This window comes from Streptomyces griseorubiginosus (assembly GCF_001514195.1).
Classification (GTDB): Bacteria; Actinomycetota; Actinomycetes; order Streptomycetales; family Streptomycetaceae; genus Streptomyces; species Streptomyces griseorubiginosus.
The window spans coordinates 674,267-729,997 of sequence record NZ_KQ948737.1 but is presented as its reverse complement, the minus strand read 5'-3'; the positions used below and the strand labels follow the sequence as shown (position 1 = coordinate 729,997).

Genomic DNA, 55,731 nt, shown 5'->3' with positions numbered 1-55,731 from the left:
CCCCGTATCTCTCCCCGGGGGACGGCGAAACACCCATGCGCACGGGACGGAAGGAGAACAGGATGACCACACCGTCCGACCGAGGGGTGCCGCCGGACGATGCGGCCATCGAGCCCATCCGGGTGCTGCGCCCGCGCCGCACCGACGCGCTCGCGGAGCTGCTCAAGGACCTGCCGCCGCGCCCGACCGTCGGCTACGAGCCCATCGTGCTGCCCGGCCGCCCGTCGGGGACGGAGGACGCCACCGAGGAGCTGCCGCCGGTCAGGGACGACCCTCACGTCCGGGACCTCCCGCGGGGCCGGGTGCCCGGCCTGCGCCGCACCGCGGTCGCGGCGGCCGTGACCGCCGCCGCGGTGATCGGCTTCGGCGGCGCCCTCCTGCTCACCGACCGCACGGAGAGCACCGCGGTCGCCGCCCCCCGTCCCTCGGCGACCGCCCCCGCGGCCCCGGTACCCACCCCCACCCCCACCCCGACCCCCTCCGGCGACAGCGACCCCGACGGTGCCGGCACCCTGCGCGAGGGGGACAGCGGACCCGAGGTGACCGACCTCCAGGAACGTCTGCGGCACATCCCGAACGTCTACGACAACGGGTCCACCGACGGCACCTACGACGCGACCCTGGCCGCGGCCGTGGCCCGCTTCCAGCTCTGGTACGGCATCCGCGGCGACGAGGACGGGGTGTACGGCGACGACACACGGCGCGACCTGGAGTCCCGTACGGGCGGCGGCTGATCGCGGAGGATGGCGGGCATGGACGCTTTCATCGACCGGCTGGACCCCGACATGTGCGTCGTGACCGCCGCCGCGGACGGCGAGCGCGCCGGCTGTCTGGTCGGGTTCGCCTGCCAGTGCTCGATCGAGCCCGTGCGGTACGTGGTGTGGCTGTCGAAGGCGAACCGCACCTACCGCGTGGCCCGCACCGCCGACCGCCTCGCCGTCCATCTGCTCACCCGCGAACAGCGCGACCTCGCCGAGCTGTTCGGCGGGGAGACGGGGGACCGCACGGACAAGTTCGCCAGGGTCCGCACGCGGCGGGAGGCCGGCGGGGCCGTGGTGCTGGAGGACGCGGCGGCCTGGTTCGTCGGCACGGTCGTCTCCCGCACCGACGGCGGCGACCACGTCGGATTCTTCCTGGAACCGCAGACGTGGGGCGCCCGCGAGGACACCGCGCAGACGCCTCTGCTACGGCTCTCCGACGCGGTCTCCATCTCGCCGGGCCACCCCGCGGACTGACCCGGGCCTCGAAGCGGCGGACCGGTCACCGCGGTGCGCCGGGCACCCGGATGTCCACCACGCACACGTCGTCGCGCCGTTCGCCCTCCAGGACCGCGGTGAGCAGCGGGAGCAGCGAGCCCGGCTCCCGGGAGTCATGGGCCGCGACGGCCGCGGCGAGCCGGTCCAGGCCGTGGTCGAGGCCCTCCGACGGCCGCTCCACCAGGCCGTCCGTGTAGAGCAGGACCCGGTCGCCCGGTTCCAGCACGCAGCGCGCCTCCACGAAGTCCGGGGCGGCGCAGGCCCCCAGCAGCATGCCGACCGGGCGCTCCAGATAGCGCACCTCGCCGCCGCGCACCAGCAACGGAGGTGGATGACCGGCCTGGGCCCACACCAGACAGCGCTCGTCCGGGACGTAGCGGGCCAGGACCATGGTCGCGGTGGCGTGCGCGTCGTGGGAGCCGCGGGCGTGCAGGAGCAGGGTGTTGAGCCGGGTCAGCGCCCCGGTCAGCGACGACCCGGTGATGACCATGCCCTTGGCGGTGAAGCGCAGTTGGGCCATGGTGGCCACCGCGTCGATGCCGTGGCCGGCGACGTCGCCGACCACGAACAGGGCCTCTCCGTCGGGGAGTTCGATGGCGCTGAACCAGTCGCCGCCGACATGGATCCCCGACTGGGCCGGCAGGTAGGCCACTTCGACCCGGAGTCCGGCGAGGGCGACCGGCCGGGTGGGCAGCGGGAGCAACGCGTGCTGGAGCCGGGCGGCCAGCGCCCGTTCGGCGTGCAGCACACCGTCCTGGGTGAGGATCGCCCGCTCGCTCTCGACCAGGGCCAGTTCGGCGCTGCGCTGGGCGGTGAGGTCCTGCACGAAGCCGTGCACCTCGACGGGCTGGTTCTCGCTGTCCCTCACGACCTCGGCGACCATCCGCAGATGGCGGACCCCGTTGCCGGACCTGATCCGGAAGGGGAGGTCGAACTGGCTTCCTGTACGCACGAGTTGCTCAACGGCCCGGGTGAGGACCGGCGCGTCCTCGGGTACGGCGAGCCCCGGGAGGTCGGCCAGGCGGACCGGTCCTAGCGCGGGGTCGCGTCCCATGACCAGGAAGGTCTGGGAGGACCAACTGCCCTCGTCGGTGACGAGGTTCCAGTTCGCCCAGCCGAGCTTCCCCAGCCGTTGCACGTCCGCCAGGCGCTGCTCCTGGCGGTCGGAGGAGTCGTGCCGGACCCAGGTGAGGACCAGGGCGTCGCCCAGCCGGGCCGCGTGCACGGTGTACGTGGACAGCTCGGCGCTGCCGCCCACCACCGACTGGTGGGCGAACGGCTTGCCCTCGAACGGCTCACCCGTGGTCAGGGTGCGCAGACAGCCGTGCCACACCGCCTCGTCCGCCATGCTCGGCAGACACTCCAGGATGCGCCGGCCGAGCAGTTGCCGACCTGTGCGGCCCACGACGTCGACCGCCTCCTCGGTGGCGGCGTCGATCCGGTAGTCGCCGACCGCGCCTTCGGTTCCGCGCAACGGTGTGAGCAGCATCGCCGAGCCCGGCAGCGAGTCGAACACCGGCTGGGCGGCGGCGGCCGTGGCCCCGGGAGCGGGCGTCCGCCGGGCGCCGAAGGAACGGAGCCAGCCCGCGCACAGCCGGGCGACGGCCCGCAGCAGGTGCCGTTCCGCGGGGGAGAAGGCGCCGCCGCGCGTCCGCAGGATCCCGATGCAGACCTCGACCTCGCCCTCCGCCGGCACCGGCAGCCAGGCGCGGGACAGCCAACGTTCCGGAGGATCCCCGATGAGCAGATGACGCTCCTGGTCCCGCGCGAAGTCCTCCAGCCAGCGCGGCTCCCGCGCGCGGAGCGCCTCGAGCGCGGCGATGCCGTCCAGCGGCGGCACCATCGCCCACTGGCCGGCCAGGGTGTCGTCGATCCCGGCGTGCCCGATCAGTTCGAGGCCTCCGGTGGGCAGGGTCCTGAAGAGCATGAGCGCGTCGGCGTCGACGTCCGCCGTGAGCTCGTCCAGCAGGCACCGGGCCAGGTCGTGGGGCGTGGCGGCATGGACGAGGGCCTTGCCGAGGCGACCGAGCGCGGTGAATCCGTCGTCCGGACCGGCGTCGGGCTGCCCGTCGGGAGGACCGGCACTGTCCTGCGCCCCAGGGGGACCGGCGCTCCGATCGGTGTCCGGAGCGGTGCTGTCCCGTTCGTCGGCCGGGCCGGTGTCTGCCCTCGCGGACCGCGGACCGGCGGGACCGGCGGGACCGGCGGGGCCGAGAACGGCGGAGAGGTGGGTGCCGGGGCCCGCGGACGGGTCGATGCCGGTGGAGCTCCCGACGGTGCCGGACTCCGGGGCGGTCCCGGGCAGTGGGGGCACCAGGGCGCCGAGGCTGATCCAGCACTCCTCCAGGAGGGTGCGGTCACCGGCCTTGGCGCGCCGCAGCAGTTCCTCGCCGGCCGCGTCGGGGGTGCAGCCGGTCTGCGCCATGAGGGCACCCTTGGCCCGCTCCAGTACCGCCGCGGTGGCGGCCTGGTCCCGCAACCGGTCCATCTCCGCACGCTGCCTGGCCACGACCTGGGCCATCGCGGCCATGTCGGGCGCGGTTCCGGCCTGCGAAGGGCCGACAGGCTCGCTCGTCACGGGTCGAGCATCGCACAGGTGGCCAGGGACGCCCCCGCCTCCGTCCGCACACATCGCACGCACCGGTGACCCCGCCGGTTGACGAAACCGACCGCACCCCCCGGTTCGGTAAGGGGCGCCACGGTCACGCGTACCGCGCGGACGAGTTCAGTGGCCGGGCGCCGGATACAGCCACCGGCGCAGCAGCCGGCTCAGCACGGGCATGATCAGGTACGTCAGCACCGGCAGCAGGACCACGGGGAACACCGCGGCCCGCAGCGGCAGCGGCCACGCGGCGGTCCTCGGCGTCACCAGCCACTGGATCAGCAGGGTGCAGGGGAAGGCGCCGAGGAACGTGGTGAGCACCATCTTCCAGCGGACCGGCGGCCGCACCGTGGTGCCGGGCAGGCTGAACCAGGTCTCCAGACCGGTGGTGGACTGCCGCTCGCCGCCGAGTTCCGTGGCGACGCCGTCGATGCGCGTGTGCCAGTCGGCCCGTTCGTCGGACTCCAGCCAGGCGGTCAGCCGGTGCGCGTCCGACCAGCGCAGCACCGCGTGGTAGCGGTGTCCGTCCTCGGGCCGCAGCCAGGACACGCCCTCGTTGCCGGGGAACCGTCGGGCGCAGCGGGTGATGCCCTGGGTCCAGCGCTCGAACTCCCGCTCGTGGCCGGGGCGCACCTCCCACGTCAGGACCGTGGTGATCGGGTCGCCGCGCCGTACTTCGGAGGTGGTGCTCATGCTCACCCCGGTTCCACGTACGGCGTGGATCATGCCCTGCGGGAGGGGCAGCGCACTCCCAGGTGGTGCGCGATGCCCTTCGCGTGGTCAGCCGCCCGGGTTATGCCCTTCGGAAGGCCAGCCGCCCGGGTTATGCCCTTCGGGAGGTCGGCCACCCGGGGCAGTGCTCGATGCCCCGCGGGAGCGTCAGCGGCCCTGGTGGTGCTCGACCAGCGCCTGGGTGACCTCGCGGACACTGCGGGCGATGTGCTGGAGCTGGAGGACCTCGGCGGCGTAGAGCTTGATCGTGTGCTCGATGACCGACTCCGGCAGTCCGAGCGCCGGCAGGTCGGCACGGGCGGTCTGGAGCGCCGTGCGGGCCACCCGGATCTCGTGCTGCACCTGGATCTGGGCGTGCCGGGCCAGCAGTACGGTGTGCCGCATCAGGGCCGGATAGCTCGCGTACCGCGCCGGCACCAGGTCGCGCAGCCACTTGGCGGCGGAGCGCTCCCAGTCGTAGCTGCCGGGGGTCTTGACCTGGCAGGGCCAGTCCGGACCGGTCCGGATGAAGGTCCGCGTGGTCGTCAGGGTCATGATCATCGCTTCCGGTGTGCGGCGTCGTGCGGCTGGTCCGACGGGTTGGGCGGCCCCGGCCTAGGGGATGACCGGGGCCGCCACGGGCCCGCGTGCAGGCGGGCCCAGCCGAACACCCCGGGCGCCGACGCGGGTAGGTGACGACGGCTCGGGATGTCCGTGAAAGGAGCCCTTTCGGGCGGTTGGGGGTGGGACGGGGACAGGGGTGCGGACGAGTCCCCGGAGCGGTCCCGGGGTGATCCGTGAGCAGTATTTATATATGCCGTTCGCTTTGCAAGGAGTATGAAAACATTCATGCTTGATTTATTACGAAAGGTCCCGTTGTAAAGCGGTATGACCGGGGAGGGGAGCTCAGTCCCTGAGGAAGAACTGGTGCTGGTCGGAGATCTGCTCGTACTCCTCCAGCCGCGCCTGGGTCCGTTCCGGATCCGCGTCGGTCATGGCCTGGAGCAGCGCGGCGGCGATGACGCCGGGTGCCGCGTAGGAGTCGAAGACCAGGCGGGAGCCGGTGCCGGTGGTGAACAGGACGTCCGCCTCGTCGGCCACGTGCCCCAGCGCCAGGTCGGTGACGAGCGCGACCTTCAGCCCGGCGCTGCGGGCGACCCGCAGCGCGGTCAGCGTCTCCTGGGCGTGCCGGGGCATCGAGAACGCGAGCACCCAGGTGCCGCCCGCCTCGCGTGACTGGAGGAGGGCGTCGTAGGCGACGCTGCCACCGCGGGTGACCAGCCGTACGTCGGGATGGATACGGCGGGCCGCGTACGCGAAGTACTCCGCCAGCGAGGCCGAGATGCGCAGGCCCAGGATGGTCAGCGGGGTCGACTCGGACAGCTTGCGGCCGAGGTCGATCATCCGGTCGGGGTCGGCGAAGTCGCGGCGCAGGTTCTCCAGGTTCTCGATCTCCGCGTCGACGGCGGCCTGGAGTTCGTTGCCGCGGGACTCCTCGTCCGCCACCGGGCCGCCGGCGAGCGTGCCGAGCGCGATGGCCTGGAGCTTCTCCCGCAGGGCGGGGTAGCCGCTGAATCCCACGGCGGCCGCGAACCGGGTCACCGAGGGCTGGCTCACCCCCACCCGCTCCGCGAGGTCGGTGATGGAGAGGAACGCCGCCTCGGTGATGTGCTCGATCAGGTACTGCGCGATGCGCCGCTGCCCGGGCGAGAGCCGGGGCCTGTCGAAGAGCGTCCGCAGCTGGGAGGCCGGGGCGGCCTCCGCTTCCGGTGCGCTTTTGCCCGAGGTGATCGCGGATGCCTGTGCACGTGCCTGCTGCGGCGATGGCACCGGGGCGCCTCCTTTGTCTCCCACGGGGAGTCAACATAGCTCACACGCCCCGGTGACCAGCGTCGGTGCGACAGCGCCGGGTCGGCGCCGATCGGGACGGGTACGCCGCCGCCGATCGGGAACCCGCTGCCGGGCAAGGACTTCGAGCACACCTTTCGACGACACCCAGGAGCGGCCCCGTATGACGGTCCCCGAGGACAACCGGCGCACGACCGACACCACCGACGAAGTCCTGAACTCCCGGCACCGGGAGGGCGAGCCGCCCGCCCCCGGCGGCAGTGGACGGACCCTGCGCGAGGCGTTCGAGGAAGCGCGGGTGGAACCCGACGACTTCGCCCAGGAATGACGCCGTACGCGAACCAGGCAGGTGAGTGGGAATGGGTGCGCTGAGCGCGCTGGAACAGGCAATGGAGCACGGCTGGGAGACGCTGTGGTCGCGGATCGTCGGCCGCGAGCCCGTCGAACTCCTCGAGGCGTTGCGCAACGAGTGCGACAGCAACGTGGTCGTGTGCAGTGAGAGCCGGGTGGTGGTCCCGAACGCGTACGACGTCGAACTCGCGGACTTCGCCTACGACGAGCTCGAACGCCGGGGCAGCGACGTGGGCCAGGAGCTCACCGACAGCCTCGCCCGGCACGGCGAGCGCCAGGGTTACGAGTGGGCGGGACCGCTCACCGTGCACATCACCAGGTCCGGCCAGGTACCCAACGGCCGCTACCGGGTGGTGAGCCGGGCGATGCCGCACGTGAGTGCCGAGGGGTTCCAGCTCGCGGCCCGCTGAGCGGCGAGGCCCCGTACCCGACCGGGTGATCATCGGCGGTAGATCGTGATCGAGTGGCCGACCTCGTCGACGGGCCGGCTGCTGTCGATCAACTCGGCCAGCCGGCCCTTCGCCTTGGCAACCGAGGAGTCCGAGACGACGAGCAGTCCGCGGACCTGTCCGACCGGCACCCCGCGCGGGTCGGACGCCTCGATGCCGTAGGCGGAGGGCACCCCGCTGCCCTTGTACACGAGCCAGATCCGCTCGTGCGGATAGCGCTCACGCAGCCGGTCGGCGAGCCGGCCGAGGTCCTGTCCCCAGTCGACGTTGGAGTCGTGCAGCCGCAGATGCGTGGCGGACGGTCCGCCGAACGCCTCGTTGGAGTACGGCAGATAGTAGGGGAACGTCCGCAGCGAACTGACGGCCACGAACAGCACCAGCGCCGCGGTCGCTCCGGTCGCCCACCGCCGGCGCACCGCGAGGACACAACCGGCCGCCACCGTCAGGAACATGGGCAGGAAGAGCGTGTACCGGGTGCCGAAGTCCCGCACCCCCGTCATCGCCGAGGCCAGCAACACCCCCGCGGGGACCAGCAGATACGGGGCCGCGGGCCGCAACCGCCGTACCGTCACCAGCACCACGGCACCGGCGGCCCACAGCGCGAGCAGACCCAGCGGGGTCTTCACGAGCAGGGCGGCCGGCAGGTAGTACCAGAGGTGCCCGGTGTACACCCGCCCGAACAGGAAGCCCTCCCACGGGTGGTTCTCGAACCGGAACTGAAGGAGCATCCCGTCCGTGTACGCCCGGGGAAGCGGCAGCAGATGGGCCAGCGTCCCCCGCAGCCCGTGCACCACCGGCACCGGGTCCTGGGACTGCCAGCGCAGCCGCGGGTCGACGACCAGGTACGACGCCCATACGACGGCGATCGCGGCCACCGCCGTGACGGCCGCCCCCGCGAGGACCCGGAGCAGCCTGCCGCGCCGCTCGGTGTCCGGTTGCGCGTGCCACACCGACAGGGCGGCCAGGCCCATGCACACCGGCACCGCGGGCAGCGCGCTCATCTTGGTGGCGAGCGCCGCCCCGAGCGCGAGACCGGCGAGCGGCACGTACCGCCGCGGCCGCAGACGGGCCCGCCACAGCAGCCACACCGAGGTGAGCAGGAAACCGGCCGTCGGGACGTCGAGGGTGGCCAGCGAACCGTGGGCGACGACGTCGGGGGAGAAGGAGTACAGGGCCAGGGCCGTGAGACCCGCGGCCCGTCCGGCGAGCTCGCGGGCGAAGGCGAACACCACAAGACCGAACAGCAGGGTCAGCACGATCACCGGGAGCCGGCCCCAGAACATCAGGGTCCAGGGATCGTTGCCCGACTCGTAGAGCAGATGGGGGCCTAGGTCGATCTGGGGGCCGTGGAAGCCCGTGTCCACGTGCGGGTCGGCGATCGCCACCCCGGCGGCGATGACGAGCTTGCCGAGCGGCGGGTGCTCGGGGTTGTAGCGGATGCCCTGACCGTGCAGGTACTCGGCGGCCGTGGCCACGTAGACGGGTTCGTCGATCGTCGGGGTCTGCTGGACGGCGGTCGTGACCATGACGGCCGCCATCTGCGCCAGCAGCACGACGACGAGGAGCGGCACCAGCCACCGCCGGGCGGCTCGCGGCCGCCGCTGCTCGTCGTCGCGTGACCCGGACCCGCGGACCGGGTCCAGGACCGCGTGTTGCTCGCTCGTCATCATCCGCCCCGCGGCGACGCCGGGCGGGCGGTGGCGGGAGCGATCCGGAGGGCCCTCATGAGGGCCACTCTCGCACCGGCTCCCGCCCCGCGGGCGTCATCGCTTCAGGAGTCGTACCGACAGACCTTCCGCCGTGTAGACGGGTACGGCCCTGAGCGTGCCGGAGTTCAGCTCGACGCGGTCGAACTGGCCGCGCAGCGCCGACGCGGAGAGGACCCGTACCCGCTGACCGGCCTTCGGGGGCTTCTTCGCGTCCAGCGTCAGCCTCAGCACGCTGCCCTTGCCGAGCACCGCGCGCCGGGTCACCTCCAGGACCGGCTCCTGGCCGGAGCGCAGGGTGAGCTCCAGCGCGGCGGAGTCCTGGGTGTAGGTGCCGTGGACCTGGAGCGACCTGCCGGCGAGCGTGAGCTTCCCGCCCCGTACCCGGACGTCGCCGTGACCGAGGGCGTGGGCCGAGGCGGCCACCAGGGTGCCCTCCTGGAGCACGGTCCCGCCGGTGTAGCGGTTGTGGCCGGTCAGGGTGAGGGTGCCGCTGCCCTTCTTGGTCAGTCCGCCGCACCCGTCGATGTCGTTGCGCCAGCTGTCGGCCGTGTGGAAGCCGCCCGCGGCCGCGTCGAGGGTGACGGTGACGTCGGAGTCGAAGGAGCCGTACCCGTCCGCGGCGGCGAACAGGTTGAGCCGGCCCCACTGCTCCCAGCCGTCCAGCAGGACGTACCCGGAGGGCAGCGCGGTGGTCCGCAGCACCTCGCGGCGCTGGGCGGCGTCCAGGTAGGGCTGCCGGGTCTCCAGGAGCACCTCGGCGCCCTTGGGCACGGTGAACGGCTTGCTGCGGCCCTCCCGCTTGAGCACGTAGGTCAGCCGGGGCGTCACGGCACGCTCGTTGGCGTCCCGGTCGGCGTACGGGTCGGCCGGGTCCGAGTGGGCGTAGGCGAACAGGGTGTCGGCCGTGGTGCCGGTCCGCTGGGTGAAGTAGGCCAGTGCCTGGGCCCGGGCGTCCGCCTTGAGCTGCGCGTTCGCCGGGTCGGCCAGGGTGGCGGCGGCCAGCGCGGTGGCCATGATCCGGCCGCCCATGACGTCGACCGTGGAGTGCATGCCCGCCACGATCCGGGTGTGGCTCAGCTCCATGGCGCGGGTGACCAGCTCCTGGAAGCGCTCGGGCACGGCGTACGCGTAGGCCAGCGAGGCCAGGTGGTAGGCGTTGGTGTGACCGCTGGGGAAGCCGCCGTCGTCCGCCGGGGAGGTGCTGCGCTGGCGCAGCAGCTGCGGGGCCACGACCACCTTCGACTCGTAGACCGGGTAGCCGAGCGCGTCCTTCCGGCCGGTGTCGACGACCTGGCTGTCCTCGTTCATGCGCCACGGGCGCGGGTACAGGTAGGCGTACTTGGACGGGTTGCCCGACGCCCAGTTGCCGCGCACGGTGTCCACCAGCGTGGCCACCTTGCCGAGGTCCGAGTCGTGCGAGCCGGCGCCGAGCGCGGAGCCGGCCGGGGCGTCGGCGGGCAGGGTGTCGTCGATGGTGGTCGGGGGAGTGCCGTCGGGTGCGCTGGTGATCGACGTGACCGCCTTGGCACCGGCCTTGTAGAGGGGGGCGAGCGGGCCGAGGCCGTCGATCGTGGAGTAGCTCTGGTGCATGCGGTCGTAGAGGAACGCGGTCTTCGCCTCGGCCGGGGTGCGCCGGGTCGTGATGTCGATGCTGTAGCGCACGTTGGCGCGCAGGATGTCGTTCCGCAGCGGCGTGCCGGTGTTCCAGGCGTCGCCGGTCTTCCATATCTGCGCGAAGCCGCCGAGGGCCCGCACGACCGCGTTGGTCTCGGGGGTGCGGTTCGCGGAGAGGTTGGTCTTGTAGTCGTCGACGAACGCGAGGGGCGCGGCGGCAGCCTTCGCGTCGGCGGCGGCCAGCCAGCTGACCAGGGTGGGCGCGGCCACGACACCTGCGGTGGCGCCCAGGGAGGTCTTCAGGAAGCCCCTGCGGTTCACGGCGCGTCCGGTGGCGCGCACGGGGGACTCCTGCCCGGCGGATGACGGCATGGATGTGCCTCTCTGTTCAGTTCTGCGGCCGTACGGCCGGGGCGGTGGTGCACATGACAGTGGTGCGGATGCGACTCATGATGCGCCTGAGGACTGAGCGTCGAATGCGCTTTCCGGAGTCGTACGAGCGAAGATCTACGGGCGAGTCATGTCGGAGCGGAGGAGACTCGGCGACGAGGGCATGTCACACAAGTGAACGGGCCATCGCCACGGCCCCCTCGACCGGCGGTGCCCGCAGCGGACGCGGCCGGGCCGTGGGCACGCTCTCGGCGAGCGCCGACACGAACGCGTCGTACAGCGGGGGCTGGGCGAGGACGGTGCTGCCCGCGACCACGACGTCGTCGACCACGACCCCGCGCGCGGCGAGGCGTGCGACGAGTGCCGCCAGGGCGTGACCCGCCTCCGTGATCACGGTGCGGGCGAGCGGGGATCCGGCCTCGGCGGCGGCGAAGACGGCCGGGGCGTGCCGGCCCCACTCGGCGGAGGCGGCGGTGACGTGCTCCAGCGCGGCGCCGAGCGCGGGCACCTCGGGGACGTCGAACCCGGCGAGCAGACCGTGCGCCAGCGCGTCGGGTTCCTCGCCGCGGTCGTGCGCCGCCCATACGGCACGGACGGCCTCGCGGACCAGACCGGCAGCCCCGCCCTCGTCGCCGAGGAGCGCACCCCAGCCGCCGACCTGCACCGGGGTGCCGTCGGCGAAACGGCCCACGGCGACCGAGCCGGTGCCGGCGACCAGGCCGACGCCCTTCTCCACTCCCGCGGCCGGGACCAGCAGTTCGGCGTCGCCCACGACCAGCGCGGGCGCGTCGAAGTGCAGCTGGAGAGCGGTGCGGATCTGGGCGCACTGGCGCGGGGTCTCACAGGCGTGGCCGCCGACGGCGAGCGCGGACGGGCGAACGCCCGCGGGCAGGGCCTCGGCGGCCAGTGCGGCCAGCCAGCCGGCCGCGGCCACGGGGTCGTGCGGCCGCCAGCCGCCGCTGGAACGGATGTGATCGGCCACGAGGGTGTCGCCCGCGTACGCGCGCAGCTGGGTCTTGGTGCCGCCCACGTCGATGCCGACCACCAGGGGTGCGGTGTCCTGCACGGATCCTCTTTCGTCGGTGCGCTGGGTGCTGCGACGGTGGGCGAACCGTGCCTGGAGGCAAGGCAGTTGATGAACTCGGGAAGCCCCGGGACGGGCTTCTGGCGGACCACGGCAGGCGAGTACCGTGACGTTCGTTAGGAAGTTAACTAACGAAGTACAGTGCCTGTCAATAGGCGTTGCGCACCCGGCTTCCCGGGCATCCTCCCCGGGCCGGGAACGCGCGGCGCCCGAGCAACCCATCGCCGCCTCCCGCCGAGCCGCTCGGGCCGGGAGAGGGCCTGTGACCTGGGGGAACTGTGGAACACGACGTGGCAAGAGCCCCCCGTCTGACCGAGAGCGCGAACGCCGTATTCGCCGTGCTGGCCCAGGCGGGCACGGCGACCCGGCCGCAGCTGGCGAGTCTCGCGCGCCTGTCCAAGCCGACGGTCTCCTCCGCCGTGGCCGAACTGGAGGGCGTCCACCTCGCCGCCCACTCCGGCACCTCGTCCGGGGCCACGGGCCGCAGTGCCGCCGTCTACCGACTCGGCCCGGCCGCGGGCGCCGTGCTCGCCGTCGACCTCGGCCCCGCCCTCACCCGGGTCCGTGGCTGCGCCCTGGACGGCACCCTGCTCGCCGAGGCCACCGGGCCCCGGGAGGACGCCGCCGACGTGGTACGGGAGGCGCTGTCCGCGCTGCCCCCGGACGCGCCGCTGCGCACCATCGTGGTGGCCGTCGGTGACGTCACCGCCCCGCAGCGGCTGCGCCCCGCCACCGCCAAGGCCGGTCCCGTCTTCGACGCGGTGACGGTGGCGCTGCCGCCCGGAGTCCCCGTCCACCTGGAGAACAACGTCAACTGCGCCGCCCTCGCCGAACTGCACGAGGGCGCGGCCCGCGGCCGGCACACCTTCGGCTATCTGCGGATCGGCGTCGGTATCGGTCTCGGCATCGTCGTCGGGGGACAGGTGCTGGCCGGCGCCAACGGGGCAGCCGGTGAGCTCGCCCGGCTGCCCTACCCCTGGGACGACGACCTGGAGCCCCGCCACGAGGCCCTGGAGGAGTACATCGGGGCCCACTCCCTGCTGCGCCGCGCCGCGGAAGCCTGGCCGGAGTCCGACGGGACCTGCCCGCGCACCGCCGAACAGCTCTTCGCGCTGGCCGGGGAGGGGGTTGACACAGCCCGTGCGATCGTCGACCGGCACGCCGTGGACGTGGGCCGGCTGGCCGCCGCGGTGACCGCCGTACTGGACCCCGGGCTGCTCGTCCTGGGCGGCAGCACCGGGGCGTTCCCGCAGCTCCTGCCCGGTGTCCGGGCCGAGCTGGAGCGGCTGAGCTGGCCCACCGAGGTGGTCAGCAGCCAGGTCGGCGATCTCGGCACCGTGGTGGGCGCCGCCCGCCTCGCGGTCGCCAGAGGAGTCCAAACCGTGACCCAGCCTGTGCGAACGAAGGATTGACGGTTTCGGACTCGGTCTGCCAATGTCCGGACAAGCGCTTTCTAAGTCGGCCGGGACGCCGGCTTGGGGCGAGCGTCCCGCCCGTACTCGATGTACGGCAACCGCACGAGGGCGTGCCCGTGCGGCGACGGTCCAAGGGACCGGGGACCCTCCCCCGTCAGGATGACGCGGCCGGGCGAGGCCGCGCCCTCGGAAAGCCAACCTCCTGCAAACTGCACCAGTGCCGCCAAGATCGGCGCCGTGCTCCGTCCCCTACGACGAAAAAAAGGGATCGAAGATGACCACTGTGGGTGTGCGGCGCTCTCGCCGTCTCGGCCGCGGCGGCACGCGCCGCCTGGTTTCCCTCGCTGCCGCTGTCTCGGCAGGTGCTCTGACGCTCACCGCCTGTGGCGGGGACGGCGGCTCCGGCGGTACCTCCAAGTCGCTGACCTTCTGGATCTCCACCGTTCCGGGTCAGGACGCGGGCTGGAAGAAGGTGGTCGCCGACTACAAGAAGGAAGCCGGCGTCAGCATCAAGCTCGTCAACATCCCCTACGACGGCTACACCACGAAGCTGCACAACGCCGCTCAGGCCAACTCCCTGCCCGACGTGGCGGCCGTCCCGGCGCTGGACCCGATCTGGTCGAGCAAGCTGATCGACCTCAAGTCCATCGCGGACAACAAGAGCAACAACATCAACCAGAACTTCCTTGCCAAGGACTCCTCCGGCAAGGTGCTCTCCATCCCCTCCGACGTCACCGCGTCCGGCCTGTTCATCAACAAGTCGCTCTTCGAGAAGGCCGGGGTCTCCTTCCCGACCGACCCGGCGAAGACCTGGACCTGGACCGACTTCATCGCCGCGGCCAACAAGGTCCGCGAGAAGACCGGCGTCAAGTACTCGCTCACCTTCGACCAGTCGCCGTCGCGACTGCGCGCCATGGTGTACGAGATGGGCGGCAAGTACGTCCACGCCGACGACTCCGGCAAGTTCTCGGTGGACGCGGCGACCAAGAAGGCCGTGAACACCTTCGTCGGCTGGAACGACGACAAGACCATGCCGAAGTCGGTGTGGACCTCCGGCGCCGACCCGTCCGCCATGTTCCAGAGCGGTGACGTCGTCGCCTACTGGTCCGGCGTGTGGCAGGTCGCCGCCTTCGCGGACAGCATCAAGAAGTTCGAGTGGGCGAGCGTCCCGACCCCGGCCCAGCCGGTGCAGGCCAGTGACGTCAACAGCGGCGGCATGGTCGTGGGCTTCAACAACAACGGCGACGCGTCCAAGGCCGCGACGAAGTTCCTGTCCTGGCTGTACGAGCCGGCCCACTACAAGGTGCTGTGCGAGACGTCCGGCTTCCTGCCGGTCGAGAGCGGTCTGAACCCGGCGTACCCCTTCAAGTCCGACGCGGCGCAGGCGGCGTTCAAGCTCTACAACCAGGAGATCCCGCTCTACGCCCCGATCTCCGGCTACTTCAACAACGCGCAGACGGAGTGGGTGCTGAAGGGCAAGAGCCTGACCGAGGACCCGACCAAGACGGAGCTCGGCAAGGCCATCAACGGCCAGCAGTCGGCCGACAAGGCCCTGGAGAACATCGTGGCCGGCTACAACCAGCAGGTCGGCGGCTGATCACAGGCCACCGGAGTCCGGGCGGCGGCGTCCCCACCCCGCCGCCCGGCCCCGGCCGCCCCCCGGCCGTCGGGCTCAGGGCCTGAGCCCACCGCAATCCCTTCCACCAGCACGGAGACAGGAAGATGACAAAACGCGCCTCGGACGTGTCGGTGAGCCCGCCGAGTCGTCCCAGCAGACGCAGTAAGTACACGCTTGCGCCGCTCGTCCTCATCGCGGCCAACGTCGTGCTCTTCGCGCTGTTCTTCGTCTGGCCCGCGGTGATCGGGCTCATCTACTCCTTCACGAACTACACGGGCGTGGGGGTGTTCCAGTGGGTCGGCCTGGACAACTACCAGAACCTGTTCGGGGACTCCACGTTCTACGACGCGCTGACCCGGACGCTGCTGTACACGGTCCTCTTCGTCCCGCTGAACTTCGTGGTCTCGCTGCTCGCCGCCAACCTGGTGGTGAGCAAGCACGCCAAGGGCGGATCGGTCGCCCGTGTCATCTTCTTCATCCCGTGGCTGCTGTCGCCCATCGTCGTGGGTGTCCTGTGGCGGTGGATGTTCGGTGAGAACTTCGGCCTGGTCAACTACGTCATCGAGAAGTTCGGCGGGGACGCCGTGCCGTGGCAGTCGAACGCGGACCTCTCGCTCCTCGTGGTCGTGATGGCGGCGGCCTGGGCGTGGACGGGCTTCACGATGCTGCTGTTCATCGCGGCGATCAAGAACGTGCCGGTGTCGTACTACGAGGCGGCCTCGCTCGACGGCGCCGGACCCTGGCGCCAGTTCTTCAGCATCACCCTGCCGAGCATCGCGCCCACCTCGTTCATCGTGATCCTGCTCAACACGATCAACTCGATGAAGGAGTACCCGGTGTTCGTCGCCCTCAACAACGGCGGACCCGGCACCTCGAACAACCTGCTCGTCCAGTACATCTACGAGACCGGCTTCAAGCGGGGCCAGATCGGCTACGCGAGCGCCGCGTCGTTCGTGCTCATGCTCATCCTGATGGCCGTCGCGATCATCCAGCTGATCGTCAACCGACGGGTGGAGAACCGATGACAACCACCGACATCCCGCGCCCGGCCGACGTCGGCTCCGGGCGGAGCGTCTCCAGGAAGCGGCCCCGCAAGACGGCCACCGGTGGGCTCCGGCAGGCGGTGTCCGCGACGACGCTGCTGTGGATCATGGCGTGTCTGTACGGCTTCCCGGTGCTGTGGTTCGTCCTCAGCTCCTTCAAACCGTCCAGCGACCTGTTCTCCTACCCCCTGACGCTGGTCCCGCACAACCCCACCCTGTCGGGGTTCAAGGCGGCGTGGGACAGCGCCAACTTCTCCCAGTACTTCATCAACACGGCCCTCGTGTGCGTGATCACGACGATCCTCACCGTGGGCGTCAGCTGCTGCACCGGCTACGCGCTGGCGAAGTACGACAACAAGTGGCTCAAGGCCTTCTTCATCTGCATCCTGGCCACCACCATGCTGCCGGGCGAGGTCATGCTCGCCCCGGAGTTCCTCGTCGTCCGCAACCTGGGCCTCTACAACTCGTTCGCCGGCATCATCCTCCCGGCCGTGCTCACCGCGACCGGCTGCTTCATGTTCCGCCAGTTCTTCCTGACGGTCCCCGACGAACTCGTGGAGGCCGCCCGCATCGACGGCGCCCGGGAACTGGCCATCTTCGCTCGGATCATGGTGCCGCTGTCCCGGCCCATCATGCTGACCCTCGCCATCCTGTCCTTCCAGTGGCGCTGGAACGACTACATCTGGCCGCTGCTGATGCTGAACGACCCCAACAAGTTCACCGTCCAGATCGGTATCCAGAGCATCGTCGGCGCGCAGAACATCAACTGGTCGGTCCTGCTGGGCGCGTCGGTGATCTCGATGATCCCGCTGATCGCGATCTTCCTGGTCTTCCAGAAGTACGTCATGGGTGCCGACATCAACGCCGGACTGAAGGACTGACCTTGCCCTTCCCGCTCGACCACGAGTTCGTCCGCGCGGCAGCGCTCGCCGCCGACGGGTCCTCCGACCCGTCGGCGGAGTTCATCGAGCCGCACCGCGCCCTCGCCCGGCGGGTGAAGACCCTGGTCGCGGCGTACCGCTCGCCGGAGTCGGCCCTGCACGGCAGCGAGCGGGCCGTCGCCGCCGCGCTGACCCACCTGCGTGCCCTGCGATCCGTGCAGACGGCCTCCGGTCTCTTCGCGGGCGGCGACAACGTGCAGTCGCCGCCGGACTCCGCGTTCACCGTCAACGACGTGTGCGACGCGTATGTCCTGGCGGCGGCCGCGGGGCCCGACATGGCCGACGTCTCGGCCGCGCTCGCCGAGATCGCCGGCGCCGCCACCGAGAGTCTCCTGACCGGTGGGGTGCACACCCCCAACCACCGCTGGGAGCTGTCCGCGGCGCTGGCCCGGCTGCACCGGTCCTTCCCCGACGACCGGCTGCTCGCCCGCGCCGAGGAGTGGCTCGCCGAGGGCGTCGACATCGACGCCGAGGGTCTGTACTCGGAGCGCAGTGCCGTCTACGCGTCCATCGTGACCATCCCGGCGCTGCTGCTCCTGGCGGAGGTGCTCGGGCGTCCCGACCTGGTGGACGCCGTCGAGCGCAACCTCACCGCGACCCTGGACCTCATCAGGCCGGACGGCACGGTGGAGACCGTCCACTCGCGCCGCCAGGACCAGAAGCAGTCCTTCGCGCTGTGGCCCTACCTCCCGCACTACCGGTTGCTCGCGATCCGCACCGGCCGGGGCGACTTCGCCCGCGCGGCCCGTCTGGCGGCCGCGGACGGCATCCACGACCCCGACCTGCTCGCCCAGATCCTCCTCACCCCGGATCTGGCCCGCCCCCTTCCGGCCCCGGACCCGGAGGAACTCCCGCGCGACCGGTACCTCCCCACCGCACGCCTCGCCGCACACGTCTCGGACACCGCGCACACCGTGGTGTACGGCGGCTCCGACGTGCCCGAGCACCGGCGCATCCGCTCGGGCCTGGCCTGCAACCCCACCTTCCTGCGCCTGTTCGCCGGTGCCGCCGTCCTCGACGCGGTCCGGCTCTCCTGCGGCTTCTTCGACCTGGGCCCCTTCCGCGCCGCCGGCATGGAACGGCTCGCCGACCACCGTTACCGGCTCACCCAGACCCTCACCAGCGCCTACTACCAGCCCCTCCCGAAGGACCGCAGGCGCGACGACGGCGCCTACCGCCTGGTGGACGAGGGCCGCTTCTCCGCGGCGATGGCCTTCCCCGACCGCCCCCAGGACGAGGTCTCCCACACCACCCGGATCGAGGTCGACCTGCGGGACGACGGGGCCGACCTGCGGATCGACATCAGCGGCCCGCCGGTGCCGTGGTCCCTCGAACTGACCTTCCGGCCGGGCGGCGAGCCGCAGGGCGCCGTACCGCTCGGCGACGGACGCTGGTGCATGACGACCGAGCCCCTGACCTACCGTGTCGGCGACGACGAGATCCGGGTCGAGGCCGCCGTCGAGACGGGCGAACCGCTCGTCGGACCGGACCGGAGCGACGTGCTGAGCTACGACCCCGGGCAGGACTACACCGTGGCCGGCGGCACCGACGCGACGACCGGGAACCGCGTGTACCTCGGTGGGCACGGACCGCAGACACTGACCCTCGCACTGCGTGCCGGCTCCCCGGCCTGAAGGGCTGATCTCCTTGCACCTCCCACGCCAGCTCGCGCCGCTGCACGACCTGCCGGACACCCCGGAGGCCTACGACGCCGTCCTCGCCGACGTCACCGAACAGGCCCTCGCCCGCCTCACCCCCGAGGGCAACCTCGAACACCCCGACTGCGACGACGACATCGGCGACACCTCCCTCGGCATCACCTCGCTGCTCGCCCACGCCTGGCAGCGCGGCAAGGACCCGAGGCTGCCGGAGGCGGTCGCCCGCAGCCTCGCCTTCCACCTGCGCGAGCGGGTCTACACCGACGACAACCCGGGCTATCCGAATCTCAGGGTGCGCAACTCCGGTCTGCCGTACGCCCGTTACACCCTGGCAGCCGGCGCCCACCCCATCGGGGACTGGCCGAGCACGGTGTGGGCGCTGCTCCAGGCCGTGAACCTCCTCGACGCCGCCGACGGCCTGGTCGACGACGCGCAGCGCGCCGAACTCCTGGACGTGGCCCGCGGATACTGGCGCTGGCTCACCGAGGCGACCTTCTTCAACCCGCAGGAGGCGGGGAACCAGGCCATCGGCTGCGTGGTCGGCGGTCTGATGCTGGCCGCCCATCTCCCGGGCGCGGAAGGGGAGTCGGTCCGTGCGCGGGCGCTCCGGCTGTACACCGACGAGATCCACGCGCACCGCGTCACCGACCGCGGCGCGGCCCTGCCCCCCGAGCACGGCGGCGCCTACGACAACAACTACGGCCCGATCTCCCTGTCCTTCCTGGCCCAGGCCCACCGCGTCAGCGGCGAGGAGATCTTCGCCGAGGACGGCGACACGCTGGCCCGTTACATCGACGCCCGGCTGACGGGCGGCGGCTTCGACAACGGCGGCCCGCGCTACAGCGAGCAGCACTCCGCCTTCGAGTCGGTCCTCGGCCTGCGCTACTTCGGCGCCCGGATCGGCGCCGACCTCGGCCGCTACCGCGCCGACAGCCGCTGGGCCCGTCATGCCGTCAAGGAGGACGGCGGGGTGGACGGCCACTTCGCCTGGATGCTGGTCTGGCAGAGCCAGGACACCTCGCGCTGGCACCGGGATCCCTCCATTGCCATCGCCCGCCACCAACTGCGCGCGGGCACGGTCTCGGTGGCCTTCGACTCGAGGATGACTCCCGCGGTCGTCGAGGCGGCGGGCACCTACTACCTGCCGGCGGCCGTGAACCGCCAGCACGGCTTCGGACCGGTCGTCGACGGCTTCCTGCTGTGCCGCCCCATGGGCGAGGTCCGGGTCCGTGACGTGCGCTCCGACGGCCTCACCGCCAAGCTCGTCACCAAGCCCGTCGTCGGCCGCGACCACGTCCTGCGGCACGTCCAGTCCCTGTACGTCACCGACGGCACGAGCCTGTGGACCACGGTGACCGTGGAACGCCTCCCCGGCACGCCCTACCTGCTGGCCGGGCTGCCCTACGCCGAGGACGACGGCGACCGGGTGCGCCGTACGGCCGAGGGCGAGGTGACCTCCGTGGGTGCGCTGCGGCTGACGCACCCGTCGGATGAGGGCATCGACCACTTCGACGCCCGTACGGAGACGACCCAGGAGCTGGCCGCGTTTGCGCTGGCCGAGGACCCGCGCGGGTACGGCAACCCCGACGAGGGGTGGCGGCACCTGGTCAGTTCCACGGCGCTGGAGGCGGACCCCGCCCCCGAAGCCCCGGACGACCTGCACGCCTTCGCCGTCCGGTACGGCCCCGGCGAAGCGCTCACGGCGACCTTCACCCGGGACGGCGCCGGGCTCACGATCCGCACGGAGGCGTTCACGGCGCAGCTCGGGGAGGTGGCGGGCGACGCCCACGGGGAGCCGGAACTGACCCTGTCGGCCGGCTGACGGACCGAGCTTTTCCTGGACATCAGCAGTTCTGATGATTTCATCGGTTTAACTGTGGCGTAACTCTTGACGCCCATTCCATCAACCCTGATGCTTTCATCACTGCTGCTGCTGTGCCGCGCTCTCACGGCTTCTTCCAGGAGGGCTCCCCGTGCCCCTGCGTACCGACATCCCCGTCTACCGGCCTGATCTGTACTCGGCCTCGGCCATCCGCGACACGTATCCCCACTACGCCGCACTGCGGGAACTCGGCCCCGTGGTCTGGCTGAGCAAGCACAAGGTCTACGCCCTGCCGCGCTACGCCGAGTGTAGGCAAGTGCTGCTGGACGACGACACCTTCGCCTCCTCGGGAGGCGTCGGCCTCAACCCGGTCGCCAACCGGGTGGGCCAGGGGACCACGCTGTTCAGCGACGGTGAGGACCACGCCCGCCGCCGCTCCCTCCTCGCGCACCGCCTCACTCCCCGGGCGCTGCGCACGATGAAGGACACCGTCGACCAGCAGGCCGCCGCCGTCGCAGAGGACGCCGTGGCCCGCCGGACCGTCGACGCCGTCGAGGTCGCCACGGCGCTGCCGATGTCCGTCGTCCCCGACCTGGTCGGCTGGCCCCAACAGGGCCGTGAGCACCTGCTGCGCTGGGCCGGCGCCACCTTCGACGCCCTGGGCCCCCTCAACTGCCAGGCGGCCCGCACCCTCCCCGCGTCCCTCGGCATGATGCGCTACGCGCGCGCTGTCGTGCGCGACCGGTCCGCACTGGACGGCAGCATGGGCCACGACCTGCTGCTCGCCGCCGACGAGGGCCGGATCATGCCCGCGGAGTGCGCCACCATGATGATCGACTACCTGGCGCCCTCCCTGGACACCACCATCAGCGCCATCTCGAGTGCCCTGTACCTGTTCGCCCTTCACCCCGAACAGTGGCGCCTTCTGAAGGCCGACCCGGACCTCGTCCCGAAAGCGGTCAACGAGGTCGTCCGCCACCAATCCCCGATCCGGGCCTTCTCCCGGACCGCCACCCGCGACACGGAGCTCGCCGGCACCGCCATCCCCAAGGGCTCCCGGCTGCTGGTCCTCTACGGCTCCGCCAACCGCGACCCGCTCGAGTGGGACGACCCGGACACCTTCGACATCCGTCGCGACGCCGCCCGCCAGCTCGGCTTCGGGCAGGGCACCCACGGCTGCGCCGGACAGGGCCTGGCCCGCATGGAGACCTCCGCGATCCTGCGCGCCCTGGTCGAACGCGTCGACCGCATCGAGACGACCGGCCCGCCCGAGTGGGCCCTGAACAACGTCATCCACCGCCTCGAACGCCTGCCGCTGGAACTCATCCCCGCCTGAACGGACAGCACCATGAAGATCTCCGTCGACTACCCGCGCTGCGAAGGCCACGGTCTGTGCGCCGACCAGGCCCCCGACGTCTTCAGCCTGGACGACGACGCCGAACTCACCTACCGCTTCGAGGGCACCGTCGTCCCCGACGAGAGCCGGCCCGCCGCCCGGGCGGCCGTCAACGCCTGCCCGGTCGCCGCCCTGCGAGTCCTCACGTGACCGCTGCGCGCTCGGTGCTCGTCGTCGGCGAGTCGCTCGCCGGCACCACCGCCGTCCGCCACCTGCGTGCCCTCGGCCACGCCGGGCCGCTCACCCTCGTCGGCGCCGAGGAACAGGGCGCGTACTCCCGCCCGCCCCTGTCGAAGGTGGTCCTGAAGGACCCCTCCGCCGACGAGACGCTCGGCCTGGCGCTCGACGGCCTCGACGTCGACGTCATCCGTTCGCCCGCCGTCGCCGCCGACACCGACCGGCGCACCGTCACCACCGCCGACGGCCGCCGGATCGGCTACGACGCGCTGATCGTCGCCACCGGCGCGGGCGCCCGCCGGCTCGCCGCCCCCGGACAGCGGGGCGAACTCGTCCTGCGCACCCTGGAGGACGCCCGCCGGCTCCGCGCCCGCCTGGCGGACGCCACGTCGGCGATCGTGGTCGGCGCCGGTTTCCTCGGCATGGAGGTGGCCAGTGCCTGTGCCGCCCGCGGCATCCCGGTGACCGTCGTGGACACCGACCGGCCGCTGGAACGCGTCCTCGGCGCCTACCTGTCCGCCGAGATCACCGCACGTGCCGCGACCCACGGCATCCGCTTCCTCCAGGCCAGCGGCTTCGCCACCCTGACCGGCGACCCGGTGCGCGGCGTGGCGCTCCCCGACGGCACCGAACTCACCGCGGACCTCGTGGTCACCTGTGCCGGAGAAATCCCCTGCGTCGACTGGCTGGAAGGGACGGGCCTCGCCGGCCGCCTCGGCGTCGGCATCGACCACGCCTGCGCCACCACCGTGCCCGGGGTGTTCGCCGCCGGTGACGTCACCTACCTCCGTGCCCAGGGCACCCAGCCCGACCGGCGTGCGCCCTTCTGGTCCAACGCCGTCGCCCAGGGCAGGGCCGCCGCTGCTTCGGCACTCGGCCTGCCTCTGCCGGGGCCGGCGCACGACGACTACTTCTGGACCGAGGTCACCGGTCTCTCCGTCAAGGTCGTCGGCCGTCTGCCGCTCCTCGGCGAACCGACCGCGGTGCAGGGCAGCGTGGCCGACGGGCGCGCCCTGCTGACCTGGAACCATGCCGACGGCACGTCGACGGCGGTCGCCTACGGACTGCGCAAGCCGGTCGCGGCGCTACGGGCGCTGGCGGCCACGTCCTCCTCAGACTGACGCCACGGGCCTGGCGGCCACGTCCTCCACAGAGTGACGCAGCCGTCAGCGTCACCGTGACAGAGTGACTCAGCCGTCAGCGTCACGGTGGCCGCAAGCCTCAGACCAGCACCGTCGCCGGCACCACGAGATCCGCCCGGTCCCGGGTCGCCGCGACCAGCTCCGCGTTGGGCTGGTCCGAACGCAGCACCCACGCCACCGCCTCCGCGTGGGTCTTGCCGAACTCCTCGTGCCGGGCGATCAGCCGGCGCAGCCGCTCCTCCTCGTCCGGCTCGCAGAACCACACCTCGTCCAGCTGTGACCGGACCCGCGGCCACAGCAGCAGGTAGTTGCCCTCGGTGACGATCAGACGGGCGGTCGGGAGCACCGGGACCGCACCGGCGATCGGCTGCTCCAGGACCCGCTCGAAACCCGGCGCGTACACCACGGCGCCGTCCGGCTCCTCGCGCAGCCTCCGCAGCAGTGCCGCGTACCCGGCCGCGTCGAAGGTCTCGGGCGCCCCCTTGCGGTCGCGCAGACCGAGCCGGTCCAGCTCCACGTCGGCGAGGTGGAAGCCGTCCATGGGGACGTGCGCCACCCAGGGCTCGCCCGGGCCGTTCAGCGCCCGCACCAGCCGTTCGGCAAGGGTCGTCTTGCCCGAGCCGGGGGAGCCGGCGATCCCGAGGACCGCCCGCCGGTCGTCCTGGGCGAGGGAACGCGCTCGGATCACAAGGTCGTCGAAGGTCAGCGGCACACGCCGAGTCTTTCATTCGAGGACCGCAGGCCGACCAGGCACCCTGGAGTGCGGAAGGGGGAGAAAGGAGCCCCAGCCGTGCCCCAGTACTCCTACCGGACCGACGCCCCGGACGCCGGGGACGACGAGGCGCAGATCCGCGCCCTCGTCACGGCGTGGGCCGCCGCCGTGCACCGCGGTGACCTCGCGGGTGTGGTGGCCGACCACGCCCAGGACATCGTGCTGTACGACGTGCCGCCGCCCCACCACGGCATCCGGGGGCTGGCCGCCTACCGCGCGCACTGGCCGCCCTTCTTCGCCTGGCAGGCCCAGGGCGCCTGCTTCGACATCGAGACCCTCGACGTCACCGCCGGCACCGACGTCGCCTACGCCCACGCCCTGCTGCGCTGCGCCACCCCGGAGGAGCTCGCCGCGCACCCGGACGTCCGCCTCCGGCTCACCCTCGGGCTGCGCAAGGAACGCGGCCGTTGGCTGGTGGCGCACGAGCACCACTCGTTCCCGCACGACTGAATCGACCTGCTGACGAAGCCGAAGACACTGAATCGATCTGTTGACGAAGCCGAAGACACCGAATCGACCTGTTGACGAAGCCGCAGACCGGGAACCGGTCCCTGTATGACGGATCTCGGTCTCCCGGAAGACATCAAGGCCTGCCTCTTCGACCTCGACGGGGTCGTCACGAAGACGGCCGTCGTGCACGCGGCAGCCTGGAAGGAGATGTTCGACGCGTTCCTGCGCGAACGCGAGGGCGAGGACTTCCGGCCCTTCGACGACCACGACTACGACCAGTACGTCGACGGTCTGCCACGGGCCGACGGAGTCCGCACCTTCCTCGCTTCCCGCGGCATCGACCTGCCCGAGGGGAGCGCGGACGACCCACCGGGCGCCGAGACGGTCAACGGCCTAGGCAACCGCAAGAACGCCCTCGTCCTGGAGAAGATCCGCACCGACGGCGTCGAGGCCTACGACGACACCCTGGCCTACATCCGCGAGGCCCGTGCCCGGGGGCTGCGCACCGCGATCGTCTCCTCCAGCGCCAACTGCCGTGATGTGCTGCGCGCGATCGACGCCGAGGACCTCTTCGACGTACGCGTGGATGGCGTGGTCGCCAAGGAGCGGAAGCTGCCCGGCAAGCCGCGCCCGGACACCTTCCTGGCCGCCGCCGAGGACCTGGGCCTGGACGCACGACGCTCCGCCGTCTTCGAGGACGCCCTCGCCGGCATGGACGCGGGCCGCGCGGGCGGCTTCGGATACGTCGTCGGCCTCGACCGGGTCGGACAGGGGGACGCCCTCTACGAGCACGGCGCCGACATCGTCGTGAAGGGTCTCGCCGAACTGGGAGGACACGCGTGATCACCCAACGCTCCTACACCGTCGAGCCCTGGGCGGTCCGCGAGACCGCCCTCAACCTCGACGTCCTCGCCCAGAGCGAGTCCGTGTTCGCCCTGTCCAACGGCCATGTCGGCTGGCGCGGCAACCTCGACGAGGGCGAACCGCACGGCCTGCCCGGCTCCTACCTCAACGGCGTCCACGAACTGCACCCGCTGCCGTACGCCGAGGCCGGATACGGCTACCCGGAGTCCGGCCAGACCGTCATCGACGTCACCAACGGCAAGATCCTGCGGCTCCTCGTCGACGACGAGCCCTTCGACCTGCGCTACGGCCGTCTCGTCTCCCACGAACGCACCCTCGACCTGCGCCGGGGCGTCCTGGAGCGGACCTGCGAGTGGATCTCGCCGGCCGGCTCACGGATCAGGGTGCGCTCCACCCGGCTGGTCTCCCTCACCCAGCGGGCGATCGCCGCCGTGGCCTACGAGGTGGAGCCCGTCGACAGCCGCACCCGAGTGGTGATCCAGTCCGAGCTGGTCACCAACGAGAGCCTGCCCTCGCCGAACGGCGACCCGCGCGCCGCCAAGGCCCTCAAGTCGCCTCTCGAACACGAGGAGGGCTTCGCCGACGGCACCCGGCTGCGCCTCGTGCACCGCACCCGGCAGAGCGGACTGCGGGTCGCCGTGGCCGCCGACCATGTGATCGACGGACCCGGGCGCACCACCACCAGCAGCGAGGAGATGGTGGACCTGGCCCGGCTGACCGTCACCTCCGTGCTGGAGCCGGGACAGCGGCTGCGGGTGGAGAAGCTGGTCGCGCACGGCTGGTCCGGTGTCCGCTCCCGGCCCGCGATGAGCGACCAGGTGGACGCGGCTCTCGCGGCCGCCGCCCACAGCGGCTGGGACGGTCTCCTCGACGAACAGCGCGGCTACCTCGACGACTTCTGGGCCCGCGCCGACGTCGAGGTCGACGGCGACGAGGAGATCCAGCAGGCGGTCCGCTTCGCCCTCTTCCACGTCCTCCAGGCCGGTGCCCGCGCCGAGCAACGGGCCATCCCCGCCAAGGGGTTGACCGGCTCCGGCTACGACGGCCACGCCTTCTGGGACACCGAGACCTTCGTGCTGCCCCTGCTCACCTACACCGAGCCCCGAGCCGTCGCCGAGGCCCTGCGCTGGCGGCAGCACACCCTGCCCGCCGCTCGCGATCGCGCCGTCCAACTCGGCCTGCGCGGCGCCGCGTTCCCCTGGCGGACCATCGACGGCTCGGAAGGATCGGCGTACTGGCCCGCCGGCACCGCCGCCTTCCACGTCAACGCGGCCGTCGCGGACGCCGTGGTGCGCTACACCGAGGCCACCGGCGACCTGGACTTCGAGCGCGACACCGGAGTCGAACTCCTCGTGGAGACCGCCCGGTTGTGGCGCTCGCTCGGCCACCACGACCACCGGGGCGTCTTCCACATCGACGGCGTCACCGGGCCCGACGAGTACAGCGCCGTCGCCGACGACAACACGTACACCAACCTGATGGCCCGTGCGAACCTCCTGGCGGCCGCCGAGGCATGCGCCCGCCACCCGCACCAGGCAGCGGCCCTCGGCGTCGACGACGAGGAGAGCGCGGCCTGGCGCGACGCCGCCGAGGCCGTGCACATCCCCTACAACGACGAACTCGGCGTGCACGAACAGCACGCCGGCTTCACCCGTCACCAGCAGTGGGACTTCGCCGGCACGCGCGCCGACCAGTACCCGCTCATGCTGCACTTCCCCTACTTCGACCTCTACCGCAAACAGGTCGTCAAACAGGCCGACCTGGTGCTGGCGATGTACCTGTGCAGCAACTGGTTCGAGGAGTTCCACGACGAGGAGCGGATCGCCCGCAACTTCGCCTACTACGAGCCGCTGACGGTCCGCGACTCCTCTCTGTCGGCCTGCGTCCAGGCGGTCGTCGCCGCCCGCGCCGGACACCTGTCCCTGGCCTACGCCTACACGGCGGAGGCGGCCCTGATGGACCTCGCGGACCTGGAGAACAACACCCGCGACGGACTCCACATCGCCTCCCTCGCCGGCACCTGGACGGCCCTGGTCGCCGGATTCGGCGGACTGCGCCGGGACGGCGCCTCGCTCCGGTTCGCCCCCCGCCTGCCCGAGCGGTTCAGCCGGCTCGCCTTCAACCTCCGGCTCCTGGACCGGTGTCTGCGGGTGGAGATCGGCCCGGACAAGGCGACGTACACCCTGGTGTCGGGCGCCCCGCTGACGATCAGCCACCACGGCACCCCGCTGACCCTGAACGGCGACGGCCCCGTCGTCCGCCCCGTCCCCGCGCCGCGCGACCGCCCGGCCCCGGACCAGCCCCCGCACCGCGCCCCGCACGCGCGCTGAGCCAGGACGGCGATCCGGCCAGTCGCCGCTTGGCCGAACTCCACCCTGCACCCCCCTGCGCCGCGGGTTACTTTGTCCCTGCCTTTGTGTAATGGACCAGTCCCCGCGGCAGCCGGGGTGAGGGGTGGAAGAGGACGATGGCCCACGGCGACAGCGCCCTGCTCGACGGTGCGCGGCGACGTACCGAGCCGGATCCCCCCGGCACGTCCTTGCGAGACCGGGGCCAGTGGCTGATCGCGGCGGTGGCCGCCGCCTTCACCCTGGCCCAACTCGTCCTCGTCCGACCCGGGATGGGCCTCGGCTGGGACGAGACCGTGTACGTCAGCCAGGTCGGAACCCAGGCCCCGGCCGCCTTCTTCAGTGCCCCGCGCGCCCGTGGCGTCTCGCTCCTGGTGGCCCCGATCGCGAGCTGGTCGACCTCGACCGAACTCCTGCGCGTGTACCTCGCCGTCCTGTCCGGCCTCGCCCTCTACCTGGCCCTGCGCACCTGGCGCGGCCTCTTCCCGGACCGCGTCCTGGCCGTCGGCGGCGCCCTGTTCGCCTCCCTGTGGATCACCGTGTTCTACGGCCCGCAGGCCATGCCCAACTACTGGGTCGCCGTCGGGGCGCTGGGCACGGTGGGCTGCTTCCTGCGGGCCCGCGAGCACCCGAGGGCCCTGTGGGGAGTCGTGGCCGGTGCCGCGCTCATGGCGTGGATGCGGCCCACCGACGCCGTGTGGACCACCCTTCCGCTGTTCGTCGTCGCCGCCGTCACCCGGCGCCCGCGCCCCGCCGTCGCGCTCGTGGCCGGGCTGGTCCTGGGCGGTGTGCAGTGGGTGATCGAGGCGTACATCAGCTACGGCGGTCTCGCCGAGCGACTGCACGAGGGATCCCGCATCCAGGGCGGCCTCGGCCCGCAGTTCGCCGTCGTCGACCAGCTGCGCAGCCTCGGCGGCCGGGCCCTGTGCCGCCCGTGCACCGGCCCGCTGCCCAACCCGGCGATCATGACGTGGTGGGCCGTTCTGCCGCTGCTGGCCGCCGTCGGTCTGGTGGTCGCGGTCCGGGCCGGGCGCACGGCCCGCACCCTCGTCCCGCTGGCCTGCGCCACGACGGCCGCCGTGCCCTACCTCTTCCTGATCGGCTACGCGGCCCCCCGCTTCCTGCTGCCCGCCTACCTCCTGATGGCGATTCCGGTCGCCGACGCGCTGTTCCACCTCGCGACCACCCCGGCGGGCCGGTGGCGTCCGGTCGCGGCGACGGTCCTCGCGATCGGGCTCGCGGGGCATCTGGCGGTGCAGTACGCCGTGCTGGAGCGCACCGTGAAACGCACCACCGACTCCCACCAGGACTGGGCGGACACCGCGGCCGAGCTGCACCGCCTGGGCGTGCGGCCGCCCTGTGTGCTCACCGGCTACCTGTCGGTCCCCGTCGCCTACTACGCCGGGTGCCACTCGGCCGCCGCCTTCGGCCCCAACACCAACAGCACCGAGTCCAGGATCCTCGGCGCGTCCCGCCGCATGCCCGTCGCCGTGCTCACCGAGCACGGTGCCGAGCCGCCCGCCTACGCCCGCGACTGGCCCACCCGGCCCGCCGCCGGGATGGACCTCCACATCGCGCCGAGCCAGAGCGAACGCGGCCCGACATGACGGCCGACCAGGTCACCGCCCCCGGCCGCAGGCGCGTGTACGGGCAACTCGCCCTCACGCTCGCCGTGCTGACGGCCACCGGGTACCTGGCCCGCAGCCACTGGTCCGCGCTGGAGACCGGTGCGCTGCGGCTCGCCCTGGCCGATCCGGGCTGGCTGCTCGTCGCCGCCACGGCCGCCGCGGTGACCTGGATGTGCTCGGCACTGGCCCAACAGGGCGCGGTGCTACGGACGTTGCCGGCCAGACGGCTGGTGGCCGCGCAGTTCGCCGCCGGTGCCGCGGGCCAGCTGGTGCCCGCCGGACTCGGCAGCGGCGCGGTCAACCTGCGCTTCCTCATGCGGTGCGGGATGTCCGCCGGACGCTCGGCGACCGCGCTCGCCGTGAAGGCCACCGCGGGCGGGCTGGTGCGGGCCGCCCTCATCGCCGTCCTCGCGACGGCCTGCCCCGGTGTCCTCGGGCTGCCTCGCCCGTACGCCGGGTGGCTGGTCGCGGCCGGGGCGGGCGCCACGATCGCGGGACTCCTCACGGCCGTGCTGTGGCCGCGGTGCCGGGGAGCCCTGGCGCTCGTCCTGGCCGACATCAGGGCGGTCCACGCACGACCCTGTCGCGCGCTCGCCCTGTGGGGCGGCTCGCTGGGCTTCGCCGTACTGCACGCGGTCGTGCTGATCGCCGTCACGCGCGCCGTCGCGCTGCCGCTGGCCCCGCCCCTGGTGGCGCTGCTCTACCTCACCGCGAGCAGCGCGGCCGCCCTGCTGCCCACCCCCGGCGGCCTCGGCTCCCTCGACGCGGCGCTCGCCCTCGCCCTCACCGCGGGCGGAGCGCCGGGGGTGGCGGCCGCCTCCGCGGTGCTCGGCTACCGGTTGCTGACGGTGTGGCTGCCCCTGCTGCCCGGCCTGGTGGTGCTCGCTCTGCTCGTCCGCCGCAAGGCGCTGTGAGCCCGCACGGGGGCGATGGGCGCCGACTTCATGGGCCTGCGGCCCCTCCCGGCCGTCCCCGACGCCGCTCTGCACACCAGATCCCGGCACCTACGACGAGGACCTCGACATGGGTGCTCATGCCGCCGCGCTCCTGTCGAGAGCCCGCTCGACGCGGTCGGGGGTCGAGGCGGCCGGCGAATTCGGCGGAGTTTCCGGGCGCCGTGCTTCTGGTAGGACTCCGGATGTCGGCCGAAGGCGAGGGGAGTGCCATGACGGGGAACGAGCACGGCGGGCGGCTGGGGGAGGAGTTCTTCACCCCGGGCTCCTCGTCCTTCACCGAGTTCCTCGCGGCCCACCGCCCCGAGCTGCTGAGCACCCGCAGGGTCCTGCCCGACGGTGTGCGGGCCGCCCCGGAGCAGGTGCCGCACGGCACCACCGTGCTCGCCCTCTCCTTCCGCGACGGCGTCCTCATCGCCGGCGACCGCAGGGCCACCATGGGCAACCTGATCGCCCAGCGCGACCTGGAGAAGGTGCACCCGGCCGACGACCACACGGCGGTCGCCTTCGCCGGCACCGTCGGACTCGCCCTCGACATGGTCAAGCTCTACCAGGTCGAACTCGCCCACTTCGAGAAGATCGAGGGCGTCGCCATGACCCTCGACGGCAAGGCGCGCCGCCTGGCCGGCATGATCCGGCAGAACCTCGGCCAGGCCATGCAGGGCCTCGCCGTCGTCCCCCTCCTCGTCGGCTACGACCCGGCCCGGACCGCGGGTGAACGGGGCCGCATCTTCAGCTTCGACATCGCGGGCGGGCTCTACGAGAAGGCCGGCTTCCACGCCGAGGGCTCCGGCTCGCCGTACGCCAGAGGCGCGCTCAAGAAGCTGTTCCGCACGGGACTCGACCGCCGCGAGGCCGCGCTCACCGCGCTCCAGGCGCTCTACGACGCGGCCGACGACGACTCCGCGACCGGTGGCCCGGACATCAGCCGGCAGATCTTCCCCATCGTCTCCGTCATCACCGAGGACGGCTTCGAGCGACTGCCCGAGACGGAGACAGCGGCACTCAGCCGGGAGATGGTCGAGCAGCGGCGGTCCAGGCCGGACGGGCCGAACGCGACGCCCTGACCGGGTACTTTCCCCAGTCGTGACAAAGACCTGCCACGGGCTTTACTGCACATGACTTGCAGGTACCGGAGGATGGCACAAGGCTGCTGAGCGCGGCCGTACCTCCTCGCAAAGGATGCTCCGCCCGATGACGGCCGCCCCTGACTCCGCTCCGCCCCTCCTCCCCGCCACCGCCCCCGCGAGGGGCTCGGTATGGCACCGCGTCCGGCACTCCATGACGCGGCAGGAGTGGGTCAGGGCGGGCGGCATGGCCGCGGTCGTGGTGGCGCTGCACGTCGTCGGCTGGGTCACGCTGGTGGCGATCGTCGCCCCGCACCACTACAGCGTCGGCGAGAAGTCCTTCGGCGTCGGCATCGGCGTGACCGCCTACACCCTCGGGATGCGGCACGCCTTCGACGCCGACCACATCGCGGCGATCGACAACACCACCCGCAAGCTGATGGGGGAGGGGCAACGGCCGCTGTCGGTCGGGTTCTGGTTCTCGCTCGGCCACTCCAGCGTGGTCTTCGTCCTGGCCCTGCTGCTCTCGCTGGGCGTGAAGGCCCTCGCGGGGCCCGTGCGCGACGGTGACTCCCGCCTCCACGACGTGACCGGCCTGATCGGCACGACCGTCTCGGGCGCGTTCCTCTACCTCATCGCGGCGGTCAACCTGGTGGTCCTCGTGGGCATCTGGAAGGTGTTCCGGCGGATGCGCTCGGGCCACTACGACGAGGCGGCGCTGGAGGAGCAGCTGAACAGCCGTGGCTTCATGAACCGCCTCCTGGGCCGGGTCATGCGGTCGATCACCAGGCCGTGGCAGATGTACCCGCTGGGCCTGCTGTTCGGCCTGGGCTTCGACACGGCGACGGAGATCGCCCTGCTGGTCCTGGCCGGCTCCGGCGCCGCCTCGGGGCTGCCCTGGTACGCGATCCTCACCCTGCCGGTCCTCTTCGCCGCCGGCATGTCCCTCCTGGACACCATCGACGGCTCCTTCATGAACTTCGCCTACGGCTGGGCCTTCTCGAAGCCGGTCCGCAAGGTCTACTACAACCTGACGGTCACCGGTCTGTCGGTCGCCGTCGCCCTCCTCATCGGCACGGTCGAACTCCTGGGCCTGCTCGCCGACAAGCTGAACCTCCAGGGCCCCTTCTGGACCTGGATCGCCGGCCTCGACCTCAACCTGCTCGGCTTCGTCATCGTGGGCCTGTTCTTCGCCACCTGGATCGTCGCCCTGGTCGTGTGGAAGCTCGGCCGGATCGAGGAGAAGTGGACGGCGGGCCTCGCCGAACAGCCCACCGACTGACCGGCCGTCGGGACGGCGCCGGCCCGCAGCTCAGGTGCGCACCCTGAACTCCTTGCGCCACTTGGTGAACTGCTGTTCCGCCTCCCCGGTGTACGACCACGGGGCGCGCGTGCCGCGGCGGTCCAGCATGCGCAGCAGGGGGACGGCGACCTCCGCGAGGCCCGCCAGACAGGCGGCGTGAGCCAGGTAGTTGAGGTCGCGGAGCTCGCCCGGGTGCACGGTGGGGTCACTGCGGCCCACGATCCAGCGCTGCCAGGTCCGCCGTACGTCACTCACCGCCCCGTCGTGCTTCCAGTGCTGCCCGAGCCCCACGGACGCCTTGCGGTCCCCGTCGGCCGCGTCCACCGCCGCCCGGTACTCCTCGACCCGCGCGTACTGCACCAGCACCGGCAGCGCGGAACCCGGCGGCGCCACCCCGGCCGCGTCGCGGGCGAAGTCGTACATCAGGCCGTTCGAGCCGTGCCAGCGCGACGAGTAGTAGTGCAGCACCTGGAGGTGGCCCTCCACGCTGTACGGATCCCGGGCGTGCAACTCGTCCCACCAGCGGCCCAGTTCCTGCCGCCGCACCCCGGCCGGGTAGAGCCGGGCCACCGAGATCAGCGAGATCCACGGCGTCGGGTCGTCCACGAAGGCCTCGGACGCCTGGAGACAGGCCATCACCGCCGCGTCGATCCGGCGCTGGTCGATCGGCATCCCCCGCCCCGCCGCGATGGCCAGGTTGAACGCCCGGGCCGTCTCGGTGGCCGCCCGCAGCACCAGCGCGTCGCCGTTGTGCGGCTCGGCCGCCAGCCACGACTCCACCGTGGAACTCCCCGCGCAGGCCTGCGCGAGCGTGCGGACCCGGTGCCCCCGCGCGAGCCAGTCGGGGCCGGTCGCGCGCAGCAGTTCCCGCAGCCCCTGCCAGCGGCCGATGACGATGTCCTGGCGGGCGGTGGTGAGGGGGACGTCCCCGCAGTCGGGGTCGAACTCGGGGGTGAAACGGTCTCTCGCCATCGCACAACCCCTCAGAAGTCGGTCGGGAGACCCTCGTGGACCAGCGAGGGCCCGGCCGCCGCGCCGTCGGGAACCCAGTCCGTCGCGACCGTACGGCTCGCGTCGAGCCGCGCGGGCCGGTAGTAGTCGCTGCCCTTCCTCCAGTACCAGAGCATCGGAACCAGCCCCACGGCCAGACCGCCCACGCCGATCGAGATCGCCGCCGTGCTCAGGTCGCCCAGCGACTCCACGAAGATCCAGAACATGAACAGCGCGCCCAGCAGCGGCCACAGCCCGCCGAGCAGGAAGTCGGTCGGGGACTTCAGCAGCATCTTGCGGTACGCGACGACCACGGCGAGGCCCGTCAGGCCGTAGTAGACGGCGATCTGGAGGCCGATCGCGGAGATCGCGTCGGAGAGGATGTCGCCCACCGAGCCCAGCGCGTTGGAGGCGATGAACATCGCCAGCGCCACCGCGCCGACCACCACGATCGCCACCCACGGGGTGTTCCAGCGGCGGTGCACCCGGCCCAGCGCGGACGGCATCGTGCGGTCCCGGCCCATCGCGAACAGCGAGCGCGTGACCTGGATGAGCGTGGTCTCCAGGGTGGCGATGGTCGACAGCATCACGGCGACGATCAGCAGCTTGCCGCCCCAGCCCGGCAGGACCTCGTCGCCCAGCACGGCAAGGACGTTGGCGTTGTTGTCGTCGATCTGCTTCGAGGTGAGGATGACGTTCACCGCGATGGTGAACACCTCGAACAGCAGGAAGACGATGCCGACGCCGATGAGGCCCGCGAGGCCCGTCGTACGGCGGCTGTTGCGGGTCTCCTCGCTGAGGTTGCTGGTGACGTCCCAGCCCCAGTAGTAGAACGCGGCGATCAGCGCGCCCGAGGCGAAGCCCTGCATGCCGTCGAAGTGGCTGAAGCCCAGCCAGGACCAGTCGAAGGCGTGTGCGCCGCCCGTGTGGAAGAGGGCGAGGACCGCGAACAGCGCGAGGATCGCCAGTTCGACGCCGGACATGATGAGCTGGGCGCGCACCGTGAGCCGGGCGCCACCGAGCACCACCAGCAGCATCAGCACGAACCAGGCCGCGCCCACCACGGTCGACAGCGCGGTGTTGTCCGCGAGGCCCTGGTCGAAGAGGGACAGCGTCATCGAACCGGCGGGCAGCGAACCGGCCACCATGAAGATGGTCGCCGAGATCACCAGCGCCCAGCCGCTGACGAAGCCCAGAAAGGGATGGAGCGTACGGCCCACCCAGGAGTAACTGGCGCCCGCGTTCACGTCGATGCGGCTGAGGTAGCTGAACGCGAGGGCGATGCCCAGCATGGGTATCGCGCAGTACAGCAGAGCCGCCGGACTGGCCAGACCCACCGCGCCGACCAGGACCGCGGTGGTCGCCGCGATCGAGTAGGCCGGCGCGCTGCCCGCGACGGCCATCACCACGGTGTCGAAGGTCCCGAGGGCGTTGGCCTGGAGCCCTCTGCCCCTGTTGATGCTCATGGTTGCGCTGCTTTCCGTAGGGCACGCCGTACGGCCGCGGGGGGACCGTACGGCGCAGAGGAGTGGGGGGTGGCTCCGCCCCGGGACCGTAGAGGGATGGCCTCGGCCGGGGGAGGTGTCGAGAGGAGTCGAGGCATACGGGGGCCGCCCGATCGCTGTGTGGGCCGACGGTCACTCCGTGTGTGCGTGTGATGATAGCCCTATTCCTTGACCCTTCAAGATTAACTGGGGGGTAACCTTCCGAAACGGTGAAAGCCGTGCTCCGCGCACCTTTTGAGGTTGGACAGCGCGTTCGGGGAAACGCGGATCAGGACCGTGGATCAACCCATGCGCGAAGGAGACATTCATGTCCGGCGACCCGATGGCCGACGACGTCTACCAGCCCACCGGCACCAACGAGGAGCAGGAGGACGCGGCCCCGCTCGACCTCCAGGACGCCCTGGACGAACGGACCTACGACGACACCCTCGACGAGGGCTACTCGCCGCCGGAGAAGCCCCTCGGTGTGACCCGGTACGGCACCACCGCGGCCGAGCAGCACGACGGCGAGACCCTCGACCAGCGCCTCGCCCAGGAGGTCCCCGAGGCCGGTGAACCCGTCGGCGACGGAGTGGGCGACCTCCCCGGCGGCGAGGGCGAGCCGGTCGATCCCGAGGCCGGCGGCGAGCGCGCCGGGCGTCTCGTGGCCCCCGACGAGGGCGCCCACTCCGACACCGTCAAGGAGGAGGTCGCCACCGACGTGGGCATCGACGCGGGCGCGGCCGGTGCCGAGGAGGCCGCCATGCACGTGATCGAGGACCCCGAGGCGCCCTGAGGCAGGCCCCGGCGGCCCGGCGCGGCTGAGCTTCAGTCCCCGATCCGGTCGATCTGGCGGAGCTTGTTCGTGGCGTCCAGGGCGGCCACCTTGTACGACTCGGCGAGCGTCGGGTAGTTGAACACCGCGTCGACCAGGTAGTCGACGGTGCCGCCGCAGCCCATCACGGACTGGCCGATGTGGATCAGTTCGGTGGCGCCGGAGCCGAAGCAGTGCACGCCGAGCAGGGAGCGGTCCTCGGCGGAGACCAGCAGCTTCAGCATGCCGTGCGAGTCGCCGATGATCTGCCCGCGGGCCAGTTCCCGGTAACGGGAGATGCCGACCTCGAACGGCACCCGGTCCTCGGTGAGCTGATCCTCCGTCCGGCCCACGAAGCTGATCTCCGGGATGGTGTAGATGCCGATCGGCTGGAGGTTGTGCATCTGCCCGACCGGCTCGCCGCAGGCGTGGTAGGCCGCCGCCCGCCCCTGCTCCATCGAGGTGGCCGCCAGTGCCGGGAAGCCGATCACGTCGCCGACGGCGTAGATGTGCGGCACCTCGGTGCGGTAGTGCTCGTCCACGGTGATCCGGCCGCGGGGGTCCGCCGACAGGCCCGCCTTGTCGAGGTCGAGGCCGTCGGTGAGCCCCTGCCGGCCGGCCGAGTACATCACCGCGTCGGCCGGGATCTTCTTGCCGCTCTCCAGCACGGTCAGCGTGCCGCGGGGATGGCGTTCGACCGCGGCCACGGTCTCCCCGAAGCGGAACGTCACCGCGAGGTCCCGCAGGTGGTACTTGAGGGACTCGATCACCTCGACGTCGCACATGTCGAGCATCCCGGCGCGCTTCTCGACCACCGTGATCTTGCTGCCGAGCGCGGCGAACATGGACGCGTACTCCATGCCGATGACACCGGCCCCGACGATGACCATGGACCGCGGAACCCGTTCCAGGTTCAGCACGTTGTCCGAGTCCATGATGGTCCGGCCGTCGAACTCGACGCTGTCGGGCCGGGCGGGCCGGGTGCCGGTGGCGATCACGATGTGCTCGGCGCTGAGCAGCCGTTCGTGGCCGGTGACCTCGCGCAGGGCGACGGTGTGGTCGTCGACGAAGCGGCCGGTGCCGCCGTAGAGGGAGACGTGGTTGCGGGAGAGCTGACTGCGGATCACGTCGACCTCGCGGCCGACCACGTGCTGGGTGCGCGCGGTCAGGTCGGCGACGGTGATGTCCTCCTTGAGCCGGTAGCTCTGTCCGTACAGGTCGCGCTGGGTGAGACCGGTCAGGTACAGCACCGCCTCGCGCAGCGTCTTGGAGGGGATGGTGCCGGTGTGGATGGAGACCCCGCCGACCATGTCGGGGCGGTCGACGACGGCGACCCGGCGGCCCAGCTTGGCCGCGGCGATGGCGGCCTTCTGGCCACCCGGACCGGATCCGATGACGAGCATGTCGAAGTCGGGCACCCTCGCAAGTCTGGCAGCCGGTGGGCCCCTTCCGAAAGGGTGAGCGGCCAACCGGCCCTGGCGTCCCCGAAGGACAGCCGCGCCGCGAACGGGCGGACCGTGCCGGCCGAACGCCCCCGGACGGCGGCGGATCCCTCACCACGCCCCTCCGGCGGGTCCAAGTGCTGTGCCTGGAGGGCGAGTCGCGGCGGTACGGGGACGTCCTGACGCGGCTGCCGGACGACAGCCGTCTGCACCGGAGGGGGCACCGGATCCGGCTGCGCACGACAGCGGCGTACGCCGGGCGCGGCAGCCGGACGACCGACGGGGCGAGGCGTCGCACGACAGCCGGGTCCGGGCCCCCGCTGCGGCAGCAGCTTGTCCAGGGCCGCCGGGCCCTCCGCGGCCGGCTTGCGTGGGCCCCCGAGGCCGTCCCCGAAGAACAGCCGCGCCGCAGACCGGCCGTGCCGAACGGCCCCGGAACGGCGCCGGGTTCGCCCACCCCCCTCATCCGGCGGGTCCAAGTGCCGTGCCTGGAGGGCGAGTCGCGGTGTCACGGCGATGCGCGGACCCGGCTGCCCCGCGACAGCCAGGTCCCCCGGCCCTCCCTACGGCAGCAGCTTGTCCAGGGCCGCCGGGCCCTCCGCCGCCAGCTTGCGCCGGGCCCATTCCAGGTTGTGCGGGGTGATGTCCTTGCCCGAGGCGAGGACGACGTCCTCCGGCGACACCTCGGTGCCGGTACGGGCGTGGAGCAGGGCGTCCGGGGTGGCGCGGTCCTCGAAGGACCCGGACGCGTCGGGCTGTGACGTCGGCATGATCTCGGCTCCTCGGATCCGGAAGGCGATGCGGCCCCGGTGAGGTCAACGGGTCCGATATCACCATTCAACGCCCGGGCCGACCCTGCATCCGGAGCCGCCGCGGCGACGCGTCTTCGGGATGCCCCGGTGATGCGACAGGCGTGTAATGGGGGTACTGAGCACTCGGGGACGGCAGGGAAGACGACGCCATGTCCACCACCAGCCGGAAGAGCACGGAGAAGCAGGCCCAGGCACCGAAGGGCGTGCTGCGCAGACTGGGGGAGTGGTGCGCCCGGCACTTCGTGATCGTCGTGGTGGCCTGGCTGGTGGCCCTGGTCGCCCTCCAGGCCCTGAACCGCTCCTTCGGCGGGGACTACTCCGACAACTTCTCCCTGCCCGGCGTGCAGTCGCAGGAGGGCCTCGACGTCCTGAAGAAGCACGACCCGGCGGCCGGCGGCTACAGCAGCCAGATCGTCCTGCACGACGGTGACAAGGCGCTCACCTCCCTCGGCTCCCAGATGTCCACGACCGTCGCCGACCTCCAGAAACTCCCCCACGTCCTGGCGGCCCAGAACCCGCTCTCCGTGCCCGCCTCCAAGGTCGGACCGGTCTCCTCGGACGGGAAGACGGGCTACATCACCGTCCGCTTCGACGTCCAGCCCTCCACGCTGGGCGACGGCTACCTGCACGGCGTGGACAGTGCCGTACAGCCCCTGCGGTCGGCCGGGGCCGACGTCGAGTACGGCGGACCCCTCGGCGAACTGGCCCGGCCCGCCGCCAACGACAAGATCAGCGAGCTGATCGGGTTCGCCGTGGCCATCGTCGTCCTGCTCATCGGCTTCGGCAGTGTCATCGCCGCCGGCATCCCCCTGGTGACCGCATTGATCAGCGTGATCGGCGGACTCGCCTGCCTCGGCCTGCTCGCGGCGGCCTTCACCTTCGCGACCGTCTCGCCCACCCTGGCCACGATGATCGGACTGGGCGTCGGCATCGACTACGCGCTCTTCCAGATCACCCGCCACCGGCAGAGCCTCATGGACGGCAAGGATCCGGTGCACGCGGCGGGCCGGGCCACCGCCACCAGCGGACGGGCCGTCCTCGTGTCCGGCTGCACGGTGATCATCGCCCTTGCCGGGCTGTCCGCGTCCGGGGTGGGGTTCATCGGGAAACTGGGAGTCGCCGCGGCGGTGACCGTCGTCTCCGCGGTCCTGGGCGCCCTGACCCTGGTCCCGGCCCTGCTGGGCCTGATCGGCAGACGTATCGACCGCTACCACGTGCGCCGCCCGGTCGCCGAGACCGACGCCCCCGAGGGCGAGACACCGCACGGCACGTGGCACCGCTACGCCCAACGGGTCGAGCGGCGGCCGTGGCAGTACCTGGCCGCGGGCGTGACGACCGTCGCGATCCTCGCCATCCCGCTGTTCTCCATCCAGCTGGGCCACATCGGCGACGGCGCCGACCCCACCTCCTTCACCGACCGGCGCGCCTACGACCTGATGACCGACGCCTTCGGACCCGGCTCCAACGGCCCCCTCACCGTGGTCATCGACCAGACCTCCGTACCGTCGTCCCAGCGCTCGAACCTGTCCACGCAGGCCCAGAAGACCCTGAACGCCGTGCCCGGCGCCGCCACGGTCACCCAGCTGAACCCCACCCAGGACGGGGACGTGCTGCTCGCCACCGTGTACTCCAAGGAGTCCCCGCAGAGCGCCACCACCACCGACCTCACCAACCGCCTGGTCGACACCACCCTGCCCGCCGCGGTCTCCGGCACCGACGCCAAGGGCTACGTCACCGGCACCACGGCCGCCCAGGTGGACTTCCGGGACATCGTCGCCGGCCGGCTGCCGCTGATCATCGGCGTGGTCGTCGCCCTCGCGTTCCTCGTCATCCTCGCGGTGTTCCGCGGGCTGCTCGTCGCCGTGAAGGCGGCCGTCCTCAACGTCCTGTCCATCGCCGCCTCCTACGGCGTCGTCGTCGCCGTCTTCCAGTGGGGCTGGGGCGGCCCCGCGCTCGGGGTCTCCGGGAAGGTGCCCATCGAGAGCTATGTGCCGATGATGATGTTCGCGATCATCTTCGGACTGAGCATGGACTACGAGATCTTCCTGCTCTCCCGCGTCCACGAGGCCTGGCTGCGCACCGGGGACGCCAAGGCCTCCGTCGCGCACGCCCTGGAGATCACCGCGCGGGTCATCACCTGCGCCGCGCTGATCATGGTGAGCGTCTTCGCCGCGTTCATCGTGAGCGACAACATCGTGGTCAAGATGCTCGGACTGGGCCTCGCCGTGAGCGTGCTGATCGACGCGACCGTCGTACGGCTGCTCATGGTCCCGGCCGTCATGACCCTGCTGGGCCGGCACGCCTGGTGGACGCCCCGGTGGCTGGACCGGATCCTCCCGCACATCGACGCCGAGGGGGAGCACGAGACGGACGAGGCGGTCAGCGCGGTTCGACAGGGCCGGGCGCGAGAACGAGCATCGTGACGTCGTCGTCGAGCTCCGGGGCGTAGCGCACGAGGTCGGTCCACACCCGCTCGGCGAGCACCGGAAGCGGCACCGGGCCGTCCGGGCCGTCGGCCGAGAACTCGACCAGCCGGTCCAGCAGCGGGTAGAAGGCCCCGGCGGAGTCCCGCGCCTCCCAGACGCCGTCCGAGGCCAGGAAGAGGCGGTCGCCGGGCCGCAGCGGGACCGTGAGCCCGGCCGGCGTCCCGTCGGACAGACCGAGACCGAGCGGGGTCCCCACCGGCGCGTCCAGCTCCACGGCCCGCCCGTCCCGCAGCAGCACAGGGCCGGGCTGACCGCAGGCCACGATCCGCACCGCCCTCGCGCCACCGCCGAACTCCAGCACCACCGCCGTCGCGAACAGCTCCGAGTGCCGTACGGCCGCGGAGTCCACCATCAGCCTGCGGTCCAGCCGCGCCGCCACGGACTCGGGGTCGGGCCGGTCGAGGACCGCCTCCCGGAACGCCCCCAGCAGGGAGGCGACGGTCGCGACGGCCGACAGCCCGTGTCCCTGCACATCGCCCATGACCGCACGCACCCCGCAGGGCCCCTCCCGGACGTCGAAGAAGTCGCCGCCCACCAGCGTCCCCTGCTGCGCGGCCACGTACAGCCCCGCGCACCGCACGCCGCCCACCCGCTCCGGCAGCGGCGGTACGACGGCCCGCTGAGCGGCCTCGGCGACCGCGCGCTCGGTCACCAGCTGCGCGTCACGCCGACTGCGGACGTAGGAGACGAGCACACTCAGAGCGGCGACGAAGCCCACGGTCAGGGCGTCCTCGGCACCCGGGTCGTTCAGCCGGAACGCCGGGATGTTCAGCACGGCCAGGACCAGCACACCGAGCACCGCGGTCGCCGCCGGGCCGTACGACAGCACGGCCAGCGGCGGGATGGCACCCAGCAGGAACCCGATGTCCAGGGGATCCGGGCTCACGAGGGTCGACACGCACACCCCGGCCAGCAGGGCGGCGGGCAGCACCCGCACCCAGCGGGGCGGCGGCGCGCCGCCCCGCAGCCAGGTCCGACCGTCCCGGTCGCGGCGCGCCGACCGGCCGCCCACTCCGCTCACACCACTACGCTGCTACGCCACGCCGGGCGCCGCACCCCGAACCGTCCTCGCGGACCCCTGGAAGGGCGTGAGCGTCAGCCGTGTCCCGGTCGGTGCGGTGTCCTGGACGTAGGAGGCGAAGTCGGCCATGTCGAAGGCGGCCCGAGGGTCAGCCGGTCCAGTCGGTGGAGGCGGCCGTACGGGCCTGGGGCTCGATGTCCGCGAGGCGGTCGCGCAGGGCGGTGGTGATGAACCGATGGGAGTCACTGCCGAGGACGAGCCGGAGCGGGGCGGGAGTCCGGGTGGTGCTCTCGATGATGCGGGCGGCCATCTTGGCGGGGTCGCCGAGCGAGGGACGGCTGCGGTCGCCGGCCGCGCGGGTCATCGCGGCGGGACTGTCGTCGTACGCCGGCATCGGGGCCGCGGTGCGGAGGCTGTCGTAGCGGAATTCGGTGCGGGCTCCGCCCGGCTCGACGATGGTGACCTCGATGCCGAACGGGGCGACCTCCTTGGCGAGGGATTCCATGAACCCTTCGATGCCCCATTTGCCGGCGTGGTAGAGCGAGGCGCCGGGGTGGGTGGCCTGACCGCCGTAGGTGGAGAGCTGGATGATCCGACCACGGCCTTGCGCCCGGAGGTGGGGCAGGGCGGCGCGAGCGACGTGGATCGAACCGGTCAGGTTGGTGGCGAGGATGTGGTCGATCTGGTCGTCCGTGAGCTCCTCGGCTGCCCCGAACAGCCCGTAGCCGGCGTTGTTGGCCACCACGTCGATGCGGCCCAGGTCGGCGAAGGCCCGGTCCACGACCGTGCGGATCCTCGCCCTGTCCGTGAGATCGAGCCGTGCGACCCACAGCCGGTCGCCGTACCTCCCGGTGAGATCGTCGACCGACCCCTCCTTGCGGACGGTGCCCGCAACGCGATGGCCCGCGGCAAGGAGCTGCTCGGTGAGCGCGCGGCCGAAGCCGCTGTTGATGCCCGTGATGAACCAGGTGTCCTGCGACATGGTGTGTCGTCCCTCTGTCAGGTCTCAGGTGGTCGTCCCCAGGTTCCGTCGGCCGCGTGCGGGCAGGGAGATCCCCCGTGTCACTGGTAGTGACAGGGACAGTCACGCCGATGTCGTCCCTGCCCGCCGAGCGCCTACTGTGGCCGCATGGCAGCGACATCGGCAGAGGGAGGCAACGCCCTCGGCGCCTTTCTGCGCGCCAGGCGCGAGCTCGTTCGTCCGGAGGACGTCGGCATCCCCGCGCGCGGGCTTCGGCGCGTCCCCGGTCTGCGGCGCGAGGAGGTCGCGCTTCTGGCCGGCGTCAGCGCCCAGTACTACCTTCGGCTGGAGCAGGGCCGCGACCGTCACCCGTCGGTCCAGGTGCTCGAGGCCCTGGCCGGTGTCCTTCAGCTCGACACCGAGTAGACCGCCTATCTCATGGAGCTGGCCCGGCCGCGTGTCCGACGCCGGGCCGGGCGACGTGCCGAGCGCGTGCCGACAGGGACGCTGATGCTGCTCGACACGCTCAACGTGCCCGCCTTCGTCGTCAACCGGTACCGCGACGTGCTGGCCGCGAACCCCCTGGCGGTGGCGCTCTCGCCGCTCATGGCGCCGGGCACGAACCGTCTGATCGCCCTGTTCACCGATCCGCTGGCGGCGGACTATCACCCCGACTGGGAGCAGAACACCGCCGGCGTCGTCGCCCAGCTGCGTGCCGAGGTCGGCACCGACACCGACGACGAGCGCTTCCAGGCGCTCGTCGGGGAACTCTCCCTCAAGAGCGAGCGGTTCCGCCGACTGTGGGCACGGCACGAGGTACGCCGCGCGGGCAGCGACGCCGGAGTGATCCGCCACCCTCAGGTCGGTGACCTCTGCCTGCGGCGGGAGAAGTACGCCGTCGTCGGCACCGACGGGCTCCTGATGGTGGTCCATCACGCGGAACCGGGCAGTGTTTCCGCCCAGCGGCTGGCGCTGCTCGCCTCGTGGGCAGCCTCCGAGCCTCGGCCTCAGCAGGCAACGGAGCGGCCCCAGGAGCACAGAGACGCAACCCAGCAGTGACGACTCAGGCCGATCCGCAGGACTTCGTGGAGGCGTCCTGCCCGAGCCCAAGCCCGCGATGCACCGCTTTGTGTCGGTCAGTGCAAGGACCGGCCAAGTCGCTTCAGCGGCAACGCAGTTGCGCACGAAAGCCGGTGGACGCCGCCGCACGGATCCCGTAGCGTGAGCCGCCACGCCTGGGGACCAGCGGAAGGAGGCGAGTGCCATGCAGTTCACGACCGTCCAGCGCTCCCTCTCCGTCGTCCCGGCGTGCCTCGTCTGACCGGGAGCGCCCCACGCAGTACGCATCCCGGAGGAACCCACCCATGACCGATCTGGTCATTCGCGCGCTCGACGAGAGCGACGCCCACCTGTTCGACGCCCTGCCCGACCCGCTCGGCGCCCGCGAGTCCCACCGGCTCACCCGCCACCGACCCGACTGGAAGCGCGTGGCCCTGCGCGACGGTCGGGTCGTGGCGCGCGGTGCCTGGTGGGGCGGCCCCGACGCCACCGCGCCCCTCAACATCAACTGGTTCGACGTGGCCGAGGGGGAGGAGGAGGCCGGCGCCGAGCTCCTGCGCACCGCGCCCTGGCAGGTCGAGTTGGAGATGAACCTGCCCGCGGGCTGGCGCGCGGACCCGACGCTGCGGGCGGCCGCCGAGACCTGCTTCAGCGCCGCGCGGAAGGCCGGGCAGGAGCTGATGGTCGAGCGCTTCCTGTACCGCTGGACACCGGAGTGCGGACTGCCCGATCGCCCCGGACGCCTCGCGTTCCGCCCCGAACCGGACGACGCCGTCTTCTTCGGCCTCCTGCGCCGCATCCACTCCGCCACCCTCGACGCGCACGCCCTCAAGGCCATCGAGGAGGGCGGACTCGACCGGGCGGCCCAGGAGGAACTCGACTTCTTCCACTGGTGCCCCTCGCCCCGCGAGTGGTGGCAGATCGCGTACACCCCCGAGGGCGACACGGTTGGCATCCACATCCCGGCCCACAACCCGTCGGGCCCCTGCGTCGGCTTCATCGGGGTCGTCCCGGAGCACCGGGGCCACGGCTACGCCTACGACCTCCTCGCCGAGTGCACCCACTACCTGGCCGAGCAGGGCGCCGACTTCGTCTCCGCGGCGACGGACCAGGGCAACTTCCCGATGGCCGCCAACTTCACCAAGGCGGGTTATCCGGTGGTGCGGGAACGGTTGAACTTCGTTCCCGGGCAAGCGGATTGACCTTCACCTGAGCCTGCCTGGCCCCGGGCCGTTTCACCGCCGGCCCGGGGTTCGAGGTCCTACTGCGCATCGAGGGGGAGCGGGCTCGGTTCCGGTGCCTACCGCTACCGCTACCGCTACCGCTACCGCTACCGCTCCAGCAACGCCTCCGCCTCCGTCAGGATCTCCGTGACGCGCAGGGCGAAGGCGGCGTCGCACGGGTGGGGGCGGCCGGTGCGGGTGGCGGTGAGGAGTGCGTCGGTGGCTCGGATCAGGGCCGGTACGGCGCCCTCGGACGACTCAGGGAGCCGGGCCACTCCGCCCGCGCCCCGCAGTTCCACGCCCGCTCCCGCCGCCGCGGGCGGAGCCGTCAGGCTCAGTGTCAGGGTGCTCGACGCGCCGGAGGCGTGCCGCAGCACCACGTGGACCGTGTCCCCGGGGCCGTGCGCGGCCGCGGCCACCTCGCGCACCTCGCCCAGGATCGGCAGCAGCACCGAGAGGGCGTGCGGGCCCACGTCCCACAGGGCGCCCTTCTCCCGCCGCCACGGCGAGTCCGAGAACGGGCTCTCGCCGGTGAACACCGACCCGAGCCACTCGGCCCGGCCCGTGAACCAGCCGTCCACCGAGGCCTGTTCAGTGATCCACGCCTCGGTCTCGGTCAGGAAGCGCGAGGTGAAGAACACCACCGAGGCGACCCCGGTCTCCCGGACGGCCTCGACCACCGCCCGCCCCTGCTCGACCGTCGTGGCGAGCGGCTTGTCCAGCAGCAGATGGCGTCCCGCCCGCGCGGCCCGCGCCGCGAGATCGGCCTGCACGCCCGGTGGCAGGGCTACGGCGACCGCGTCCACGTCGGCCAGGAGCGCGTCGACGTCGTCGTACACACGTGTCCCGTGCTCGTCGGCCACCTCCTTGGCGGCGTCCGGACGGCGCCCCCACACCCCGGCGAAGTCCACGTCCGGGTGCGCACTGAGCGCGGGGGCATGGGCCATCCGGGCCCAGGGACCGGTTCCGAGCAGTCCGATACGCATGCCGCCGCCTCTCTCACCACAGCCGATTCCCACCACGACCGGCCACGGTGCCACCGGGCGGTCGAGGTGAGCGTGTCACACCCGGGTGGCCGCCGCGCAACCACCGCCATTCAGTTCTCCGGTCGCTGAATCCGTTCTCATTCTTCTATTGGACCCTCGAGTCGGAAGGCGGCCACCCTGGAAGGAGCTCGTCCGCCCCGCCGGTGCGAGCTCGGTTCCGCTGGACAGCCGAAAGAGGTCAGAAGCCATGCACACCCGCCGCATCGGTGATGTCGACGTCAGCTCGATCGGCCTGGGCGCGATGCCCATGTCCATCGAGGGGCGACCGGACGAGGAACGCTCCATCGCCACCGTGCACGCCGCGCTCGACGCGGGCGTGACCCTCATCGACACCGCCGACGCCTACCACCGCGACGCCGACGAGGTCGGCCACAACGAGACCCTGATAGCCAAGGCGCTCGCCTCCCACGAGCGGGGCGGTGACGTCCTCGTCGCCACCAAGGGGGGCCACCTGCGCCCCGGTGACGGCAGCTGGACCCTCGACGGCAGCCCCCGGCACCTCAAGCAGGCCTGCGAGGCGTCCCTGACCAGGCTGGGGGTCGAGGCGATCGGGCTGTACCAGTTCCACCGCCCCGACCCCCGCGTCCCCTACGAGGAGTCCGTGGGCGCCGTGCGCGACCTCCTCGACGAGGGCAAGATCCTCATGGCGGGCGTCTCCAACGCGAACCCGGAACAGATCCGGCTGGCCAACGACGTCCTCGGCGGCCGACTGGTCTCCGTGCAGAACCAGTTCTCCCCGGCCTTCCGCTCCAGCGAGCCCGAGCTGCGCCTGTGCGACGAGCTCGGCATCGCCTTCCTGCCCTGGAGCCCGCTCGGCGGTATCTCCCGCGCCGGCGAACTGGGCTCTGCGCACGCCCCGTTCGCGCGGATCGCCGAGAAGTACGGCGTCAGCCCGCAGCGCGTCTGCCTGGCCTGGATGCTCGCCAAGTCCCCGGTCGTCGTACCGATCCCGGGCTCGAGCCGCCCGGAGACCATCCGCGACTCCCTCGCCGCCACCGACCTGGTGCTCGGCGCGGACGAACTCGCCGAGCTGGACGCCGCCTGACATCCCCACGGGCTCTCGCCGGTGCCGTCCCCCAGGTTCGCCACGTCGCTGGTCCGTGGCATTTGACCCCGTGCGGACTGGCACCGGCGATCGTGGTGTCTCTAGGATGGACTCCCTGCCCTGCCAGGCCAGTTGGCGGCAATAGCTGGGGGAAAGATGAGCACCGGTAAGAAGCTGTCCACCTCGATCGACGCATCCGTACCCACGGCCGCGCGTATGTACGACCACTATCTGGGCGGCAAGGACAACTACGCGGCCGACCGCGCGGCCTGCGAGGAACTCGACAAGGTCGTCCCCAGCACCCGCAGGCTGGCCGTGAACAACCGGCGGTTCCTCCAGCGGGTGGTAAAGACCCTCGCCGCGGAGCACGGCATCCGTCAGTTCCTCGACCACGGATCCGGCCTGCCCACGCAGGACAACGTCCACCAGGTCGCCCAGCGCATCGACCCCACCTCGCACGTCGTCTACGTGGACAACGACCCGATGGTCCTGGTGCACGGCCGCGCGCTGCTGGAGCAGGACGAGCGGACCGCCGTCATCCACGCGGACATGCGGGAGACCGAGGCGATCTTCGACCACGAGGACACCAAGCGCCTGATCGACTTCTCCCAGCCGGTGGCCGTGCTGTTCAACTCGGTCATGCACTGCATCCCCGACAGCGACACCGACGGGCCGGCCGCCCTGGCCCGCCGGGTGCGCGAGCGCCTCGCGCCGGGCAGCTTCATGGTGATGTGCCAGCTGGTCAGCGAGGACGCCGAAGTGCGGGCCTTCGTCACGGACTTCATGGACAAGGCGACCCAGGGGCACTGGGGCCGGGTGCGGGAGCCGAAGGACGTCGCCGAGTGGTTCGAGGGTCTGGAGATCCTGGAGCCGGGCCTCGTGGAGGTCTCCACCTGGCGTCCCGACTCCGAGGTGGCCCCCCGCCAGCTCACCCACGAGTGGATCGAGTTCGGCGGAGTCGGCCGACTGGTCTGACCCGCGCACCGATGCCCTTGGCCCGCCTGCGAAGGTCCGGTGCCAGGGGCACACGTGTGTCGGCGACAGCGCGCTGAGGGTCGGTGGTTCAGCCCTGCGCCACGCACCAGGCACGTCCGGGAAGGGACGCCACGGACATGGACCGCACCATCCGCACCACCGAGGACGTCCTCCGACTCCTCGACACCCTCTTCCCTCCCCAGGCCGACCGCTGGACGGCGGACGCCGGTTCCTGGTGGGACGGCTTCTACGCCGACCGCTCCCGGCCGGTGCCCTTCTTCGCGGACGCACCCGACGAGAACCTGGTGTCGTACGTCGACCGCGGTCTCGTCACCCCCGGCCGTGCCCTCGACCTGGGGTGCGGTCCCGGCCGCAACGCGGTGTATCTCGCCTCGCTCGGCTTCGAGGTCGACGCCGTGGACCTCTCACCCGCGGCGATCGACTGGGCCCGCGAGCGCGCCCGCGAGGTGCCCGGCGAGGTGCGCTTCCTGTGCGGCGACGCCTTCCGTCTGGCGGGCACCGAACTCCGCGGCGACTACGACCTGATCTACGACTCCGGCTGCTTCCACCACCTGCCACCGCACCGCCGCGTCAGCTACCTCGCCCTGCTGGAGCGGCATCTCGCACCCGGCGGTCGCTTCGGCCTCGTCTGTTTCACCGACGGCGCCATGGGATCGGAGCTGTCCGACGAGGAGTTGTACCGGCAGGGCCGGCTCGACGGCGGCCTCGCCTACAGCGCGGACTCCCTGCGCCGGATCTTCCGCGATCTCACGGAGATCGAACTGCGGCGCATGCACGACGAACCGCCCGAGTCGCCACGCTTCGGTGAACCCTTCCTCTGGACCGCCCTGTTCGGGCGCGACCACTGACGTCGGACCGTCAGCCGCCGTAACGGCTGTCCATCGTCTCGCGCAACCGCTCGAGCGAGGCCCGGGGTTCGAGCGCGTCGTCCGCCAGCCGGTCCAGGGCGAGGCGGTACTCCTCCGTCTCGTCCCGGTCCTCCAGGAAGTTGGCGCTCTTGATGTGCTCCAGATAGACGACGTCCGGCAGATCGAGACCGCCGAAGCGCAGATAGGTGATCGGGATGGCCGGGGCGGAGGCGTTGGTCACGTCCAACGGGATGATCTGCAGGGTCACGTTGGGACGCTGGGCCATCTCGACGAGGTGCGCGAGCTGGTCCCGCATGACCTCCCGGCTGCCCAGCACCCGCAGCAGCACGGACTCGTCGATGACCGCCCACAGTTGAGGTGCGTCCTGGCGCAGCAGCAACTGGGCGCGCCGGGTGCGCAGTTCGACGCGCCGGTTCACCTCGCTCGCGGGCGCGGTCGGCAGTCCGCGCTCCACCACGGCCCGGGTGTAGTCAGGGGTCTGGAGCAGGCCGGGGACGTACTGGATCTCGAAGGTGCGGATGGCCGCGGCCGCCTCCTGGAGCCCCACCAGCCGGTCGAACCACTCCGGCATCAGCCGCTTGTCGTAGCGCTGCCACCAGCCCGGCTCTCCGGCGCGCTGGAGCAGCTTGAGGAGCACCGAGGACTCGTAGTCCTCGGTGCCGTACAGCTCCAGAAGGGCGCGGACGTCGCTCTCCGACGGGGGCCTGCGGCCCGTGCCCGACTCGATGCGGGACAGCTTGGCGGGGCTGAACCCGAGGGACTTCGCCGCCTGGTCCTGGGCGAGCCCGGCATCCTCCCGGAAGCCCGCCAACTGGACGCCGACCAGCATCTTCAGCAGCGTGGGAGCAGGTTCGGACCGGTCCAGGTACGGTTCCAGGCGGGAGATGCGGTGGGACGCGGCAGACATCCTGACTCCCAGTAAACCGGCACAGAGACGACTCACACTATCGCACGCAGCGTGGCCGTACCGCATCATTCCGTAGGAGCCGGTCGGCGTACGGGAGTTGAGGCCGGAGTCCCCACGCCCCTCGCACGCCCCTCCCGCGCCTCAGAGCAGGTGGTCGAACTCACCGTCCTTCGCGCCGGCGACGAACGCCGCGACCTCGGCCGGTGTGTAGACCAGCGCGGGACCGTCGGGGTAGCGGGAGTTGCGCACCGCGACCCCACCGTCGACCAGTGAGGCCACTTCGACGCAGTTGCCCTCGGCGTTGCTGTGACGGCTCTTGACCCAGCGGGCGTCGAGCGAGCTCGCCCGCACTCCGTTCTGCACTCGTGGCACTGCTGTCTCCTTGCTGTTCACGTACGGCGCCGAGCCGTGTCGCCCGGCCGCCCGGCCGGGAGGGGGCGCACATCCACAACCTCCGTGGCCCCACCCGTCCTTCGCGCAATTTCTCGTGCAATTGCACGCGGGCGCCTTCAGCGTGGATAATAGCTCCAGCGTCAACCCCTGCGGTTGCGCCCCGTCTTGACGTCGCATCAGGGAGATGCCGTGTCATCACCTGCGAAAGATGTACTCCGGCCGCCGGGCGAGGCTGTGCCGGGGGCGGGTGATGCGGGCACGGCCGGTGTGTCCCTGCGGCGCCCGGATCCCCTCGGCGCCCGGCGCCCGCCCTCGGCCGGACCCCTGGTCTCCGCCGCGTTACTCGTGGCGTGCAGCGGGGAGGGGTTCGCCCGGGCCCGTGCCTTCACCCGCGAGACTCTCGGCGGCTGGTCGATCGGCCACCGCAGCGACGACGCCACCCTCGTGATCACCGAACTCGCCGCCAACGCCGTGGCCCACGCGGTGCTCCGGCCGGCGGCGGACGGTTCGGCCGAGGTGTGGCTGGGGCTGTCCCTGGGCCCCGGCCATCTGCTGGTCACCGTCTCCGATCCCGGGGACGAACCACCCGCGTACACGCCCACCGACGACTGCGCCCTGCGGGAGCACGGCCGGGGGCTGTACATCGTCGACGCCCTGGCGGAGGAGTGGGGCTGGACCTCGCGGCCCCCGGCCGGCAAGACCGTCTGGGCCAAGCTGTCGACCGCCCCTCCTCCCTGACATGACCGCCGCGGAAAGGTCTCACGCCATGCGCACCGCTCCGGACCAGCCGAGCCACGAGCGCACCAGCAGCCCCGCTCCCACCGCCGGGGTGGCGCGCACCACGCCCCTCACGGCACTGAGCCGGGTCCCCTGGGGCGAGATCCAGGACTCCACCGGCAACGCGGCGGCGATCCCGCTCCTCCTCAACAGCGTCGCCTGGGGCGATCCCGAGACCGCCGGTGCCGCCCTCGTCGATCTGCGCCGGCGCATCTGCCAGTACGGCTTCGTCGTCGAGCAGGCCACCGCCGCCACCGTCCCCTTCCTCTGGGAGCTCGCCCAACTGCCGCAGGTGACCTGCCGGGCCGAGATCATCCAGCTGCTCAGGAGCATCGCCGGGGCCCGCCAGTGGGAGAGCACCGCGGCCGTCTACCCCAAGTTGCTCAACCACCGTGAGAACCCGGTGGTCTGGGAGCGCCAGGCCCGCCAGGCCGTCCGGGCCAAGAGCGGTGCCCTCAAGAGCCTGATGGCCGACGACGACACGGAGATCGCCCACGCCACCACGGAACTCGCGCGCGCTCTGGACGAGTAGGAGCGGCGGCGCCTACACCCCTGCCGCATGGCAGGCAGCTCGCCCGAACCACCGGCCGGCCGCTGGATGTCACGCCGCGCTGCTCCGGGGCACCCGGCGTGGGCACGTCGAGTCGTGGTCGGTGCCGCAGCTCGTCCACCAGCGCTCGCAGCACGCGGTCTTCAGCTCGGCGCGGACGATCGCGTCGGCCGCCTCCGCGCCGGGGCCGCCCGGAGCGGCCGTGCTCCTGCGCATCTCGGCCAGAGCCTGCCGCTGGTCGCAGAGGACGCACTCCCGCACGACGGCGATCACCGGCACCAGGCTCGCCGCCGCGAACAGACACGCGGCCCACGCCGGGCCGTCGCGCAGCGTCAGGGCCGCCGTCCAGACGAGTCCCGTGGTCGTGGCGAGGTAGAGGGCACTGAGGAGTCCTGCGGAGCGGTTCATGGGCGTATACCGTTCATGGTGCGAGGGATGCCCCTTGTCCAACGGTTTGCGACCCCTCGGGGAAGCGGGTGCGGTCGCACGGTATTGCGCCAATTGCGTGCCGGACGGCGGCCGATGGGATTGGTCCGGGCCAGACCGGGCATACGCAGCGAAAAATCGAGAGAGGGGCACTTCGTGCTCGTGCCGGACCCGAAGGCCGTCAGAACGCTGCTGACCCGCTACGCGTCGCTGAGGATCGCGCAGGCGGAGCGGGAGAGGCCGGCGACGGCCCGTGAGCTGGCCGACGTCAGCTACTCACTGTGCGTGATGATGGGCACCACCGACGTCGCCGAGGCGGTGGCCAGGGCGGACGCCCTGCTGCCGACCGTGGGACACACGGACCCCGAAGGGGAGAGCGGCCTGCCGCTGGCCGTCTGAGGAAACCGGGCCGCCGCGCCCGGGACGCACAGGGCCCGGCCCGGGAGTGCAGCGCCCGGCCCGGGAGCGCAGGGCCCATGACGCCGGACCCGGCGGGCGGTCAGATTCGGGCCGCCGCCGGGACCGCGTCCTTCGCGTGGAAGGCCGCCCGGTAGGACTGCGGAGTGGTGCCGACCACCCGGCGGAACCGCTCCCGGAAGGCCGTCGGGGAGCCGAACCCCGCCTGCCGCGCTATCCGTTCGACCGGGTGCGCGGTGTTCTCCAGCAGGTACTGGGCGCGTCGCACCCGGGCCCGCAGCAGCCACTGCAAGGGCGTGCTGCCCGTCTGCTCACGGAACCGGCGGCTGAAGGTGCGCTCGCTCATCCCCGACCGTGCGGCCATCGCCCCGAGGGTGATCTCGTGGGCCAGGTTGTCCTCGACCCACTCCAGCACGGGCTCCAGCGTCGAACCGCGCGGCACCGGCGGATGGTCGTACACGATGAACTGGGCCTGTCCGCCCTCCCGCTCCAGCGGCATGACCGACATCCGGGCGGCGTGCGCGGCGACGGCCGAGCCCAGGTCCCGGCGGATCATGTGCAGACACATGTCGAGGGCGGCGGCCGCGCCGGCCGAGGTCAGGATCTGACCGTTGTCCACGTACAGCACGTCGGGCTGGACCTCGACGGCGGGGAAACGCCGCGCGAGCTCGTCCGCGGCCACCCAGTGGGTGGTGGCGCGCAGCCCGTCCAGCAGTCCCGCCTCGGCCAGCACGAACGCGCCCACGCACACGGACGCGATCCGGGTCCCGGCCGCCGCCGCGTCCCGCAGTGCGGCCAGGACGCGCGGAGACGGTGGTCCGGCCGCGGGGGAGCGGCCCGGCACGACGACCGTGTCGGCCTCGGCGAGAGCGTCGAGGCCGTGTTCGACGCGCAGGGAGAAGCCGCCGTCCGCGCGTACCTCGGGTGATTCCGCACACAGGCGGACGCGGTAACCGGGGCGGCCGTCGGGCAGGCGCGTCCAGTCGAACACCTGCATGGGCGCCGCCATGTCGAAGGGCACCACGTCGTCGAGAGCCAGGATCGCCACGGAATGCATGCCCGCCACGATAGGCGGATTCCCGCCAGGGCCGTACACCCTGGTCATCTGTGGGAACGCCCTGCCGGAGAGGTTGGCGGGAACCCGTTGGAAGCTGTCGTTTCTGCCGCTGTGTGATCGTCCCGCGGGTTCCTAGGGTGATCGGGCACCGCCGACCGCACCGGAGAAGGACACCCCACCCCATGACCAAGTTCCTGCTGGCCCTGCACGTCCTCGCCGCGATCGTCGCCGTCGGGCCGGTGACCGTCGCGGCCAGCATGTTCCCGCCCGCCGTCCGCCGGGCTCACGAGGAGGCGACCGGGGTCGGCACGGTCCGTCTGCTGCACCGCATCTGCCGCGCCTACGCCGCTGTAGGCATCGCCGTCCCGGTCCTGGGCGTCGCCACCGGGGCCGCGATGGGGGTCCTCGGCGACGCGTGGCTGACCGCGTCCATGGCCCTCACCGCTGCCGCCGCCGGCGTCCTCGCCGCTTTCGTGCTGCCCCGGCAGGGCGAACTTCTCGAGGAACTGACCGGGCGGGGGAGCGTCGAGCGCCGCGGTACGGTTCAACTCGCCATGTTCACCGGGGTCTTCAACCTGCTGTGGGCGACCGTGACCGTCCTGATGATCGTCCGCCCGGGGTCCACCACGGGCGCATGAGGCCCTGCGGACCGTCAAGCCCGACGCCGTAATTCGCACGTCGGTGCGTGGGGGCGCCTAGACTCGGCAGCCGTGCCCACGCGCGTGGGCCGTGAGAACGAAAGGCGCGTTGACGGGTGTTCCAGGATTCCCCCATCTACGACCGACTCGTCGCCGAACGCGGCGACGTCCCCGCTCTGACCCGCAGGGAGGCCGAGCGCGTACGCAGGGAACTGGAGTACGTCATGCGGCCGTACCAGTCCCTGATGTCCCCGCCCGCCCCCGAGCGTCCCGCCCAGCCCGGCCAGGGCTGGGTGCCCGCGCTTCCGCCCGCCGCCCCCCGGCCCTACTGACCCGGCCTCAGTTCACCGCCGAGCCGGCCCCGTTCGCGGAGGAGCGGTCCTCCGGCCCAGGCCGGGCCAGCCACGCGGCGATGCTGCGCGCGATGGGCTGACCGGTCTCCACCTCGATGAACCCGAACTGCCCCGACTGGTTGCACTCCAGGAACCACCAGGTCCCGTCCCCGTCCTCGGCGAAGTCGAACGCGCCGTAGGCCAGTTCGGCGGCCCGGAGATACTCGCCGACCGCCGTGGCGACCCGGGGCGGGACGTCGACCGGCTGCCAGGAGGAGGCGGACCGGGCGAACCGGACGTCCACCTCGTCGTCCGGGCCGGCGGCTTTCCGGGCGGCCAGCATCGTCTCTCCCACGACGGTCAGGCGGATGTCGGCCCGCTTGGCCACCCGCCGCTGGAGCAGCGTCGGGCCGAACGCGACCGCCGCGAAGTCGGCGTCCGGGGCGACCCGGCTGGTCGGCACCGCCCGCGGCGGATCCTGCGGATGGGCGCCGGAGACCGGCTTGACCACCAGATCCGGATAGCGCTCGGCGAACTCCCGGGCGGCCTGCGGAAACGTTGTCACGATCGTGGCCGGCACGGGCAGCGAACAGCGCTGCGCGAGCCGTAGCTGCCAGGGCTTGTGCCGGGCCCGGCGGGCCGCGTCGGGATGGTTCATCCAGCGGGCGTCGCTGCCCCGCAGCATGCCGTACAGCGCCTGGCCGGACTCCTCGGTCAGCCACTCCGAGGGCGCGGCGGCCCGGGCCGCCGGGGTGCCCGGGCGGCGGACCCAGATCGAACGCAGCCCGGAGATGCCCACCAGGCGTCCGCCGGCCGACAGATGGCCGCGGAAGCGGCCGTGCACGTACTCGCCGGACAGCGCGACCCCGTCGGTGAGATCGGCCGGATCGAGCCGGACCACCGGAACCCCCGTGGCGTCGAGGTGCACCACGACCATGTCGGCCGTCACATCCTCTTCGCAGGTCAGAATCAACACGGTCATCAGTGTCGACCTGTGTTCAGTCGTCGAAGTGAGTCTTGGAGCCCGCCGTGGAGGTGGTGGTCCCCAGTTCCCGCATCAGGGCGTGGTCGCGGGCCGCGACCCGGCCGTCCATGAGCACGTTCAACTGCCGCCCGGAGTCGTAGACGTACGGAGTGGTCGCCTCCAACGCCGCTGCCGGGCGTGCGTAGTTGAGCGCGAACGGTTGCATCGTCTCTCCCTCGCCTGTACTGCTTCCAGCGGACGGCCGTCTCCCCACGACGCCGTCGGGTCACCGACTTCCTTCGGCTCCCAGAGACTTATACGAATCGAACGGGTGGTTGGTTTCCTTACACTGCGTAATCACGGTCGGCGGGAGGCCGGCCGGTCGTCCTCGCCGAGCCGCAGCGCCGCCCG

General features: G+C 72.0%; 55 protein-coding genes (1 of these 55 running past the window's edge). 33 read left to right on the top strand and 22 right to left on the bottom strand.

Translation table 11 applies throughout. From position 1 onward, the window contains the following. The first annotated feature begins 62 nt into the window (after positions 1 to 62). Together AQJ54_RS21620 and AQJ54_RS21615 are read left to right on the top strand one after the other, a co-directional pair. Complete coding sequence (locus AQJ54_RS21620) at positions 63 to 734, top strand: peptidoglycan-binding domain-containing protein (RefSeq protein ID WP_062239838.1); 672 nt, start codon at positions 63 to 65, stop codon at positions 732 to 734. 9 nt (positions 735 to 743) lie between these two features. Further along, positions 744 to 1,235, top strand: a complete 492-nt coding sequence (locus AQJ54_RS21615) for a flavin reductase family protein (RefSeq protein ID WP_062239834.1) — start codon at positions 744 to 746, stop codon at positions 1,233 to 1,235. 25 nt (positions 1,236 to 1,260) lie between these two features. Here the strand turns inward: AQJ54_RS21615 and AQJ54_RS21610 are convergent, their stop codons facing one another. The 4 genes from AQJ54_RS21610 to AQJ54_RS21595 all read right to left on the bottom strand — a co-directional run bounded on the left by AQJ54_RS21610 (position 1,261) and on the right by AQJ54_RS21595 (position 6,399). After that, positions 1,261 to 3,786 (bottom strand): SpoIIE family protein phosphatase, encoded by a 2,526-nt coding sequence (locus tag AQJ54_RS21610; RefSeq protein WP_062239831.1) that lies wholly within the window; start codon positions 3,784 to 3,786, stop codon positions 1,261 to 1,263. A 195-nt stretch (positions 3,787 to 3,981) separates the two neighbouring features. Further along, positions 3,982 to 4,551: an antibiotic biosynthesis monooxygenase gene (locus AQJ54_RS21605; RefSeq protein ID WP_062240501.1), complete on the bottom strand. Its 570-nt coding sequence runs from the start codon at positions 4,549 to 4,551 to the stop codon at positions 3,982 to 3,984. 186 nt (positions 4,552 to 4,737) lie between these two features. Then, positions 4,738 to 5,130 carry a hypothetical protein gene (locus tag AQJ54_RS21600; protein WP_020134732.1) on the bottom strand — a complete coding sequence of 131 codons (393 nt, stop codon included), beginning with the start codon at positions 5,128 to 5,130 and terminating at the stop codon, positions 4,738 to 4,740. 345 nt (positions 5,131 to 5,475) lie between these two features. After that, positions 5,476 to 6,399: a MurR/RpiR family transcriptional regulator gene (locus AQJ54_RS21595; RefSeq protein ID WP_030323269.1), complete on the bottom strand. Its 924-nt coding sequence runs from the start codon at positions 6,397 to 6,399 to the stop codon at positions 5,476 to 5,478. Positions 6,400 to 6,580: 181 nt separating this feature from the next. On the opposite strand from AQJ54_RS21595, the gene AQJ54_RS46155 reads away from it, so the two are divergent. Continuing rightward, the gene (locus AQJ54_RS46155; RefSeq protein ID WP_169808242.1) at positions 6,581 to 6,745 is read left to right on the top strand and encodes a hypothetical protein; all 165 of its coding nucleotides are present in this window, start codon (positions 6,581 to 6,583) and stop codon (positions 6,743 to 6,745) included. Positions 6,746 to 6,776: 31 nt separating this feature from the next. After that, positions 6,777 to 7,178: a DUF3662 domain-containing protein gene (locus AQJ54_RS21590; RefSeq protein WP_062239829.1), complete on the top strand. Its 402-nt coding sequence runs from the start codon at positions 6,777 to 6,779 to the stop codon at positions 7,176 to 7,178. Between the two features lie 29 nt (positions 7,179 to 7,207). Here the strand turns inward: AQJ54_RS21590 and AQJ54_RS21585 are convergent, their stop codons facing one another. The 3 genes from AQJ54_RS21585 to AQJ54_RS21575 all read right to left on the bottom strand — a co-directional run bounded on the left by AQJ54_RS21585 (position 7,208) and on the right by AQJ54_RS21575 (position 11,996). Continuing rightward, positions 7,208 to 8,887, bottom strand: coding sequence for an ArnT family glycosyltransferase (locus AQJ54_RS21585; RefSeq protein ID WP_062239827.1), 1,680 nt, complete (start codon positions 8,885 to 8,887; stop codon positions 7,208 to 7,210). A 93-nt stretch (positions 8,888 to 8,980) separates the two neighbouring features. Beyond that, positions 8,981 to 10,912: a phosphatase PAP2 family protein gene (locus AQJ54_RS21580; protein WP_062239824.1), complete on the bottom strand. Its 1,932-nt coding sequence runs from the start codon at positions 10,910 to 10,912 to the stop codon at positions 8,981 to 8,983. A 184-nt stretch (positions 10,913 to 11,096) separates the two neighbouring features. Beyond that, positions 11,097 to 11,996, bottom strand: coding sequence for a BadF/BadG/BcrA/BcrD ATPase family protein (locus AQJ54_RS21575; RefSeq protein ID WP_062239821.1), 900 nt, complete (start codon positions 11,994 to 11,996; stop codon positions 11,097 to 11,099). A gap of 308 nt (positions 11,997 to 12,304) precedes the next feature. On the opposite strand from AQJ54_RS21575, the gene AQJ54_RS21570 reads away from it, so the two are divergent. The 9 genes from AQJ54_RS21570 (at position 12,305) to AQJ54_RS21530 (ending at position 23,205) form a co-directional block, all read left to right on the top strand. Beyond that, positions 12,305 to 13,426 (top strand): ROK family protein, encoded by a 1,122-nt coding sequence (locus tag AQJ54_RS21570; protein WP_248844823.1) that lies wholly within the window; start codon positions 12,305 to 12,307, stop codon positions 13,424 to 13,426. A gap of 277 nt (positions 13,427 to 13,703) precedes the next feature. Further along, entirely contained in the window at positions 13,704 to 15,026 is a 1,323-nt protein-coding gene (locus AQJ54_RS21565; RefSeq protein WP_062020235.1) for an extracellular solute-binding protein, read from the top strand. Between the two features lie 125 nt (positions 15,027 to 15,151). Further along, positions 15,152 to 16,072 (top strand): carbohydrate ABC transporter permease, encoded by a 921-nt coding sequence (locus tag AQJ54_RS21560; RefSeq protein ID WP_030323290.1) that lies wholly within the window; start codon positions 15,152 to 15,154, stop codon positions 16,070 to 16,072. Continuing rightward, positions 16,069 to 16,971, top strand: a complete 903-nt coding sequence (locus AQJ54_RS21555; protein WP_062020233.1) for a carbohydrate ABC transporter permease — start codon at positions 16,069 to 16,071, stop codon at positions 16,969 to 16,971. The genes AQJ54_RS21560 and AQJ54_RS21555 overlap by 4 nt, the downstream gene beginning before the upstream one ends. A gap of 2 nt (positions 16,972 to 16,973) precedes the next feature. Continuing rightward, the gene (locus AQJ54_RS21550) at positions 16,974 to 18,665 is read left to right on the top strand and encodes a hypothetical protein (protein ID WP_062239818.1); all 1,692 of its coding nucleotides are present in this window, start codon (positions 16,974 to 16,976) and stop codon (positions 18,663 to 18,665) included. Between the two features lie 13 nt (positions 18,666 to 18,678). Beyond that, on the top strand, positions 18,679 to 20,511 hold the full coding sequence (locus AQJ54_RS21545; protein ID WP_062240499.1) for a hypothetical protein: 1,833 nt from the start codon (positions 18,679 to 18,681) through the stop codon (positions 20,509 to 20,511). Positions 20,512 to 20,662: 151 nt separating this feature from the next. Continuing rightward, entirely contained in the window at positions 20,663 to 21,847 is a 1,185-nt protein-coding gene (locus AQJ54_RS21540; protein ID WP_062239815.1) for a cytochrome P450, read from the top strand. A gap of 12 nt (positions 21,848 to 21,859) precedes the next feature. Continuing rightward, entirely contained in the window at positions 21,860 to 22,057 is a 198-nt protein-coding gene (locus AQJ54_RS21535) for a ferredoxin (RefSeq protein WP_062239812.1), read from the top strand. Further along, positions 22,054 to 23,205: an NAD(P)/FAD-dependent oxidoreductase gene (locus AQJ54_RS21530; RefSeq protein WP_062239809.1), complete on the top strand. Its 1,152-nt coding sequence runs from the start codon at positions 22,054 to 22,056 to the stop codon at positions 23,203 to 23,205. Before AQJ54_RS21535 ends, AQJ54_RS21530 begins: the two co-directional genes overlap by 4 nt. A 100-nt stretch (positions 23,206 to 23,305) precedes the next feature. Here the strand turns inward: AQJ54_RS21530 and AQJ54_RS21525 are convergent, their stop codons facing one another. After that, positions 23,306 to 23,938: a nucleoside/nucleotide kinase family protein gene (locus AQJ54_RS21525; protein ID WP_062020224.1), complete on the bottom strand. Its 633-nt coding sequence runs from the start codon at positions 23,936 to 23,938 to the stop codon at positions 23,306 to 23,308. Positions 23,939 to 24,016: 78 nt separating this feature from the next. On the opposite strand from AQJ54_RS21525, the gene AQJ54_RS21520 reads away from it, so the two are divergent. From AQJ54_RS21520 to nicT, 7 genes are all read left to right on the top strand, one after another. Next, positions 24,017 to 24,448 (top strand): YybH family protein, encoded by a 432-nt coding sequence (locus tag AQJ54_RS21520; protein ID WP_051735552.1) that lies wholly within the window; start codon positions 24,017 to 24,019, stop codon positions 24,446 to 24,448. Positions 24,449 to 24,553: 105 nt separating this feature from the next. Further along, positions 24,554 to 25,291 (top strand): beta-phosphoglucomutase family hydrolase, encoded by a 738-nt coding sequence (locus AQJ54_RS21515; RefSeq protein ID WP_062239806.1) that lies wholly within the window; start codon positions 24,554 to 24,556, stop codon positions 25,289 to 25,291. Next, a complete protein-coding gene (locus AQJ54_RS21510; RefSeq protein ID WP_062239803.1) occupies positions 25,288 to 27,642 on the top strand; it encodes a glycoside hydrolase family 65 protein in 2,355 nt (784 codons plus the stop codon). Before AQJ54_RS21515 ends, AQJ54_RS21510 begins: the two co-directional genes overlap by 4 nt. A gap of 137 nt (positions 27,643 to 27,779) precedes the next feature. Further along, a complete protein-coding gene (locus AQJ54_RS21505; protein WP_062239799.1) occupies positions 27,780 to 29,267 on the top strand; it encodes a hypothetical protein in 1,488 nt (495 codons plus the stop codon). Further along, on the top strand, positions 29,264 to 30,202 hold the full coding sequence (locus AQJ54_RS21500) for a lysylphosphatidylglycerol synthase domain-containing protein (protein ID WP_062239797.1): 939 nt from the start codon (positions 29,264 to 29,266) through the stop codon (positions 30,200 to 30,202). Before AQJ54_RS21505 ends, AQJ54_RS21500 begins: the two co-directional genes overlap by 4 nt. Before the next feature lie 251 nt (positions 30,203 to 30,453). Next, positions 30,454 to 31,308, top strand: coding sequence for a proteasome subunit beta (gene prcB / locus AQJ54_RS21495; protein WP_062020862.1), 855 nt, complete (start codon positions 30,454 to 30,456; stop codon positions 31,306 to 31,308). A gap of 127 nt (positions 31,309 to 31,435) precedes the next feature. Beyond that, complete coding sequence (nicT, locus tag AQJ54_RS21490) at positions 31,436 to 32,590, top strand: Nickel transporter NicT (RefSeq protein ID WP_062239792.1); 1,155 nt, start codon at positions 31,436 to 31,438, stop codon at positions 32,588 to 32,590. Positions 32,591 to 32,620: 30 nt separating this feature from the next. On the opposite strand, the gene AQJ54_RS21485 is transcribed toward nicT, so the two are convergent. Both AQJ54_RS21485 and AQJ54_RS21480 read right to left on the bottom strand, forming a co-directional pair. Next, positions 32,621 to 33,583, bottom strand: coding sequence for a hypothetical protein (locus tag AQJ54_RS21485; protein ID WP_062020216.1), 963 nt, complete (start codon positions 33,581 to 33,583; stop codon positions 32,621 to 32,623). 11 nt (positions 33,584 to 33,594) lie between these two features. Continuing rightward, positions 33,595 to 35,067, bottom strand: a complete 1,473-nt coding sequence (locus AQJ54_RS21480) for an APC family permease (protein WP_062239788.1) — start codon at positions 35,065 to 35,067, stop codon at positions 33,595 to 33,597. Positions 35,068 to 35,413: 346 nt separating this feature from the next. On the opposite strand from AQJ54_RS21480, the gene AQJ54_RS21475 reads away from it, so the two are divergent. Further along, a complete protein-coding gene (locus AQJ54_RS21475) occupies positions 35,414 to 35,881 on the top strand; it encodes a DUF5709 domain-containing protein (RefSeq protein ID WP_062239784.1) in 468 nt (155 codons plus the stop codon). Positions 35,882 to 35,913: 32 nt separating this feature from the next. Here the strand turns inward: AQJ54_RS21475 and sthA are convergent, their stop codons facing one another. Together sthA and AQJ54_RS21465 are read right to left on the bottom strand one after the other, a co-directional pair. Next, the gene (gene sthA / locus AQJ54_RS21470) at positions 35,914 to 37,317 is read right to left on the bottom strand and encodes a Si-specific NAD(P)(+) transhydrogenase (protein WP_062239780.1); all 1,404 of its coding nucleotides are present in this window, start codon (positions 37,315 to 37,317) and stop codon (positions 35,914 to 35,916) included. Positions 37,318 to 37,904: 587 nt separating this feature from the next. Beyond that, on the bottom strand, positions 37,905 to 38,111 hold the full coding sequence (locus AQJ54_RS21465; RefSeq protein ID WP_062020208.1) for a hypothetical protein: 207 nt from the start codon (positions 38,109 to 38,111) through the stop codon (positions 37,905 to 37,907). 191 nt (positions 38,112 to 38,302) lie between these two features. On the opposite strand from AQJ54_RS21465, the gene AQJ54_RS21460 reads away from it, so the two are divergent. Continuing rightward, positions 38,303 to 40,576: an MMPL family transporter gene (locus AQJ54_RS21460; RefSeq protein ID WP_062239776.1), complete on the top strand. Its 2,274-nt coding sequence runs from the start codon at positions 38,303 to 38,305 to the stop codon at positions 40,574 to 40,576. Here the strand turns inward: AQJ54_RS21460 and AQJ54_RS21455 are convergent. Next, positions 40,533 to 41,660, bottom strand: coding sequence for a PP2C family protein-serine/threonine phosphatase (locus AQJ54_RS21455; protein WP_428843801.1), 1,128 nt, complete (start codon positions 41,658 to 41,660; stop codon positions 40,533 to 40,535). The two genes, AQJ54_RS21460 and AQJ54_RS21455, sit on opposite strands and share 44 nt — an antisense overlap. 148 nt (positions 41,661 to 41,808) lie before the next feature. Next, positions 41,809 to 42,642 carry an SDR family oxidoreductase gene (locus AQJ54_RS21450; RefSeq protein ID WP_062239766.1) on the bottom strand — a complete coding sequence of 278 codons (834 nt, stop codon included), beginning with the start codon at positions 42,640 to 42,642 and terminating at the stop codon, positions 41,809 to 41,811. A gap of 147 nt (positions 42,643 to 42,789) precedes the next feature. On the opposite strand from AQJ54_RS21450, the gene AQJ54_RS47620 reads away from it, so the two are divergent. The 3 genes from AQJ54_RS47620 to AQJ54_RS21440 all read left to right on the top strand — a co-directional run bounded on the left by AQJ54_RS47620 (position 42,790) and on the right by AQJ54_RS21440 (position 44,882). Beyond that, positions 42,790 to 43,047 (top strand): helix-turn-helix domain-containing protein, encoded by a 258-nt coding sequence (locus tag AQJ54_RS47620; RefSeq protein ID WP_346265468.1) that lies wholly within the window; start codon positions 42,790 to 42,792, stop codon positions 43,045 to 43,047. Between the two features lie 66 nt (positions 43,048 to 43,113). Continuing rightward, positions 43,114 to 43,680, top strand: coding sequence for an MmyB family transcriptional regulator (locus tag AQJ54_RS47615; protein ID WP_346265467.1), 567 nt, complete (start codon positions 43,114 to 43,116; stop codon positions 43,678 to 43,680). Between the two features lie 305 nt (positions 43,681 to 43,985). Beyond that, entirely contained in the window at positions 43,986 to 44,882 is an 897-nt protein-coding gene (locus tag AQJ54_RS21440; RefSeq protein WP_062239763.1) for a GNAT family N-acetyltransferase, read from the top strand. Positions 44,883 to 45,010: 128 nt separating this feature from the next. Here the strand turns inward: AQJ54_RS21440 and AQJ54_RS21435 are convergent, their stop codons facing one another. Further along, entirely contained in the window at positions 45,011 to 45,889 is an 879-nt protein-coding gene (locus AQJ54_RS21435; RefSeq protein ID WP_062239760.1) for a Gfo/Idh/MocA family protein, read from the bottom strand. Positions 45,890 to 46,136: 247 nt separating this feature from the next. Here AQJ54_RS21435 and AQJ54_RS21430 point away from each other — a divergent pair, with 247 nt between their 5' ends. From AQJ54_RS21430 to AQJ54_RS21420, 3 genes are all read left to right on the top strand, one after another. Then, positions 46,137 to 46,994, top strand: a complete 858-nt coding sequence (locus tag AQJ54_RS21430; protein WP_062239756.1) for an aldo/keto reductase — start codon at positions 46,137 to 46,139, stop codon at positions 46,992 to 46,994. Between the two features lie 156 nt (positions 46,995 to 47,150). Next, positions 47,151 to 47,969 carry an SAM-dependent methyltransferase gene (locus AQJ54_RS21425; RefSeq protein ID WP_062020193.1) on the top strand — a complete coding sequence of 273 codons (819 nt, stop codon included), beginning with the start codon at positions 47,151 to 47,153 and terminating at the stop codon, positions 47,967 to 47,969. 137 nt (positions 47,970 to 48,106) lie between these two features. Continuing rightward, complete coding sequence (locus tag AQJ54_RS21420) at positions 48,107 to 48,838, top strand: class I SAM-dependent methyltransferase (RefSeq protein WP_062239753.1); 732 nt, start codon at positions 48,107 to 48,109, stop codon at positions 48,836 to 48,838. 10 nt (positions 48,839 to 48,848) lie between these two features. On the opposite strand, the gene AQJ54_RS21415 is transcribed toward AQJ54_RS21420, so the two are convergent. Both AQJ54_RS21415 and AQJ54_RS21410 read right to left on the bottom strand, forming a co-directional pair. After that, positions 48,849 to 49,766 carry a helix-turn-helix domain-containing protein gene (locus AQJ54_RS21415; RefSeq protein WP_062239750.1) on the bottom strand — a complete coding sequence of 306 codons (918 nt, stop codon included), beginning with the start codon at positions 49,764 to 49,766 and terminating at the stop codon, positions 48,849 to 48,851. 141 nt (positions 49,767 to 49,907) lie between these two features. Continuing rightward, positions 49,908 to 50,138 carry a DUF397 domain-containing protein gene (locus AQJ54_RS21410; RefSeq protein ID WP_028809148.1) on the bottom strand — a complete coding sequence of 77 codons (231 nt, stop codon included), beginning with the start codon at positions 50,136 to 50,138 and terminating at the stop codon, positions 49,908 to 49,910. A 210-nt stretch (positions 50,139 to 50,348) separates the two neighbouring features. On the opposite strand from AQJ54_RS21410, the gene AQJ54_RS21405 reads away from it, so the two are divergent. Together AQJ54_RS21405 and AQJ54_RS21400 are read left to right on the top strand one after the other, a co-directional pair. After that, positions 50,349 to 50,897, top strand: a complete 549-nt coding sequence (locus tag AQJ54_RS21405; protein ID WP_062020187.1) for an ATP-binding protein — start codon at positions 50,349 to 50,351, stop codon at positions 50,895 to 50,897. Between the two features lie 28 nt (positions 50,898 to 50,925). Continuing rightward, positions 50,926 to 51,468: a hypothetical protein gene (locus tag AQJ54_RS21400; RefSeq protein WP_062239747.1), complete on the top strand. Its 543-nt coding sequence runs from the start codon at positions 50,926 to 50,928 to the stop codon at positions 51,466 to 51,468. Between the two features lie 69 nt (positions 51,469 to 51,537). Here AQJ54_RS21400 and AQJ54_RS21395 read toward each other — a convergent pair whose 3' ends face one another. Continuing rightward, positions 51,538 to 51,894 (bottom strand): hypothetical protein, encoded by a 357-nt coding sequence (locus AQJ54_RS21395; RefSeq protein ID WP_062239745.1) that lies wholly within the window; start codon positions 51,892 to 51,894, stop codon positions 51,538 to 51,540. A gap of 174 nt (positions 51,895 to 52,068) precedes the next feature. Here AQJ54_RS21395 and AQJ54_RS21390 point away from each other — a divergent pair, with 174 nt between their 5' ends. Then, positions 52,069 to 52,311 (top strand): DUF5133 domain-containing protein, encoded by a 243-nt coding sequence (locus AQJ54_RS21390; protein ID WP_062020181.1) that lies wholly within the window; start codon positions 52,069 to 52,071, stop codon positions 52,309 to 52,311. 100 nt (positions 52,312 to 52,411) lie between these two features. Here the strand turns inward: AQJ54_RS21390 and AQJ54_RS21385 are convergent, their stop codons facing one another. Continuing rightward, complete coding sequence (locus AQJ54_RS21385; protein ID WP_062239741.1) at positions 52,412 to 53,386, bottom strand: GlxA family transcriptional regulator; 975 nt, start codon at positions 53,384 to 53,386, stop codon at positions 52,412 to 52,414. Between the two features lie 182 nt (positions 53,387 to 53,568). Between AQJ54_RS21385 and AQJ54_RS21380 the strand changes: the two genes are divergently transcribed. Both AQJ54_RS21380 and AQJ54_RS21375 read left to right on the top strand, forming a co-directional pair. Beyond that, on the top strand, positions 53,569 to 54,024 hold the full coding sequence (locus tag AQJ54_RS21380) for a hypothetical protein (RefSeq protein WP_062239739.1): 456 nt from the start codon (positions 53,569 to 53,571) through the stop codon (positions 54,022 to 54,024). A gap of 116 nt (positions 54,025 to 54,140) precedes the next feature. Further along, positions 54,141 to 54,356 carry a hypothetical protein gene (locus AQJ54_RS21375; RefSeq protein WP_020134689.1) on the top strand — a complete coding sequence of 72 codons (216 nt, stop codon included), beginning with the start codon at positions 54,141 to 54,143 and terminating at the stop codon, positions 54,354 to 54,356. A gap of 7 nt (positions 54,357 to 54,363) precedes the next feature. Here AQJ54_RS21375 and tgmB read toward each other — a convergent pair whose 3' ends face one another. The 3 genes from tgmB to AQJ54_RS21360 all read right to left on the bottom strand — a co-directional run. Next, positions 54,364 to 55,338, bottom strand: a complete 975-nt coding sequence (tgmB, locus tag AQJ54_RS21370; RefSeq protein WP_062020175.1) for an ATP-grasp ribosomal peptide maturase — start codon at positions 55,336 to 55,338, stop codon at positions 54,364 to 54,366. Between the two features lie 16 nt (positions 55,339 to 55,354). Further along, the gene (gene tgmA / locus AQJ54_RS21365; protein ID WP_020134687.1) at positions 55,355 to 55,546 is read right to left on the bottom strand and encodes a putative ATP-grasp-modified RiPP; all 192 of its coding nucleotides are present in this window, start codon (positions 55,544 to 55,546) and stop codon (positions 55,355 to 55,357) included. 131 nt (positions 55,547 to 55,677) lie between these two features. Further along, positions 55,678 to 55,731, bottom strand: partial view of a YkvA family protein gene (locus AQJ54_RS21360; protein WP_062020173.1) — the 3' end only. It continues 264 nt past the right edge of the window; only the last 54 of its 318 coding nucleotides appear in the window; its start codon lies off the right edge, out of view — the gene reads right to left on this strand; the stop codon is at positions 55,678 to 55,680.

Bases quoted from the DNA above. Each gene is read 5' to 3' on its own strand.
- AQJ54_RS21580 (WP_062239824.1), bottom strand. From the start codon at position 10,912: ATGCCGTCATCCGCCGGGCAGGAGTCCCCCGTGCGCGCCACCGGACGC.
- nicT (WP_062239792.1), top strand. From the start codon at position 31,436: ATGACGGCCGCCCCTGACTCCGCTCCGCCCCTCCTCCCCGCCACCGCC.
- tgmB (WP_062020175.1), bottom strand. From the start codon at position 55,338: ATGACCGTGTTGATTCTGACCTGCGAAGAGGATGTGACGGCCGACATG.
- AQJ54_RS21420 (WP_062239753.1), top strand. From the start codon at position 48,107: ATGGACCGCACCATCCGCACCACCGAGGACGTCCTCCGACTCCTCGAC.
- AQJ54_RS21425 (WP_062020193.1), top strand. From the start codon at position 47,151: ATGAGCACCGGTAAGAAGCTGTCCACCTCGATCGACGCATCCGTACCC.
- prcB (WP_062020862.1), top strand. From the start codon at position 30,454: ATGACGGGGAACGAGCACGGCGGGCGGCTGGGGGAGGAGTTCTTCACC.
- AQJ54_RS21395 (WP_062239745.1), bottom strand. From the start codon at position 51,894: ATGAACCGCTCCGCAGGACTCCTCAGTGCCCTCTACCTCGCCACGACC.
- AQJ54_RS21450 (WP_062239766.1), bottom strand. From the start codon at position 42,642: ATGTCGCAGGACACCTGGTTCATCACGGGCATCAACAGCGGCTTCGGC.
- AQJ54_RS21615 (WP_062239834.1), top strand. From the start codon at position 744: ATGGCGGGCATGGACGCTTTCATCGACCGGCTGGACCCCGACATGTGC.
- AQJ54_RS21620 (WP_062239838.1), top strand. From the start codon at position 63: ATGACCACACCGTCCGACCGAGGGGTGCCGCCGGACGATGCGGCCATC.
- tgmA (WP_020134687.1), bottom strand. From the start codon at position 55,546: ATGCAACCGTTCGCGCTCAACTACGCACGCCCGGCAGCGGCGTTGGAG.
- AQJ54_RS21475 (WP_062239784.1), top strand. From the start codon at position 35,414: ATGTCCGGCGACCCGATGGCCGACGACGTCTACCAGCCCACCGGCACC.
- AQJ54_RS21380 (WP_062239739.1), top strand. From the start codon at position 53,569: ATGACCAAGTTCCTGCTGGCCCTGCACGTCCTCGCCGCGATCGTCGCC.
- AQJ54_RS21590 (WP_062239829.1), top strand. From the start codon at position 6,777: ATGGGTGCGCTGAGCGCGCTGGAACAGGCAATGGAGCACGGCTGGGAG.
- AQJ54_RS21515 (WP_062239806.1), top strand. From the start codon at position 24,554: ATGACGGATCTCGGTCTCCCGGAAGACATCAAGGCCTGCCTCTTCGAC.
- AQJ54_RS21585 (WP_062239827.1), bottom strand. From the start codon at position 8,887: ATGATGACGAGCGAGCAACACGCGGTCCTGGACCCGGTCCGCGGGTCC.
- AQJ54_RS21600 (WP_020134732.1), bottom strand. From the start codon at position 5,130: ATGATCATGACCCTGACGACCACGCGGACCTTCATCCGGACCGGTCCG.
- AQJ54_RS21610 (WP_062239831.1), bottom strand. From the start codon at position 3,786: ATGGCCGCGATGGCCCAGGTCGTGGCCAGGCAGCGTGCGGAGATGGAC.
- AQJ54_RS21485 (WP_062020216.1), bottom strand. From the start codon at position 33,583: ATGGCGAGAGACCGTTTCACCCCCGAGTTCGACCCCGACTGCGGGGAC.
- AQJ54_RS21565 (WP_062020235.1), top strand. From the start codon at position 13,704: ATGACCACTGTGGGTGTGCGGCGCTCTCGCCGTCTCGGCCGCGGCGGC.
- AQJ54_RS21430 (WP_062239756.1), top strand. From the start codon at position 46,137: ATGCACACCCGCCGCATCGGTGATGTCGACGTCAGCTCGATCGGCCTG.
- AQJ54_RS21400 (WP_062239747.1), top strand. From the start codon at position 50,926: ATGCGCACCGCTCCGGACCAGCCGAGCCACGAGCGCACCAGCAGCCCC.
- AQJ54_RS21505 (WP_062239799.1), top strand. From the start codon at position 27,780: ATGGCCCACGGCGACAGCGCCCTGCTCGACGGTGCGCGGCGACGTACC.
- AQJ54_RS21480 (WP_062239788.1), bottom strand. From the start codon at position 35,067: ATGAGCATCAACAGGGGCAGAGGGCTCCAGGCCAACGCCCTCGGGACC.
- AQJ54_RS47620 (WP_346265468.1), top strand. From the start codon at position 42,790: ATGGCAGCGACATCGGCAGAGGGAGGCAACGCCCTCGGCGCCTTTCTG.
- AQJ54_RS21385 (WP_062239741.1), bottom strand. From the start codon at position 53,386: ATGCATTCCGTGGCGATCCTGGCTCTCGACGACGTGGTGCCCTTCGAC.
- AQJ54_RS21560 (WP_030323290.1), top strand. From the start codon at position 15,152: ATGACAAAACGCGCCTCGGACGTGTCGGTGAGCCCGCCGAGTCGTCCC.
- AQJ54_RS21440 (WP_062239763.1), top strand. From the start codon at position 43,986: ATGACCGATCTGGTCATTCGCGCGCTCGACGAGAGCGACGCCCACCTG.
- AQJ54_RS21555 (WP_062020233.1), top strand. From the start codon at position 16,069: ATGACAACCACCGACATCCCGCGCCCGGCCGACGTCGGCTCCGGGCGG.
- AQJ54_RS21605 (WP_062240501.1), bottom strand. From the start codon at position 4,551: ATGAGCACCACCTCCGAAGTACGGCGCGGCGACCCGATCACCACGGTC.
- AQJ54_RS21460 (WP_062239776.1), top strand. From the start codon at position 38,303: ATGTCCACCACCAGCCGGAAGAGCACGGAGAAGCAGGCCCAGGCACCG.
- AQJ54_RS21500 (WP_062239797.1), top strand. From the start codon at position 29,264: ATGACGGCCGACCAGGTCACCGCCCCCGGCCGCAGGCGCGTGTACGGG.
- AQJ54_RS21435 (WP_062239760.1), bottom strand. From the start codon at position 45,889: ATGCGTATCGGACTGCTCGGAACCGGTCCCTGGGCCCGGATGGCCCAT.
- AQJ54_RS46155 (WP_169808242.1), top strand. From the start codon at position 6,581: ATGACGGTCCCCGAGGACAACCGGCGCACGACCGACACCACCGACGAA.
- AQJ54_RS21535 (WP_062239812.1), top strand. From the start codon at position 21,860: ATGAAGATCTCCGTCGACTACCCGCGCTGCGAAGGCCACGGTCTGTGC.
- AQJ54_RS21415 (WP_062239750.1), bottom strand. From the start codon at position 49,766: ATGTCTGCCGCGTCCCACCGCATCTCCCGCCTGGAACCGTACCTGGAC.
- AQJ54_RS21465 (WP_062020208.1), bottom strand. From the start codon at position 38,111: ATGCCGACGTCACAGCCCGACGCGTCCGGGTCCTTCGAGGACCGCGCC.